The organism is uncultured Porphyromonas sp. (assembly GCF_902489635.1).
GTDB lineage: Bacteria > Bacteroidota > Bacteroidia > Bacteroidales > Porphyromonadaceae > Porphyromonas.
In genome coordinates this window covers 1-57,671 of the sequence record NZ_CABUAN010000006.1, presented here as the reverse complement: position 1 = coordinate 57,671, position 57,671 = coordinate 1, and the positions used below count along the sequence as shown (strand labels likewise).

The window sequence follows — 57,671 nt, the reverse complement described above, 5'->3', positions numbered from 1 at the left end:
CTCCTTGAATTCATCGTAGCTGTCGCAGATGTAGGTGCGATCCTTGAGTGACTGGAGCGAGCGGTTGTAGAGATTGCTCTGGATCTCCTCGAGTAGCTGCTCAATATGTGCGGAGATGCCCTCTAACGGCATGGTCTCCTTGGTGAGCGTGTCACGACGAGCCACCTCGACGGTGCCATGCTCCAGGTCGCGCATACCGAGAGCGAGACGTACGGGGACACCCTTCATCTCATACTCAGCAAACTTCCACCCGGGCTTCTTATTGTCGTTGTCATCGATCTGAACCGATACGCCATGCTGACGTAGCTCGCTGACGATCTTGTCGGCTGTCTCGTGGATACGTTGCAGCTCCTCCTCGCTCTTGTAGATCGGCACGATGACCACCTGAATAGGTGCAATGCGTGGCGGCAGAACCAGCCCGTTGTCATCGCTGTGCGCCATGATGAGCGCACCGACGAGACGTGTGGATACGCCCCACGAGGTAGCCCAGACGTAGTCACGATTGCCTTCCTTATCGAGGAAGGTAACGTCAAACGCCTTGGCGAAGTTTTGTCCTAGGAAGTGCGAAGTACCAGACTGCAAAGCTTTGCCATCCTGCATCATAGCCTCGATGGTGTAGGTATCGATAGCTCCGGCGAAGCGCTCGGTCTCACTCTTGACCCCGACGATGACTGGCAGTGCCAGCATCTCACGGGCGAAGTCCTCGTAGACACCAATCATCTTGCGCGCCTCAGCGATTGCCTCCTCTTGGGTAGCATGTGCCGTGTGACCCTCTTGCCAGAGGAACTCAGCCGTGCGAAGGAAGAGACGCGTACGCATCTCCCAGCGCACTACGTTAGCCCACTGATTACAGAGTAGTGGCAGGTCGCGGTAGCTCTGGATCCAGTTCTTGTAGGTACTCCAGATGATCGTCTCACTCGTCGGACGAACGATCAGCTCCTCCTCGAGCTTCGCATTGGGGTCTACCTCTACGCCATCGCCCGCCTCGTTGGTACGCAGTCTGTAGTGCGTCACGACGGCACACTCCTTGGCAAAGCCCTCGACATGCTCGGCCTCGCGGCTGAGGTAGCTCTTAGGGATAAAGAGTGGAAAGTAAGCGTTGCTGTGTCCCGTCTCCTTAAATCGACGATCAAGGTCTTGCTGCATCTTCTCCCAGATGCCGTAGCCGTAGGGCTTGATGACCATACAGCCGCGCACGGAGGAGTTCTCAGCCAGTCCGGCCTTTACGACGATATCTTGATACCACTGTGAGTAGTTTTCGTCACGTGGTGTGAGTTCTTTGATCTCTTTTTTAGCCATGATGCTAGTCTATCTAATTTATTTGCTAGCAAAGGTACCGCTTTTCGCTAGAATTCACAATCTGAGACGGTTGACTAGATGCAAGCCACCCGAGTGACGATGTGCTCCGTCGGATCATGTGCGTCCATACACCTTGCTACTCGTCTGAATGCATTTGTATCGTGCTGAGCTTGTTATAGATACGAGTTCCAAAAAATGTTCCCCTCTTGGAACTTTTCAGTTCCAAGGGAGGAACCGTTTAGCCGAACAGCTGAGAGACAAAAGAAGCCCCCCTCGTCTGTGATGAGGGGGGCTTAGTATTTTGTCGAGCTTCGGTGCGAAGCTATCATGACTGCGAGATGAGTTGCTCTAGCTGGTCTACCCAGCGGGGCAGGCTGTCGCCCTCTTGCTGTGGTGCATAGCGTGCTAGCTCGATCTCTGAGAGGAGGGAGAGCCAGGCGTTGATCTCTGCCTCCGCTACGTCTTGCTGCTTGAGTGCACTCGCTAGCTGCTGCCGTGTGAGGCTGGAGGTGGCTAGCGCGTAGTGATCTTGTAGATAGTGCGTTATGGCAGCATAGAGTCGGGTCGTAGCCTCCGACTGCTGCCCCGCCTTGATGAGCTGACGTATCGCCTGGATCTGCTGCTCCGCCATGGGCGTGGAGCGCTTCTTATGATAAGCGACATGGTCGGCACGGAGACGTTGATCGCTACGTATGAGCCAATAAGCGACTCCGCCACCGATAAGCAGGAGCACGTAGAGGAGCCAGTAAGCCCATCCGGCACGACTCCAGGGATGCCACACGATGGTCGGAGCAGGCGCGTCGTAAGGGTAGGGCGTATATCGCTGTGAGCTGCTTGCCTCTCCTGCTTTGCCCACTTGTGGCACATCGTTAGAGCCTTGCGCTACCTCTATACGGATAGGTGCTGTCGTGGCGGTGCGGTAGCTATTTGTAGCGGGGTCGAAGTAGGGGAGGCTGACGGCAGGCACCGTCTGCTGTCCTGTGGCGTGCGGTATGATGGTATATTCGTAGATGCGATGCACCTCGGTATTGCCATTTTGCACCTTTTGGTCGTCACGGATGAGCTGCGGCTCATACACTTCAAATTTGTCGGACAAGCCTAGCTCTGGAGCTAAGAGTAGGGAGACATTGCCCCGTCCAGTGATGTCTAGTCTATAGGTCATGGCGCGACCCGTCTCGTAGGTTGGGTCGGGTGCGGAGAGGGTACCCTTGACCTGGAAGGAGCCGACCAACTGATCGAACCCTTCGGGAGCTCCCTCGGGGAGTGGTCGTACGGTCAACTTCAAGGGCTGCGAGTGCAACTTCTTATGAGCCGTTGCGATAGCTTTATTGGCAAAGAGATCCTCCTCGTTATCCACCTTCCGATTTACAGATACCTGAAAGTCATACTCAAAGGAGGGGATGACTAGCTCGCCACTACGCTGTGGGTAGGCGAGGATCTGCCAGATGAGTGCCTTGTACATGAGCCTGCCACCGACGCGCTCTGTGGTGAGGCTGGTGTGCTGTAGCGGGATCTCTTTGGTGACGAAGTCAGTCACCTCGGGCGGCTTGCGGTCGACGCCTGCGAGGTTGCCATAGCGTGAGTAGAGGTAGAGCGATACGAGGACGGGCTGCTGTGTGTAGACCGATTGCGAGGAGACGACGGCACGCATATACATGTCTCGGTCTGCTACCTGTAGTGATTCTCCAGAGGCGATAGCCTGCTGCGATAGCCCTTGCGCCTTGGCGACTTGTATGCGTCTGGATAGGGCCGTGAGGCTCTTCTGCCCGACTCGTAGCTGAGCCGCACTGATGGCGTAAGTGCCCGCCTTAGTCGCTTGCAGCGTATAGGTGATGGTGGTGTACTCTTTTGAGACGCCTCCGCTCATCTTGTGCAGTACGTTGAGTTGAGGTCCGTAGAGCACTTTCAGCCCAGAGGCAATCTGAGGAGCGGTGAAAGCACCTAGCTCGTGCGCTCCCGCAGCACGATAAACTAACTGGAAGGTCTCTCCCTCGGCAACCTGCTGGGGTACGATCACCGTGAGCTGTGCTAAGCCTGCGAAGGCGACGGCACAGAGACAGATGAGTGTCAGGAGGGTGCGTTGTATCGAAGTGCGTAGGCGTAGCATTACCAGTTCTTCTTGTTCTGATTCCTTTGCTGTGGCTGGCGCTGGTTGATGCGCTGGCGTGTGTGTTGCTCTTGCTGGCGAAGCGCATCGAGGATCCGGTCAGCCTGAGACTTGTCGAGGTCCGGCTCCTTACCTTGTGGCTGCTCTTGCGGCTGCTGGTCGGGAGGTGTCTGCGACGGATCGGACTGTGAGCCGCCACCACCTCCGCCACCACCTTGCTGTGGGGGCTGCTTGTTGAGCTTGATCGCCAGGGCTAAGTTGTAGCGCGTCTCATCGTCGGTAGGGTTTCTGCGGAGCGACTCTTTGTAAGCTTCGATCGCTTTGTCATACTGCTGCATGTCCATACAGCGGTTGCCCAGGTTGTGCCACGCTAAGGCTTGCAAGCGTGGATCAGCCTTGCTGTCGCTCGCTATACGCTGCCACATCTGCACAGCAGCGACCGTGTCGCCTGACATGTAGAGGGCGTCCCCTAGACCGAGTCGGGCGGGAGCGTAGGTCGAGTCACGAGCCACGGACGAGAGATAAGCGGCGCGTGCTGACGAGTAGTTGCTCCGATTGTAGCTCTTGTTGCCCCGCCGTGCGTCTAGACGTACGGTCTGCCCGATGAGCGTCAGGCTAGAGAGCAAGAGTAAGACAATATATAGAAGCTTACGCATCATGATGACCAAAGATTTGAATACGACTAAACAGGCGACTCTTGCGGCGCATGATCCCATTGGCGAGCAGGAGCAAGAGGAGTGCAGCTAGCGTGGGGAGCGCATAGAGCTCCTCGATCTGCTCACCCTCGCCACTCAGGTTGGCTTGGGGCAATGTGCGGAGCTGGTTAACCAGCTGGTTGCTAATGGCACGGGGACTGCTGCCGACGAAGCTCTGTCCGCCCGTAGCGTTGGCTATCTCTGCCGTGATCTCAGGGTTAGGCTTCGAGAGTACCGGCACGCCGAGCGAGTCGGTGAGGAGCGTTTCTCCAATAGGAATGTTGGCACCCTCGGGGAGTCCGATGGTTACGACGTAAGCCTTGATTCCCTGCTTCTTGAGTCGCTCGATGCCCTCTTCTAGTCCGCCCTCGTGATCCTCGCCATCGGTCAGGATGATGACCGCTTTGCCGGCTCGTGAGGGCGCTGCGAGTGCCTGTGCGGAGCGCTCGAGTGCTTGTCCTAGATTGGTGCCTTGGTTGGAGACCATGCCAGGCTGTATGTCTGCGAGGAAGGTGCGAGCCGTCGGCAAGTCGGGCGTCAGAGGTAGACGTATGTAAGCGCCTCCAGCGAAGACGACCATAGCTACTCGTGATCCTGCCAACTCCTGCATCGTATGGGTCACAATCTGCTTGGCAAAGCCGATACGGTCGGGCTTGACGTCACGTGCCGCCATCGAGTTGGAGACGTCTATGCAGAAGGCTAGGTCGACACCGATCGTCTGCTGTGACGAGACGGGCGCATGGGTGTAGAGTTGCGGACGAGCCAGTGCCACGATGAGCAGAGCGATGGCGATGAGCTTGAGCGAAGCGCGCCACCAGTCCCGCTTGGCAGAGCGGTCGGGCATGATCTGCCGTAGCATCTGAGGCGTGGCAAAGCGCAGCTGCTGCTTACGTCGTCGTCTCTGACCGACGATCATAACGAGTAGCAGGAGCGGTACGAGTAGCAGGAGCCACAGCAGGAGGGGATAGGCAAACTGTATCATGGGTTAGCTCGCAGCAAGGTGGTTCGTAATAAGAAGGCGGCACCAAGTAGCACGATGGCGAGCAAGGCAAAGAGCATGTAGCGCTCTTCGTAGGCACTCACCGAGCGAGAGGTGAGACGAGACTTCTCGAGTGAGTCGATCTCCTTGTAGATCTCGTGCAGCTTCGTCTCGTCGGTCGCACGATAGTACTTGCCGCCCGTCTGCTGGGCGATGTGTCGTAGCGTGCCTTCGTCAATCTGCACATCGGCCTCCACATATTCGGTGCCGAAGGCTGTCTGCACGGGGAACTTTGCGACCCCATTGGTTCCCGCTGCCACCGTGTAGATGCGTATGCCGTACTGCTGTGCCAGCTCAGCGGCCATCGAGGGGGTTATGTCGCCCGCATTGTTTGACCCATCGGTCAGGAGGATGATCACTTTGCTCTTGTTGTCGCTCCCGCGGAGCGTATTGATCGCCGTTGCTAGCCCTAGTCCTATGGCGGTGCCGTCCTCCAGTTGTCCTATCTCGGTGGTCTCGAGCATCTGCTGGATCACGTTGTGGTCCACCGTCAGCGGACAGAGCGTAAAGCTCTCCCCCGCAAAGACCACGAGACCTATGTTGTCATTCGGACGTGCAGCGATCATCTCGCTCGCCACATCACGCGCTGCCTCAAAGCGGTTCGGCTTTAAGTCCAGTGCCTGCATACTGCCACTGAGGTCTATAGCGAGGACGAGGTCGATGCCTTGTATCGATCGCTCCTCCCAGTGATTGGAGTCTTGCGGGCGAGCCAGAGCTAAGATCATCGCCGCCAGTGCCAGTAGCTCTAAGGCAAAAGGCAAAGCCCGCAGATAGCTCCGCCATCCGCTCCTCTTAGGCAAAAGACGGTATGCCGAGAGCGAAAGCTTTGCTTGGTGACGCTTGTTGTAGCGCATGTAGAGCAGCACCAGCAGCGGTAAGAGTAGGAGCGCCCAGAACCACTCAGGATGAACCCATATCATAGCGACTTACCCTCCTTTCTGCTAGCTAGTTGATGCACCACCTCGTAGATGGTCGTTGCGTCTTCGGCTTGCCACGCAGGCTCCGCCCAGGTGTCGGCAAAGCGTACCCACTCTGAGTGGATCACCCACTGCGCTAGTGCACTCTGAGGCACTCCGTAGGGAGCCTTTTGGAGTAGCTGGGCTAGTTCGCGAGCGGTCAATTCGTCTATCTCCAAGCCTAAGCCTTCGGTCAGATAGCTTCGCAAGGCGGTGATCAAGCCATCGTAGTAAGCTATCTGCTCCTCTTGCTGGTCAAAGGGTAGCGCACGCAGTGTGGCGAGCCTTTGGTCGAAAGTCTCTAAAGCGGTCAGCGGTACCACGACCACCTCGGGCTCGGGTCGTGTGCGCTTGTAGTGTCGGTACCACAAGATGAGGAGTACCACTACGACGATGCCCAGCACCACCCACGTAATGGGGTTCATGAGGACGAGGAGGATATACTCCCACCAGTGTAGCGAGACCGAAACAGGAGCTTTGATTGGGTTGTACTTGAGCGGTTGCGTCGTGTCCACCTCGGGCATCGTCACCTTGAGGTAGAGTGGCTTGGAGAAGTAGCTCTCCCCGCCCACCGTCACGCCAAAAGCGGGTAGCTCGGCCATTCCCTCGGCAAACGAAGTGATGGTCATCAGCGCATTCAGCTGCACCTCTGTACCCTGGAGCGGTATCGTGTCGGTCACCTCAAAGGCAATCATCTCCGCCTGCCCCATCTGCCGCTCTTGGGGTATCACGAGGAGCGTGTTGTCGAGGTCATTCGTGCGGATAGTCATCTTGATCTGTGCATACTCTCCGATCTGAATCGTCGAGGGCGTCAGCTCAGTCGTGATGGCGACATCTTGTGCCGCCGCGAAGCTCCATAGACCTCCGCCGCCACAGATCAGTAGTATATATAATAGTAGACGATATCGCATAGATTAGCCTTAAGCATCTAGATTGGCAACCGCTGACTATGTGCCTCTAGACCGTACAACGCCACAAAAGTACCGATAATTCACGAATAGGAGGTAAATACAGGGCTGACGCATTAGATACGATGAGGTCAACCACCTCTCTATTCCTCTCTTGAGACTATTGCAAAAGTCAATAGTCTCCTCTTTGACAGCTATCTTACACCCATCGTCCTCCAAAAACGTTTAGGACACTATTGAAAAATGGACTATTGTGTCTTGTTTAAGCGTACTCAACTCGACTCAATATTCAATCTTGTGTGATTTAACTACTTTGTATTCCTTGCTAATGATCAACATATAGTCATACTCACGCAGGTTCGTCGCCACAATAAAAGAGTAATTAATATGCTTTGTAAATCTCTGAAGCTTGTAGATCTCTGCTAGAAGTACTCCATCCATAAGGTAAGAGAAGAAAAGGCAGTACTTACTACTGCTTGACAACTTTCTGAAGTTACTATCAAGGATATCTGAATGAAAATCACCTCGGGAGAAGTTTTGCCTTTTTATCAGCATTTCCTTTTGTTCCTGGTTTTCAGCCACAGGGATATAGAAGAAGGAGTCTAGATCGTAAATAACGCTTGAAACGGCAATGCTTTCTCTATCCACATTTAGATCTCTTGAAATATAGTCAAGGACCAATAGTGTCCTAAACGTTTTTGGCGGGCGAAGGGTGTGAGATAGCTGTCAAGCGAGTCAATCGCCTCTTGACATTTGCGGTAAAAACGGGGGTATCCCCCTATGCTATTCGTTGCGCTTGACAAACGATACAATGGGTCATAAGTATAACTATGACTCATTTGTCCGCCAGCCTTGCCACTCTGTGGAAGTGGCGCATTGTTCTTTACGCTTAGTACGTTGCTCACGGCATCATAGCTGTAGGCATTGTCCATAATGGTGCCTGCCTTGGCATTGACCACAAGGTTCTCTAGTCGGCGATGCTGTGGGTCATAGGAGTAGAAAGTCTCCGCTCCGTTGCAGTACTTCAGATAGGTACGTTGCTCGAACTTATCGTAGCCAATCTTGGTGATGTAGTCATATCCGTATGACTTCTCACCACGGACTTTTTCAAGAAGACCTCCGAGGTTGTGTTGTAGGAATATGTAACTCGCCAAAGATTGCCGTTTCCCATACTGTTGTTCTTCTGTTAGTTGTTCATCGCAACATCAAGTGCTCATTAAATAGGTGTGGTGGCTTGCGTGTCATCAATTTGAATACCAGAAGAATCGAAAATATTATAAATCCGTTTCAGTTCACTGATTAACATAGATGAAAGAGAGTCCCATATAAATAAACTTGTTGAATCATCGCGATTACAAAAGTGTACCTTCTCATCAGTGGTCATATATAATAGAGAACCATCCCAATCATAACTGCCGATAAACAACATTTCTCCTGTTGAATTTCTAGGCTTATCATACTTATTAAAACTAATTAAACTATATGGTTGCCATGAGAAATCAACAGTTCTCACATAGTTAGAACGATATCCAAATAGACATAAGGTATCCCCAAGTATATTGAGTCCATTTGAGAAGTTGGTCAAGAAATCAACATATGAAGTTGGAATCTTTTTGCTAATACCATCTTCCATTTTTATTATTTCGTTTTTGTCTATTGGTGAATAGAGTCGATTCAGCCACGCACTTTCCGCAATATGCGGTGCTCTGCCAATTAGCAAAGCACCAGTTGATTTACTCTCTTCTATTCCTAAGAATGAAAATTTTAGGATTAATTCTTTTATTTCTGAATAGTCTTTCATATTTGAGTAACGTTTGATTCGGTATCCTGTTCAGTTTAATCACTGAACAGGACACCGAATTGTTAATCTTTATTCGGATTTCGGTTTAGTAACTCTCCATGTGTTTCGTTGCGGAAGTTCCCGCCGTGAGCATCAAGATGCTCAGGACGTTTGACAAATTCAATATTATTGGGATTGCCGGCAAATTCAGGATGATCTTTCACATTATTAATGTGATGACCTTCATATCCCTTAACCTTACCGGTTTTCAATAATTCAGCCTTTTCCGCTTTTGTCCAATAGTGTCCTAAACGTTTTGCAGGATAAAGAGAAAAGGGTAGGTTTGTAATTGGAAAGAAAGCACAGCTAGTAAGAGCTGTCACAAACCACTCTTTTCAATGGCAAATATAACACTATTCGCACAAGTAATCCGACATATACCTCGAGAAATCATCCATCGATTGGTCAAAAAGCATGGCACAGACAAGCATGCAGAGGGCTTTAACTCGTGGAGCCATTTGGTGACTATGATCTTCAGCCAATTCTCGGGTAGCGTGTCGCTACGTCAAATCTCAGAGGGGCTACAATCAGCCACAGGCAATCTCAACCACCTAGGTCTATCACGAGCTCCCTCCAAATCCAACATCAGTTACCAAAACGCCAATAGGAGTTCCCTAGGAACCTCTCAAAACGCTGTCGAGATTCAGATCTGGACGGCTCTGATTATGATTCTCCTACTTCAATATCTCAAGCGAATAGCAAAACACCCTTGGTGTCTCTCTAATTTAACAGCCTCCTTGAGACTCAACACGTTCACCAAAATCGACCTCTTTCAGTGGATAAATGAGCCGTTTTTACCGCCTCCAGACGAGACCGAAATAGCATAGGGGGGATCCCCCCGTTTTTACAGCAAATGTCAAGGGGCGATTGACCCGCTTGACAGCTATCTTACACCCATCGTCCTCCAAAAACGTTTAGGACACCATAGATCTTTACCCATTATCCAGATACTCAAGAATATCTGTTTCTATCACTATTGAAAACAGATTTTTGACGATGTCATTCTCAGGGTAACTTTCAATATACTTTTCAGCTACAAGACAGCTCCTTTGCACAAATTGTTGCTGAGTTTCGCCTATTTCCAAGTTGCAATACCAACTATCACAACTATCCGTTAAAAGTCCATTATTAAAGCAGTACACATCACCTCCCAGAATAGGGATGTGATTCTTTCTTAATCTAGAAATTATGTTAAGTGCCTGCTGTTTAGGGAATGCATAAGCATCTATCCCCAAACTCATCAATGAATAACCGTTCTCCACATTAGTTCTTTTTGAATAGTCTGTGATTTATATTACCATTGAGTTCTTCTGTTCTTTGCTATACAAAACAACCAAAGACATGAACACAAATAAAGAATAAAGTACCATACGGTATATCTCACTGTCACATCGTGTTGTTCAAATATCTTATCGCATTCTTTGTCGTAAAATAGTTTTATCTTTTTGGAAGAGAAAGATTTACATTGACTCGCAGTAATTCCTACGTAATATTGTTTTGCATTGAACTCTATTAGAAGGTTTGAGCCACCCCGATAACCACCACTACAATTAACTTCCAGTACTGAGAAATTAGTTATCGCCTCATTGCTCCCCATATCTGTTGTAAAGTTTCTAATTCCTGTTTGGCTTTTGCATCCGCATTTTTTCAATGGAATCTTTTTTAGAAGTATTGGAGTTCTTACCTGTAATCCAAAGATACCTAATAAGAAAAACAAGTGCAATTACAGCTGAAATATTAGGAATCATCTTTTCGATCAAGAATGTTGTAAAACTCACGGATGTCGACATAGAGAGCAAGTCAAAAATCGACATGAGCAGTATCATAAATACAGAATATGTTAGAATCAAGGTTATAACAACTTTAGCTAGTATAGAAAAATTCTTATATGTCATGCTATTTGTCTTTTAACACGGTCATATCTTGACTTATTCTAAAAGGACCTATCAAGATATGACCATGTCGTAGCCAATCTTGTTCACATAGTCGTAGCTGTAGGACTTGTAACCACGCACATGATCCACCAGTCCACCGAGGTTGTAAGAATGCAAATCATTTACCATGGCTTTATCTTTAGATATCCAAAAGACCTAGGGTACTTTTCTATAAAATAGCTGATATCGCATTTTCCTTGACTATCTATTCCTATTAAGAGATACCCTTTGACACTTGTTTTTTTTGATTGACTTAGAAGTGTAAGGGCTTTGAAAACAAACACGTCACCTTTTTCCCGTAATATTTCTAGTAAAATTTGTCCATGTTCTGAACCTGTTGAACAAGTGGAAAAATAATCTATGCTTAAGAAATGAGATAAGTCCTCTACGTTATTTGAATCCAAAGACTGATTCAATAATCTTACATACGAATTATAATGCCCTGTTCTTACAAGCTCTTGTTTTAATTCTTGAGGTATTGCTATTCTTGGCTCTAATGTACAAGAATAGCAATGCCATAGAAATAGAAAGCAGAGGAGATATTTATTTTTCATCTATCTCGAACTTTTAGAACGCCAAACTTAATCTGCTTACCAGGGAAATACTTATGTAATCCACGATTGTCGGGGACTTTCTCCGTTTTTGTATGACTTATCATATTATGAATTATATGCCATTCCTGTTCCCTTTCCTCAGGGGATAGCGTGTTGTTTCTACAAACCGTAACACAGCCCCAGCTTACATTTCCAGGATGAAGATAGAGCCAGCTTCTTTCTTTGCCCGCAATCAGGTCATCACACAGAATCTCGGGTGGACCAGTTTTTGAGCGAGATGAAAATCATCGGACAGTGATAGTTCAATTTATTCTTAGGGGAATGTCGAATTTTCTAACAGAATCAATAAAAGACAAAGAATCCATTGGTCCTATTAACCCATTAGTAATAATAGGATAGGCAATGCCATTTATGTATAAAACAACAGAGTCCTGCTTATTGTGATGTATTGGCATTTCTTTGTCGATAATCCAATAATTGGTTAGACTTGAACTATTTTTCTTCTCCTGTAAATTGCGTGTTATGGAATATCCTTCGGTGTATGCCACAATCCATTTTGTATTGTATTTATATTTCGTCACTCCAAATGGAAGTACAAAATACTCCGTATTACCATCTCTATATAATAAACTTTTGTCTGATGTGATTATAAAACCACTCCCAAGTTCTTCAGATATACCCCAGTTCAGTGGATATATTATTATAAAATAGGATGCAATTCCAGCTCCTATTATTAGCAACATCTTCAATAATTGTTTCTTCATCGCACAGTCCAGTGTCAAGTGCAACACGGTTACAAATGTAGGGAAAAAAACGGCGTAAAGGTCAAAATGGTTGGTGAAGTACCAGGACTGATGCATTATATATAATGAACTCACCTATTCCTCTCTGGTCGCTATGTGTAGCTTCTGAAAGATCGATTATGATGCGTCATTCCTAGCTGGGGAAATACAACGTTGGTGTGTTACAATAATTTAGAACCAACTACATATCAAAACGGCGTCATGTCGGGGAAAACTGATTTCCACGTGGATATTTCGAAATATCCAGGTGGAGAATTTTTATTTCCCAGGTAGGGAATAAAAAATTCTTCGGAGGAATCAAATGAAACTTCGGAGGAATTTTTTGACGCCCACGTGGAAAATAAAAAATATCCACGTGGAGATTTGAGATTTCCCACGTGGATATTCGAGAAAGGAGGGAATCGGACGAATTTCCCTGTAAAGATATGTAATTAGAGATTAGGGGTTAGAAGTTAGAGATTAGAAATTAGGGATCGGAGCGATACGACCGCTTGCGGTCGGACGAATCATAGCCCCCAGTCGGAGGGGCTACGCCCCGAACGACTGGGGGTAGGAGTGCCATGTGAAGTAAGCGACCTCCCCATTGTGGGAGGTCGGACTGGAGCTGTAACTATAAGCTGCGTCTAGTCCGACCCACAAGGGGTCGATAAGCTGCTATCGTCTTGTCCCCGTGGGTCGTTCGGGGCTTTGCCCCTCCGACCCACGGCTATGATTCGTCGGACCTCTTGCGAGGTCCTATCCATCAGGGTGGATCGGAGGGTGGATTAGAGATTAGAGGTTAGAAGTTAGAGATTAGAGATCCGATCACTCTGATAGCTCCGATGGTTCCGATAGCTAACAGCCAATAGCTAACAGCCAACAGCCAATCCATAGGTGACACATTATATTATAATGCGTCAGCCGGGGAGGTAAATAAGCACCGAAAGCTTCACTGAGATGAGAGATCTTTGTTCGGGCAGTGTGCTAGATGTTTGTTTAGATCTAGTGATTGTATCTTGCTGATAGCTAACGCCTATCGTGTGCTACGTGCGAGATGTGTCCCCTTGCAGATGATAGATGTCTGTATCATGAACAAGAGTGAAGGGAGTCTTCGGCCACTCTCGTTTAGTTAGATGCGCTTGCGGAAGAGCTGCGAGAGAACGGGGATGATGTCTTCGCCAGTCTCGGCGATGGCGTGGTCGATGCCCGACTCACGCATCAGACGCTCCCATTCGGCGGCAAAGGTCGTATAGTTGGTCGCGTACTGCTCACGAAGTCGCTCCGACGAGGTGTCTACGTAGCGACTTGCTCCCGTCTCTAGGTCACGCACGAGCGTCAAGCCCATAGCAGAGAGGTCGTAGTCACGTCTGTCCACAACGCGTATGGCCAGCAGGTCGTGTCTCCGAGCCGTGCGCTGGATCAGGGCGCGCTCCGCATCGGTCGGTGCCTCCGTGATGAAGTCACTCACGATAAAGGCTGAGCAGCGCTTCTTGACCACTCGTGAGAGCATCTCTAGACTAGAGGAGATCTGCGTAGAGTGACGCTCAGGGCGGTAAGTCAGGATCTCACGAATGAGCTGCAGTACATGCTTACGCCCCTGCCCGGCGGGGATGTAGCGCTCCACACGGTCGGTGTAGAGCATCAGTCCGACACGGTCGTTGTTGTGAATGCAGGCAAAAGCGATCGTTGCAGCGATCGTCGCCACCAGATCCCGCTTCGTCTCACTTGTAGAGCCGAAGTCTAGACTGTGAGAGACATCTACGAGGAGCATGATAGTTAGTTCGCGCTCCTCCTCAAAGACCTTGACATGCGGCTGCGCGTAGCGTGCCGTCACGTTCCAGTCAATGTCACGCACATCATCTCCTATGTAGTACTCCCGCACCTCGCTAAAAGCCATTCCTCGCCCCTTAAAGGCCGAACGGTACTGCCCAGCCAAGATGTTTTGACTGAGACCCCGAGCTTTGATTTCGATGCGTCTGACCTTGCGTAGGAGATCCTGCATTTAGAAATTAGAGGTTAGAAGTTAGAGATTAGACCTTAGAGGTTAGAGATTAGAAGCTAGATGTCCGATCATTCCGATGGCTCCGATACTTTTAGCTAATAGCCAACAGCCAACAGCCAATTAAGGTACCGGCACCACGTTGATGATTTCATCGATCGCCTTGTCAGCACTCATACCGACAGCGTCGGCTTCGTAGCTCATTCCGAGACGATGACGCAACACGTCGTGGCACACGGCACGCACATCCTCAGGGATCACATAGGCTCTCTGAGCGATGAAGGCGTAGGCCCGTGCAGCTGCTGCTAGCGAGATCGATGCACGTGGCGAAGCCCCATAAGCGATCATCCCTTGTAGAGCGGGGACGCCCTCCGTCTGTCGTGTCGCCATCACTAGATCCACAATGTAGCGGAGTATCTTCTCATCGAGATAAACTTGCTGCACCGCTTCGCGAGCTGCTAAGATCTGCTGGGCAGTTGTAACAGGCTTTACCGTGGGTAGCTGACTAGCCAGATTCATCTCAATGATCTTCATCTCCTCTTCGTGCGAGGGGTAGTCCAGCACCACCTTGAGGAGGAAGCGGTCTACCTGCGCCTCAGGTAGTCGGTAGGTACCCTCCTGCTCGATCGGGTTTTGCGTCGCCATCACGAGGAAAGGCGAGGGTAGCGGATAAGTCTCCTCACCGAGCGTCACCTGTCGCTCTTGCATCGCCTCGAGGAGTGCACTCTGCACCTTGGCTGGAGCGCGGTTGATCTCATCAGCGAGGACAAAGTGAGCGAAGATAGGACCCTTCTTGACCGAAAAGGACTCACTGCGCTGACTGTAGATCAGCGTACCGATGAGGTCGGCCGGGAGTAGGTCGGGGGTAAACTGTATGCGGCTGTAGTCTGCATCGATGAGCTTAGCGAGCGTCGTGATAGCGAGCGTCTTAGCAAGCCCTGGCACACCCTCGAGGAGGATATGCCCGTCGGCTAGCAAACCGATCAAGAGCGACTCCACAAGATGCTCCTGCCCGATGATCGTGGTGTGCATCCCCTCCTGCAGCTGGCGTATGAAGCCGCTCTGCTGGGTAATATATGCTTGACGATTCTCTAGATCTGATACCTGCGTCATAGTTTCTACTGATTAATGCTACAAAAGTAACGATAATCTTCGAATGAACGCTCTCCCCGCCTCACAACCCTCGATAAAGAAGACTATCCGCGAAGAAAATAGGACCTCCTGCTAGTGAAGTTCTAAAGAGGTTACGAGGACTATCCGTCTTACGACAAGTAGTGCATCTCGGCAAAACCGAAAAGAGAGACACCACACACCATAGCATGTCTATGGGGTGTGGTGCCACTGTCGTATGTGAGGAGGCGGGGGGCTGTGACGCCGTCGTCTCCGTATGTGTGAGGATGCGCTTACTTGAGCGCAGCGATAGCCTTGTCGTAGTTAGGCTCCTGAGTGATCTCGGGAACTAGCTCCTCGTAGATGACCTTGCCGTCAGCATCGATGACGATGACGCAGCGAGCCTGTAGCCCTGCGAGAGGTCCGTCCTGCATCATTAGCCCGTAGCCCTTGCAGAAAGCAGGCTCTGAAGAGGGAACCGTGCAGCAGCGGAAGGTAGAGAGCGTCTCGACATTGTCCAGACCCTCAGCACCGCAGAAGCGAGCCTGTGCGAAGGGCAGATCCTGAGAGATGCAGAGGACGACGGTGTTGTCGAGCTTAGCAGCCTCAGCGTTGAAGCGACGTACAGATGCTGCGCAGACGCCAGTGTCGATGCTGGGGAAGATGTTGAGGACGACACGCTTGCCACGGTAGTCTGAGAGCTTGGCCGTGGAGAGATCCTTGCGGACTAGCTCGAAGTTGGGAGCCATCGTCCCTACCTTAGGTTGCTCACCTGCGAGGGTGACAGTGATCTTATCTTGAAATTTTACTGTAGACATAATGTTTGTTTGGTTTATAGTTACTGTGTATTAAGTGTTTTACTGGTTATCGGTTTTGACGCCTATCTTGCCGAGGAGCCCCTCGATGTGGTCCATGGGGAGGTCGCCGAGGCTCTTGTAGGGTAGATCGTTGAGTGGTACGAAGAGTACCATCGGGATGCTCTGGACGCCAAAGCGTGCGGCCAGCTGCGGGTTCTCGTCCACATTGACCTTGTAGACAACGAGCTGGTCAGCGTAGCGGTCGGCCACCTTCTGTAGCTTGGGAGCCAGCTGACGACAAGGACGGCACCAATCGGCGTAAAAGTCGATGATGGCGGGCTTGTCACCTTTGTATACGAAGGTGTCGGGATGCGCCTCAAAGTCGTAGATGTGCTCGCGCATATAGTTAGCATTGATGTGCAGTATCTCTGCTTTGGCGGTCTCTTGCTGCTCCTTGCTCTGAGCTGTGCAAGCCACACTGAGTGTGAGTAGCGCAGTCATGAGCAGGAGAGACTTCTGTATGAATTGTATTGGTTTCATCTGTTATACTCGTTAAAATCGACCTCTAAGATAGACAAAAGTCCCGACATCACCAAAAGCACACGCTACGATAAAGGTCTGCAACAGCATCGAATCGGGCCAAAACGACGAAATAAAAGCGCAAAATCGGGCCACGCTGTCCCGATCTTGCGCAAAAAGATGGGCTTCTGGGCTGGATGAAACAGCAAGCCAGCTCCCCGACGCGCATGGGTCGAGGAGCTGGCTCTTGTGTGTAAAGGCTCTGTCTCTACAGGACTAGAGCGTTACCGTCGGGGTCTTGGTGAAGACGCCCATTGAACCTGGGAACGGACTAGATACTAGGCTGTACTCAAAGTAGACACCTCGCTGAGCGTTGTAGTATTGATAGAGGTCGGCCTTCATAAAGGGCTGGTCGATCTTTTCCTTACCCTTGTAAGTAAAGCCGTTCTTCGTCATAAAGTCCTTGATGAGGGGATCGTCGCCTGCAATCTTGGCTCTCTCCCAGTCTTGAGAGAAGACGTAAGTGATCTGCTCTATGGTCGATCCACTTGTAGACTCGTAGCTGTAGCTTACAGCACGAGGCTTGTTGCGATCTGTGGGATCGAGCTTGGAGGTAACTGGCATGTCTACCTTGATAGCATCGTATTTATATCCAGCATCTGGATTGGCTGGTTTGAACGTAACGTCACAGTCGGGGTGTAACTCTTTCTCACGAGCGAAGATGGGGCTGTCCTTGCTAATCTTCTGACCGAAGACGTCTAGCAGTGGCAGGTAGAGAGCCTGGAAGGTGGGATCAACAGGCTTCGGATCCTTGTGATAGAGGTCGGGAGCGTCTTGGAATATGATCTGCGCCTCATCTGGTGCCTGAGGATGGCTAAAAAGCATAAGGCGTACTGCGAGATCCTTGTTGACGAATTTCTCTGCGGAGGCGCCAGAAGAACCTTCATAGGTGAAGCCGTTGAGCTCGAAGTAAGAGCGTAGCTCTGGTTGCTTGTACATAGCCTTTGTAAATCGCTTGGTGAGTACATTCGGACCAGAAGAGCCTTCGTCACCAGGATTGATGACATAGCGAACATGGGCGAAGTTCACCTTGCTGGGGTCGATCGCTTCATAGGTGACACTGGTAGCCGTCTTCTTAGTCTGCTTGCGTAGCCCGAGCTGCTTTTCGTAAGCCTCGATCTCCTCAAAGGTGTAGGCACTCATCTTGGTCTCCTTCTTGAGATAGGGGAAGTCCTTGATCTGTAGGATGCCTGCATGCTTGGAGGGGTCGCCTGACGACTTGTAGGTAATCATCCAAAACTGATCATTTGCCTTAGAGAAGGTGAGCCAGTAAGTGCCGTTGGAGTACATGATGTTCTTATCGTCGGGAATCATCTGATAGCCAGCATCGCTGAGGAGGATCTCCATGTTGTCATTGATGTCGTTTCCCTCGGCGACTAGATCCGTCGCAATCAGTATGGAAGAGGTCTCGAGAGTTGCCTTAGTAGGATCGATGACGTACATGCGCGAAGGCTGCTGTCCCTTGGGGTCATTGGTCTTGTAGCGGAGGATCTTCTTGCCTTTATTATCTACAGAGCCCTCGAAGGTAGCACCCTTGCTCTGCTCGAAGGCTTGGACTGCCTTCTCGCCCCCGAGCCAATCGACACAGGGGAAGGGGATGGCGGTGAGCTTGCCATTAGCATCTAGCTTGAGTATGGATTCGAAGGTCTGAGGGTCGGGCTGTGGGGTCACGCCCGTTGTGTCGACACCTGTTGTGTCGGTGCCAATCGTATCTGGACCTGGGTTTGGCTCTTGATTAGATCGGCAACTACTCGTGGCAAGGGTCACGCAGAGGATTGCCGTGAGTGCTGCTATGAGGTGCTGTAATTGTTTCATGACAAAATAGTTGGTTGAGGTGAATGTTGCTAATGGATAGCTTGCTGTGTAGTGTATGCATAAAAAAGGCGAGGAGGCTCTCCGATGCGTTGTGTCGCATTGGCTCTCCCCCTGCGCCTTGTATAGCTACTCCTGGCCACTGTCTAGGAGTGATGTCGTATGTGCTACGGAGTCTTTATCCGATGACGAGAATGTCTGTACCCTCTAGGATAGAGTCTCCAGCCTTGACTTTGATCTCGGTGATGGTGCCGTCGCACTCAGCGTTGATGCCGTTCTCCATCTTCATAGCTTCGAGTACAGCGACTTGCTGACCGCGCTTGACTTGCTGACCGACCTGTACGTCTACTGATATGATGACGCCAGGTAGGGGAGCCTTGACTGCCTTGCCCTTGCCTGTGGAGGCGGGAGCCGCAGCGGGTGCGGGAGCTGCCGTGGCAGCGGGTGCTGCTGCAGGAGCAGACTTGGCGACTTTCGGGGTCTCCTTCTTCTTCTCCTGTATGATCTCGACGCTGTATGGGGTGCCGTTGACCTCTAGCTGAGCTTGGTCACCCTCGATCTTGTCAATCTTGACGGCGTACTCTTTGCCATCGATCTTATACTTATATTCTTTCATAAGGGGTTTGATATGGGTGCTTAGCAAGCTAACGTGCTAGCCTGCTAAGGTACTGCCGTTTAGGATTAGATGTAATACTGCTTCTGTGGTGTGACACGCATGTTCTGTAGCTTGAACGACCAGGAGTCAAACTCCTTGCGTCGTATCGTGAGCTGATAGGACTCCTCGTCGTGAGGGGAGCCTAGAGCCTGCGCTAAGGCGAGTGCTATAGCAACCTCTTCGGGAGATGGTGCTGTAGCGGCCTTTTTGGCTCTCTTGGCGGGTGCCTTCTTACCCTTTTCTATCTTCTTGGTAGCCATCGGTAGGAGGGGTTAGAGAGGTACGTTGTCATGCTTCTTAGCGGGGAGCGTCTGACGCTTTGTGCGTAGCTGTTGTAGCGCACGGACGATGCGGAAGCGGGTGTTCCTTGGCTCGATGACATCGTCGATGTAACCATAGGAAGCAGCATTGTATGGATTGGCAAAAGCATCACGATACTCTTGCTCCTTCTCCAGAGCTGTCTTGGCGGGGTCATCGCTCGCCTTGACCTCCTTAGCAAAGACTACCTCGACGGCTCCTGACGGACCCATGACGGCAATCTCAGCAGAGGGCCAAGCGTAGTTGATGTCTGCGCGTAGGTGCTTAGAGCCCATCACGATGTAGGCACCACCGTATGCCTTACGCAGGACGACCGTGATCTTAGGTACGGTAGCCTCGCCGTAAGCGTAGAGGAGCTTAGCACCGTGTGTGATGACAGCGTTGTACTCCTGACCAGTGCCTGGGAGGAAGCCTGGCACGTCGACGAGTGTGACGATGGGGATATTGAATGCGTCGCAGAAGCGTACGAAGCGTGCTGCCTTGCGAGAGGAGTTGCAGTCGAGGCTACCAGCCATCACCTTGGGCTGATTGGCTACGATACCGACGCTCTGCCCGTTGAAGCGAGCGAAGCCGACGATGATGTTGCGTGCGTAGTCACGATGCACCTCAAGGAACTCGCCGTGGTCTACGATCGCTCCGATCACCTCGTACATATCGTAAGCACGGTTTGGTGAGTCGGGGATGATCTCGTTGAGTAGATCCTCGCAGCGGTCTGCGGGATCGTCGCAAGCGACGAAGGGTGGCTCCTCCATGTTGTTTTGTGGTAGGAAGGAGAGCAGCTGACGGATGAGCTGAAGGCCAGCCTCATCGTTGTCTACGGCGAAGTGTGCCACGCCACTCTTAGATGCGTGTACGTCGGCCCCACCTAGCTCCTCCTGTGTGACGTCCTCGCCGGTGACCGTCTTGACCACCTTAGGACCTGTGAGGAACATGTAGCTGGAGTTGCGCACCATAATGTTGAAGTCGGTCAGTGCGGGCGAGTAGACAGCACCACCAGCGCAGGGGCCGAAGATACCAGAGATCTGAGGTATGACACCTGAAGCGAGGATGTTGCGCTCGAAGATCTCACCGTAGCCACAGAGTGCGTTGACAGCCTCCTGGATACGAGCACCACCTGAGTCGTTGAGACCGATACAGGGTGCGCCCATAGTCATAGCTAGGTCCATCACCTTACAAATTTTAGCAGCGAGCATCTCACCGAGAGCGCCACCGATGACTGTGAAGTCCTGCGCGAAGACGTAGACGAGACGTCCGTCGATGGTACCACTACCTACGACGACACCGTCACCGAGGAACTTCTTCTTCTCCATGCCAAAGTTCGTGCAGCGGTGCTGGACGAACATGTCGATCTCCTCAAAGGAACCCTCATCGAGGAGCATAGCTATACGCTCACGAGCTGTGTACTTGCCCTTGGCGTGTTGCTTCTCAATGCGCTCCTCGCCTCCTCCGAGACGAGCCTCCTCACGCTTGGCAAGGAGTTGCTTTATCTTCTCTTGTTGTACACTCATTATTCTATGTAGCGTTTGTTTGATTGGACGATATTACTTAGCGACATCCTTGCAGTCGCAGATCTCTAGGAGTATGCCGTGTGCACTCTTGGGGTGTACGAAGGCGATGTTGAGCCCCTCGGCACCTTTGCGAGGCTTTTCGTCGATGAGACGTATGCCTTTGCCCTTGAGCTCCTCGAGAGCTGGTGCTACATCGTCTGATGATAGTGCTAGGTGGTGGATACCCTCGCCACGCTTCTCGATAAACTTGGCTATAGGGCTCTCATCGCTCGTAGGCTCTAGGAGCTCTAGCTTGACTTCGCCTATCTTGAGGAATGCGGTACGCACCTTCTGGTCGGCGACCTCCTCAATGTTGTAGCAGGTTAGTCCGAGGACTCCCTCGAAGAAGGGTAGTGCCTCCTCTATGCTCTTGACTGCTATCCCAAGATGCTCGATGTGTGACAGATTCATACGCTATATTGTTTTATTGATTTGTGTATCTACTCAAAGGATAAAGGGACTGCGCCCTCCAAACGGTGATAATCTCTCTAAAGATCATCACCCGACTGCAAATATAAGAATAATCGCTCACGTGGCGAAAGGGTCGGACACCCAAATGTCGATTTGCTCTCTAGAAAGAGCTAGATCAGGCGAAGGTGAGCGCATGGACCGGCGGACGACTGGTCAGTTGTCCGTCACGGTAAGCGATCTGTCCATTGACCCAAGTAGCTACGATGCGATGCGAGAAGGTGTAGCCCTCTAGGGGTGACCAGCCGCACTTGCTGTAGAGGCTCTCCTTAGTTACTGTGGTCTCCTGATGAGGATCTACGAGGACTAAGTCAGCGTAGTAGCCTGGGCGTATGTAGCCTCGCTCACGAACTCCAAAGAGCTGTGCGGGAGCGTGTGCCATCTTCTCAACCACTAGTTCAGGCGACCAAAGCCCCTCGTGAGCCAGCTCCAGCATCATCAGGAGGCTGTGCTGTACGAGCGGACCTCCAGAGGCTGCCGTGAGCGCATCGCCCTCCTTGTCGGCTAGCGTGTGAGGCGCGTGGTCGGTGGCGATCACATCGATGCGACCCTCGACGAGTGCTTGGCGCAGAGCTTCACGATCGCGAGCCGTCTTGACGGCGGGATTCCACTTGATGCGGTTGCCTAGGCGGCTGTAGTCTTCGTCGGTAAACCATAAGTGGTGGACGCATACCTCGGCGGTGATGCGCTTCTCTGGCGAAAGAGGGGCTGCCGAGAAGAGACTCATCTCCTCCGCTGTCGATAGGTGGAGTACGTGTAGTCTAGCACCGAGACGCTTGGCACGCTCTATGGCACTGTGTGAAGAGGCATAGCACGCCTCGCGGGAGCGTATCAGTGGATGTGTCTCGATGGGTGGGTGCCCGTCGTATCGCTGACGGTAGATCTCCTTATTGCGTGTGATGATTTCCTCGCTCTCGCAGTGCGTGGCGATGAGCTTGGGCGCATGGGCGAAGAAGTAGTCGAGTGCCTCCTCGCTGTCCACCAGCATATTGCCCGTGGAGGCTCCTAGGAAGAGCTTGTACCCAGGTATCAAGGCCGGGTCTATGGCACACGCCTCGGGAGCGTTGTCATTAGTCCCGCCGAAGTAGAAAGCGTAGTTTGCCCAGCTTGTTTCCTGAGCGCGCTGACGCTTGTCGAGGAGCGCCTCGAGGGTGACCGTCGGGGGCTTCACATTCGGCATGTCCATATAGGAGGTGACCCCGCCTGCCACGGCCGCACGGCTCTCGTGCGCTATGTCTCCCTTGTTGGTTAGCCCAGGCTCTCTAAAGTGTACCTGATCGTCGATGCAGCCAGGGAGTAGCCAGAGTCCGTGCGCCTCCACGATCTCCGCTCCTTGGAGTAGTTCGTCGGGGAGGTCAGACACTTTGTCGACACCTATATATATAGACTCAATTCGCTCGTCGGAGAGGCATACGGAGCCGACGACCTGCCGACCTTCATTGATAATGGTCGCTCCGAGTATGATCTGTCGCATATTACTTAGCTGGATTACGACGCTTGGGGAAGCCCTTGAAGAGCTGCCAGTAGCGTAGCTTGAGGACTCCCGTGAAGGCTTCGCCAAAGATCGAGCCATTCATCTTCGAGCTCCCGAGCTTACGATTGACAAAGGTGATGGGTACCTCCTTGATCTTGAAGCCCAGACAGTGCGCCGTGTACTTCATCTCGATCTGGAAGGCGTAGCCCTTGAAGTGCACCTCGTCTAGTCTCATCGTCTCTAGCACCTCACGCCTGTAGCAGACGAAGCCAGCCGTCGTGTCTCGTACTGGTAGCCAGGTGATGATGCGCACGTAGACCGATGCGAGATAGCTCATAAGGATGCGTCCGAGAGGCCAATCCTTGACCCCGCCACCCCGCACGTATCGAGAGCCCACCGCTACATCGTAGCCCTCCTCCGAGACGGCGCGTAGGAGGTGCGGCAGTGCCGAGAGCGGATGGCTAAAGTCGCAGTCCATCTCGAAGATGTAGTCGTACCCGTGCTCCAGTGCCCACTCGAAGCCTGTGAGATAAGCTGTGCCTAGTCCCATCTTGCCGGGTCGCACGATGAGGTGCAGGCGGTCTGTGTAGCCCGGCTCCTGCTGTAGCGTACGCACGATCTCAGCGGTTCCGTCAGGCGAATTGTCATCCAGGATCAGCAGGTCGAAGGCTTCGGGCAGTGCCAAGACGGCTCGAATCATCTCGGCGACATTCTCGCGCTCGTTGTAGGTGGGTATGATGACAAGGCTAGCGTGCATAGCGTGAAGGGTATCTGTGAGTGGTCATGCGCAGGGTAGGGAGCGCGACTAGATGCCCCCCTGCCACAGCACTACAAAGGTAGTAAAAAACTCTCTTCAGGTATCATGTATCAGCTCTCTGCGCTGTCTGGGATAACAGAGCTCGCTCTCTCAGCTCTACTTAGATGCGGTAAGCGAAGCCCGCAAAGGCGTAGATGTTGTAGAGCGGGAAGGGCATCATCGTAAAGCTCCTGTTGAGGGCTGGCTCGAAGCTCATGTTGAGTTGTGCAGTCACGCCGAGGCGCTGATGGAAGAAGTAGTCGAAGCCTACTCTGACGCCCATGTCTAGCTTGTTAAAGTGATCTGACAGGTCGTAGTCGACGAGGTGGTCCGGAGAGATGGGATCACCATTGAGCGTGCCGTCTCCATCCAGAGTCACCTTAAAGCTCTGCTGCATCAGGTAGGAGAGGTAGAAGCCTACCTGCACACGAAACTTATCGTTGTTCGTATGGTAGGCGACCAGCATCGGGAGCGTGAGGTAGTAGTTGATGAACTCGGTGCTGTTATTGCCCGTAAAGAGTCCCCACGCAGCTTCCTGTCCGTCCCCAATGTTGATACGCATATCGGTGGCGTGTGTGCAGACGTACATTCCCTTGCGCTCCATCTCTAGACCTGTGTCTAGGTGCCACCCTTTGGTGTCGGGGAGGTGGTAGGAGAGCCATCCCTTGAGGGCGATGTTCATGTGGGGATTCCAGGTGTAGATCTTGTCGATCGCCTTCGGCTTGGGTAGGGGGGTGGTAGCTCCTACATTGAGACCAGCCTTGATACCAAACTCTAGGTCATCCTTGCCGCCATCAGGAGCTTGTGCTCTCAAGAGCGGTGTCGTAAGGAGTGCCAGCAGGAGGGTAACTATCCCTGTGTGTAGTTGCCGTGTAGTCATATCTGTAGCGGATTACTTCTTGGTGGGTATGCCTAGTGTCACTGTAAAGTCGTCAATGCGCAGGCGACTGCCGATAGCTCCGATGAACTGGTCGCCACGAGCACTAGACGAGAAGATAAGTGCCATGCGGTACTTGCCCTTCTGAAGGTCTATCTGCTTGTAAGCCGCCTCATTGACGATCTCCAGCTTGCCCTCAAAAGGTGTCCATGCACCCTCCTGAGTAGGCTGGGGGTGTAGCTGCACCTTTGCTAGGATACGTGGATCGGTGTAGAGCGTCTTACCATTGAGGTAGCTATCGTCTTGCGTGATGTCGTAAAAGACGCAGGCGATCGTAGCCTCGTCCTGTCCTTTGATTACACTGTTTCTCTTCGTCCCATCGACAAGCTCTTTGCCTGGGAGCCACTGATAGTAACCTTTGATAGAGATAGGTATGGCAAAGACGGGCTGACCAAACTTCGTAGATTCTAGAGGCTTGGAGGTCATAATATCCTCATCCAGTGATCCGCAGTAGAGAGCTCCGGCGATGATGCCCTTACCAAACATGGGACGTGCCTTGATGGTTGTCAACTCTAGAGCCTGTCCTGTCCGTCCTTTAGAGAGGGGCAGTACGGGGTAATTGCTTAAGAGAGCCTTGACAGCACCCACATTGCTTGCAGAAATCCAGTAGGGGTCGCCCGCGAGTAGCTTCGAGAGGCTCTTCTCTACGGGTAGCTGGTAAGAGCCCTCTGGCTTGACCCACTCGTCAAAGGTGAAGGTAACATCCTGCAGCTCGATCTTATCGTCAGGATTAGGATCGGGATTAGGATTAGGATCGGGGTTAGGATTAGGATTCGGATTCGGGTTAGGCTCTGGCTCAGGTTTGGGCTTTGGCTTGTAGGTGCCGTTTTCGATAGCGATACGCTTAGCCTTGATAGGGTCTTCGCCACTACAACCTGTCGCAATGAGGAGGGCGAGCGTGAGCAGGATGCCGAGAGTCCAAGAGATTCGTTTCATGCCGTACTATATTTTACACTAGGATAGGGCAAAGGTAACTATTTCTAGCTATATAGCGAGGGTTACGTCCGACCGATAATCCGACCAATTCAGAGAGGATGTCTTACGATTACCCCCTTCAGCACGATAGCCACGTGGAAATTTTCAAATCCCCACGTGGGAAAGAAAAAATTCTTCCGAAGTTTCATTTGATTCCTCCGAAGTTTCATTTGGTTCTTCCGAAGTTTCATTTCATTCCTCCGAAGAATTTTTCATTTTCCACCTGGATATTGGAAAACTCCCACGTGGGGGCTTGCTTTTCTCGAAAAAGAATGTTAGCTTTGTGGCAACTATAACCCTTAAATGTTTCAAACGATATGACAAGAAAACTACTATCTTCATTACTCCTACTCCTTGCTCTGAGCTACGCACTGACTGCTCAGCAGACAGGATGTAAGATCGCGCAAGAGCCGAAGGCACTACCGGCTGAGGCATGTAACTACTCCATCTACGGTATGAGTCCTAATGGACGATACATTTATGGTGGCAATCCGAGTGGCGAGGCTTTTTGCTACGACACGCAGCAAGATAAGACCTTGACCTTTCCCGCATCAAGCCGTATCTACGCTATTACAGACGATGGCCTGCTCTACATGGCCAAAAGCGAAGAGGGCGTCGTCGTGTGCAATATGGAGCAAAAGACCCTTCATGCGTTGGAGTCTCCTGAAGAGGCTTGGCCACAAGTGGTTCCTGCCTACCTGAGCTCTGACGGACAGCATCTCGTCGGATTTCTCATGGATCCGACCTATTCTCAGGAGAGCATGACCATGCCGATGTATGGCACACGTGCTGAGGACGGCTCTTGGACTCTCCATTTGCTACCCACGCTCAAGACAGACTATTTCGGAGATAAGCCAAACTATACGCAGGCTTTCTTCTGCTCGCCTGACGGCAAGAAGATCCTAGGTCGACAAAACACCTATTCGGGTGACGACAGACCTCTCTTCTGGGAGATGGGTAGCGATGGAACCTACACCTGCTCTACGCCTTGTGACTCTTTCCTCTACAATCTAGATGTGCCCCTGCCTGGTCCGATGCCTAAGTGGAGTGACTATGTAACGGCCGATTATGACACTGAGACCGAACTATGGGAACAACAGAGGGATGCGTACAATAAAGCCTATGACGAATGGACGAAAAAGCGCGATGCTGTCCTCTCGGGTCACTATACAGATTTAACTTGGCAGGAGATGGCCACTGCTAGTGGGTACTGGATGATATCCATCCAAGAGATACAAGGCGAAGGCGACGATATGACTACGGTCTCCTATCCTGGTGCGCTCAATGTTAACACGGGTACTGTCGAGTATCTCAGCATCCCGGAGGCTTATGGTATGGGAGGCTTAGGACGGACTCAGGATGGTGGTTGGCTCTGCACTCCTGATGGCTCCGAGATAACGCGAGGACTCGCTTCGCACGTCATCTATCCAGATGGCAAGAAGTACCCTCTACTAGACTATATTAAGGAACAGACGGGCAGAGACCTATCGGAGTTCTTCACCTACAGCTATAAGCCTTCAGATGATGCAGAGCCTGTGGAGAAGACGGACATAGGTGTAGTACACTTCTCTGGAGACGGTAAGACGATGACCTCCTGCGCTGTCAATATGGATAGAACTACCTATCGTCGTAACGCATACCTCCGCTTCGACAAGAGCCCGCTGGCTATTCCTCTAGGGGTTGATCCTGTAGAGTTGCAGCCTAATGGACTCTCCATCCTCTGGCAGGGCGATGCACTCCTCTTCTCAGAGCCTGCTACGGGTACGCTCTACCTGTATGACACGGCCGGTAGACTGCTAGACAGCTACACGCTGGCAGCTGTCTCAAGGCTCTCCCTGACAGACCTAGCACAGGGCCTCTACATCGGCCAGGTTGTCACGGAGCGTGGCGTTAGCACCATACGATTCGTCCGCTAGAAGACGTATCTGATAAAACGGATCAGTCCCGCAAGGAGTCTACAGCGATGTAGTGCTCCCTGCGGGACTGCTCTATTTGTATTTGTGCGAAGCTATTGCCCTGCAGCGATCCAAGCGACGCCGATCGTCTCGATGCCCGCTAGCGTTGCCTGCCCCGCCGCTTGCCTTAGCTCGATGGTGTAGAGTCCTGGGTGAGGAGGGGTCAGTGAGGTGTTGACCTTATAGAGTTGCTGACGTAGCGCATAGCCCTCACCAGTCCATACGCCTGGCTCCTCGGCGAGGGGTAGTGTCACGGAGGTCGTAGCACGCCACCCTAGAGTGGAGCGAAGCTCGATGGTGAGCGGTAGAGCGGTGTATGCGTAGCGGCTGTTGTACCGCACGTAGAGGTAGAGCGTGTGGGGCGTCCGCGACTGCTCGACGAAGCTGTCGAAGGTGACTCGATGCTCTGCAGTCCAGACAGCTTGTGGTAGCTCCGCAGTCTGCATCTGCTCCTGATAAGCTGCATAGTGGCAAGAGCCAAGCGTCAGGACGGCTAGCAAAACTAGCCCCCCTAGGATGCACCCTTTGCAGGCTCTGCTCATAGCTACAACAGATCTAGTCGTGGTGGATTACTCCTCCTGAGGCTTCGTGCGTGGACGGCGACGACGACCACCCGCCTGAGGCTTACGTCTCGGCTTGCGACTGGGCTGCGTGGAGCCTTCCTCGCGTGAGTCGGCTCTCTCTGGCCCCTCTTCGACTGCGTTGGTCGGCTCCTCGCCATTGCCAGTCGTAGGGATGTTGCTTTGCGCTCTGGGCGCATCGGCGTTGCTACGATCCCTCCTCCGATTTGTCTTGCGACGCTTACGCTTCTTCGGCTGGTCAAAGCGGTTGATCGCATTGTCAAAGAGTATGTCCTTAGGCTTCTTCGGAGCCTCCTGTTGATCAGAGAGCGTCTCAGGTGTCTCGCCACGCTGGTTCATCTCTATGATCTCCTTAGCCCGCTCTACGGATATGGTCTCAGGCTCTTCGAGACTCTTAGGTGCCAAGCTATAAGTGATCTCGCCCGCTAGGAGGTCGCACTTATTAAAGTAGTAGGTGCCGCTCTCCGTCTCTAGGGGTGTGCGACTTGAGGGGAAGGCTTTCTTTGCTTCCATATAGACATCCACCTCGTAGTTGGTACAGCACTTGAGCTTGCCGCACTGACCGGTGAGCTTGAGCGAGTTTTGGGCTAAGTTCTGAAAGCGTGCCGCAGCCGTACTGACGGAGTTAAAGCGTGAGAGCCAGGTAGCGCAGCAGAGGGCTCGTCCACAAGGACCGATACCTCCGATACGTCCCGCCTCCTGTCTAGCCCCTATCTGGCGCATCTCCACACGTATGTGGAAGGCGTCCGCCAGGAGCCGTATCAGCTTGCGAAAGTCTACTCGCTGATCCGCTATGTAGTAGAATATGGCGCGCGTCCCGTCTGCCTGATACTCCACATCACCGATCTTCATGTCTAGTCCTAGCGAAGTGGCTATCTCGCGCGACTCGATCATCGTCGGGTGCTCGCGTAGCTTAGCCGCGCGATAGTGATCCATATCGGCAGGACGAGCTTTGCGGTAGATCGCCTTTGCATTGTCCACATACTGCTCGTCATGGTTGGCCCGTATCTTAGTAGAGACGAGCGTCCCCGTGAGAGCTACCATGCCGACATCGTAGCCTCCGCTGTCAGCCTCGACGACCACATAGTCACCTCGCTTGAGGTCTAGGTGATCCACGTTGCGGTAGTAGTTCTTGCGCGTATTCTTGAACTGTACCTCGACGATCTCCTGCTGCTGTACGCCATCAGGCAGATCAGCTAGCCAGTCAAAGGTCGATAGCTTGCAACAGCGTGACCCTACGCCTTTGCATCGCGGACAGTCTATCTTATCTAGTAGGTCTGGTTTGTATTCCATCAAATAATTTCAAAAAGGGAGAGGAGGAGAGGGGGGGAAGATTACTTCTTCTTTCGTCCAGCCACCCGCTCGATCGAATCAAAGCCCTGTCCATATACGCCATGCACCGTAGACTCAGAGATAAAGGCGTTGGGGTCTACCGAGTTGATCACTTGGTAGAGACCTCCACGTAGATTCTTGCGGATGGTCACTAGCACTACGTGCATCTGTTGGTGACTATAGCCACCCTCGCCGTGGAGTATGGTGCATCCATGCCCTAGGCGACGTGTGATAGCCTCGCTGAGCTGCTCGTACTTGGTACTGACGATGAGTAGCTGCACAGACTGCTTGTTGGCCTCCATGATGTAGTCCAGCATCTGCCCTACGATCGTGATCTCGATGAAGGAGAAGGCGAGCTTGCCTAGAGCCGTACCCCAGCTGTACTGAGGCCCGAAGAAGTGGCTCACGACTGCACCCGTCGTGACGATGATCGCATCCATAAAGATCATGGCACGTCCCAGAGAGAGCGTGCTGTACTTATTGATGATAGCCACGATAATGTCGGTACCACCGGTGCTACCATTGGCAGAGAAGACAATACCCAGTCCAGCACCACAGAGCCCAGCACCAACGATCAGAGCGACAAATGGCTCGTCGGGAGCCAAGAGCGGTCCGAAGTTAGGGAGTGTACTGGTCAGCCAGGTGGGCAGGTTGTGATACACCTCTAGTCCTTGTCCCACCATGGGGGTAAAGAGTGCTTGTCCCACTGGGATCGTGACGGTAAGCATTAGGACGGCTATGATCGTCTTCATCGAGAAGCGCCACCCCAAGATCCATATCGAGAGGAGTAGCAAGCCGACATTGATGATGTTGTAAGGTATGCTGGCTGGGATATTCGTCGCCAGCTGAATGATCGTAGTCAGTCCCGCCAGTCCTCCCGAGGTGATGTCTTGTGAGAGGATGAAGGCTGTCCAGCCAAACGTGTAGATGACTACACCGGCGAAGATGAGGAGGACATCCTTTAGAAAGCGCGCAGACTTGCGTGGATCGGGATAGCGTAAAGGTCTTTCAGTAGTCATGAGTGACATGTTTATTACTTGGCGAAGGGGGGACACGTCCCTCGGACGCCAAACTCAGAAGTAACACAAAGGTAGCAAAAAAGAAGACTGACACAAAAAAGAAGTCGATCCTTGAGGGAAATATTGGTAGCTTTGCCTTTGAAAAGATTATCAACGAAGACGTCTTATGCTGGATCAACCACTCACCGCCCTGACCCCTCAAGAGGTCTACGATGCCTCCACGCTCGACTGTTACGCTTTCCGCCGTGGCGGTGACGTGCGTCGTGGCTTGTCGTTGGCTCTGGGCAACATGGTCGCGGGCTTTGGCTTTGACCTGCAGGGGGTGCACTTTCACAATAGCGAGTGCGCCTACATCGCTGGCATGTTTTCGCTAGATACCCCCGAGCATACCGCCATCGTGCGTCAGCTCGTCGCATGTGATGATGGCTGGGAGGCGAAGAAAAAGATCCGCAAGGCGCATGAGCAGGAGCGACGAGAGGACTGGCTCTCATTCAATGTCCCATGGATGCATTACCTGGTCTGGCAGAAGTGCTTGACAAGCGAAGCTTTTCGCAAGTTGCTCCTCGCCTTCCCGCCAGAGGCGATGCTCCTCGAGGACAGCACCTACGCAACCAGTGCCACCGCCACCAAGTGGGGCATGCGCAATGCTGAGCTGAGAAAGCGCCTTACAGCGATGAAGCGCGAGCTGACAGCGCAGGGGATGAACAAAGCTTCCATCAAGCGGAAGCAGGACAAGATGAGACTGGGGCCATGGTCTACCATCGGCGAGTGGCGTGGGCAGAACCTCCTCGGCAAGATACTTATGAACTGTCGCGACGCGATGCGCCATCATACCGAGCCACTGATCGACTATGCTCCGCTGCGAGCCGCTCAGATACATCTCCTAGGGCGGGAGCTCACCTTCCCAACCCTCTGACCCGACGAAGCCCCCTCCTCGCTGAGCTGTGACGGGAGGGCAAAGAAAAAAGGTGACAGCCGAACTACTTCGACGATCACCTTGAGTCGGGATGAGAAGACTCGAACTTCCGACCTCCACGTCCCGAACGTGGCGCGCTACCAACTGTGCTACATCCCGAGAGAGACTACCGCCCCGCGGCGACTAGTCCCTACTTGTGACTGCAAAGGTACTAAATAATGCGACACCACATACTGCTCAGCCGGATGCTGAATCTGGCAGGTCTCGTTATGAAGTCGATTAAAATGCTGACCTGCAGCTCTACAAAAGACTAGTCCTCTTGCAGAGGCACAGATTGTGTACCCCTAGTTGTCGCTACTCGTGAGATGTACGAAGTCGAAGAGGTGTGACGCACTTATACTAAGCGGTGACACACAATAGTCACGGAGGAAATTACATTTCCCCCGTGACCATTGCTGATTGTTATGACCCTTAGTCGGGTGGTGCTTACCAGTTATCGGTCTAGTAAACAAGTGACGGGACGCTCAAGTGCCGTCATACAGCCCTGCACAGCTCGACGTGATGCTCTCTGAGGTCCGTGGTAAGACTCTTGTGAGGTCTCCTTCGGAACGAACTGAATATAGCAGCAGTTGAACATAAGGTCGATATACCCCATACAGATATCGCCCTGAGCATTCTTAGCAAGAACTGTCTCCTTGATGATTTGGTAATCCTTATCAAAACCAATGCTAGCAAGATAACTCTTGAAGTCGTCAGAATAGAGATCGGTATATCCTTCTATTGCATTGGACTGCGCATTGATGAAAAGCTGGTCGCTGAAGAATGAAGTGCGTACATAGAGCACCCACTCCAAGTTGGTCTTGTTGACACATTCGGGCTTGGTGTTGAATCGCTGGTTGACACTACCTTCTTTACTTTCCTCTAGCGCACGGAGACCTAGAGTGTTTTCAAACTCCTCAATCTTCTTACTATCTTTAGTGAGTAGTGCTTCGATAGAGGGCATATCCTTAGCATCTCGGAGGATCTTATGCGCCGTAGGGATCGGGTAGTGACGCTGAATCTCTATAGACATATTGGCATCAAAGTCGTCCTTGTGCGAGTAGTCTTGCTTAGCTATGAGAGAGATCTCCTTGTTTTGGTCATTGCGTGAGCGAAATCCAGGGACGGTATTGCCATCACTGTCGATTCTTACGTTGACCTTCTCAAACTTGGTGAAGCCTAGCTTACGAAGCATCTCTTGAGTCTTTGTAGCGTTCTCAACAGACTCCTTGCTGTAGCATAGGATAATATCAGCAGTCTCTTCGATCACGATACCATAAGCGACCGCAGGAATGACAGACAAATCTTTATTGACGAAGCCTGGGACAGTTACTTTGCTAGAGTATTTGATATCTTGAGGCTGACGGCCTAACTTCCCTTCGTAGGCGAGTATCTCATCATCGATGATTTTCTCAGAGTCGTCCTTCTTTGGATCAAACTTCAGGAGTGGCAATTCCTGTTCGGCTGAAATGGAGGCTCCCTTGACGGTCACCTTAGCAGTAGCCGATAGGTTCCCTATCGTGGCAGTAATCACGGCTTCGCCCTCAGCGACAGCCGTGACTAGTCCGTTGTTGTCGACGGTTGCCACCGCAGCTTTGTCGGAGCTATAGGTTACGGAGAAGTTGTGACCCGTAGGCTCTACAACCGCCGTCAGTTGCTGGGTCTCACCCACACTGAGAGAGACCATCGCAGGACTGATGGTGATGCTCGTTGGGTTGACTGGTTGAGGCTGGGGAGCTGGATCAGGCTTGTTACAACTAGAGACTATCGTCAGTAGAGCAACACAAGAGAGTAAGACTGCAATTCGTTTCATAGAAATATTACTTTGGTTAGTATGTATTCTTTGAAGTCTAAGATCAGTAGAGTGTATGCCGACCCTTTCGTGAAAGCAAATGTACAGACAAATCAAGAAAAATGCAATACTTAGATGCGTAAACTTATCTCTGCTGAAAAGGATGTCTCTCTTTAACTTTTTGTATATTTGTGGTGCATCCTCGCAAGATCTGTGAGGAGCCCCGTAAGAAATCAGCTACTAATCACATAACATAAGTCACATGAAACAGAAAACATTGCTTATTGCGCTCATCGTTAGCCTCCTGAGCGTCTGTAGTCTAGAGGCGCAGAGGACGGCGGGACGTCGTGAGGTCACTGGTACGCTCAGCCTCTCAGCTGTTGGCAGTGAAGGAGGAATTGCCATCTTCAACGTACTAGTGAACCCCGCTATAGGTTGGTTCGTCAAGGACAACTTCTCCGTAGGAGCTACGATCCACTACGAGGGTACAGGTGAACTAGGGGGCCTCGGACTAGGGCCGCAGATTGCTTACTACTTCCCCTCCCAAAATAACTTGAACTTCTTTTTGGATGCCTTCGGAGGCCTCCAGATGATTCACTTCTCAGGCCACAACTTCGTCGGCGGTGCCGTCGGTGTCGGTGCTGGTCTCTCTTGCGACATCACCCCACGTGTGGCATGGCGGTCTGGCGTTGACTACAAGATGGGCATCTACTCAGGGTCCAGCTTGATTCATCGCATAGGCCTGGACATGGGCTTTTCGGTCAACTTCTAGCGCGCTAGAGAGATCGCTCTCTGACTCGAGTCAGCAGACGGTATAACTAGGAGGCTCAATCGCACTATCCAGCGGTCGAGCCTCCTTTTTTATCCAGATCCGCCACACGATCGCAACCACACTACCACTCTTGAGACTGTTGCATAAAGGCGAATCGCTGTGTTGCTTTCGGGATTCGGCTTCGGTCACATACGGAGGTATGTGAGTTTCAGACCTCACCCTCAGCGCCTTGCGCTTCATCCTTTATGCAAAGTCAGGACAATCTTGCAAGCAAGATTGTGAGACTGTTGACTTTTGCAACAGTCTCCTCCTGCGCCCGCATGGTGAGACTTGTTCGATAAGTGCTTGTAGCATAGTACCATCCAATTACGTATATTTGCCTGTGAATAGTCCGAGTTATTCCCTCATTCACTGATTCTTATCAACGGGTAAGCTACCAATAACACCAACTTAAAACAGATATAAGTCATGAAAACAGCTACAAAAACATTACTCTGTGCCTTGCTCCTGACATGGCCACTCTTGGCTACTGCTCAGACTCCTGGCGATAACACACAGACCATCACCCCAACGATCGTGCTCACCACAGAGACTTCTGTCGGAGACACCATTTGGCTCTCCTTCGAGACAGATGATTGGGAGGACCCGATTATCGAGGGGCTCACCCCCACGGGTAAATCAACCTTCGCAGGCAATCAGTACACGGTGACCTCGCCGACCATCAAGCTTATGGGGGAGATAACCGATCTGGTGTGCCAAGAGATCAAGCTCACCGCAATAGATCTATCTGGCATCTCATGTCTACAAACGCTCAACTGCTCAGGCAATCAGCTCACAGAGCTGAATATAGGAGACAATATAAACCTATCGGCACTCTACTGCCAGCAAAACAAGCTACAGCAGCTGGATCTATCTAAATGCAAGAGCCTATACGAGGTTTATTGCTTTGACAACCAGCTCCAGAGCTTCAAGCTCGGAGAGAGTCACCCCTCTTTTACAATGCTCAAGGCTGCCAATAATCAGCTGACGACCATCGATCTGAGTGGATGCCCCAACGTAAAGGTTGTAGACCTGGGGACTAATAATATAGAGCACCTAGACCTAGCCAAAAACGTAGCTATCACCTGGCTACTCGTAGCCAACAACAAGCTTACGGATATAGACCTCTCTGCACAGACCAAGCTCGTACGACTAGACTGCTACAACAACCAGCTCTCCGCGCTAGACCTTTCTAAGCTCGAGCAGCTCACCGTGCTAGCCGCTGAGAGTAACCAGCTACAAGAGATCGATGTGTCACACTGTCCTAAGTTACAGGTGATGTCTGTAGAGCATAACTCGATAAAGACGATGGATCTGTCGCACAATCCCGAGTTGAAAAGTATCTGGTGCATAGAGAACCGCATCTACCCCAACGATATGCAGGCTCTCGTGACATCTTTGCTACAAAAAGAGGGAGCCAAGCTGGTTGCAGTCAATACACATAGCGACAAAGAGCAAAACGTAATCCTCAAAGCTCAAGTCGCAGAGGCAATCGCCAAGGGATGGACTGTCTACGACTTCAATCCTGAGACTAAGGACCTCATCCCATACGAGGGGAGCGATACGACATTCCTCCACGTGACACTATCTGTCGGAGAGGGCGGCACAGCAAAAGTTCTAGACGTGACTGACCCTGGGCGGATCCCCTTTGCTACCGAGATAAAAGTCGAGGCGACACCTAGCGAAGGCTATGAGCTAGAGAGTATCAAGGTCGGAGATCAAGACATAACGCAAGACAAAGTCTACCTAGTCACCAAGGATGTAGAGATCACCATCACATTCCGCAGTGTTAATAGTATAGCTGATCCGACTAAGAGACAGGAGCTCACGATCACGCCTAATCCTGCTAGAGACCTAGCCAGAGTATATGGTCTCAAGCCTTACAGCGACATCTCTATCTATACGCAAGAGGGTAAGCGTATGGCAACCATTCAGACTGATGGCCTAGGACAAGGCGAGATAGATCTGTCTACTTATCCATCTGGTAAGTACCTTGTGATCGCTGAGGAGCATAGCGAATGGATCATCGTACGATGATATAGTCGACTAGAGCCTCCTAGCACGCTCCACTTATGCTCGGATCGTAGCTCTACGAAGGCTCTGGTCCCCTCGCCCCCCGTAGATTCACCTAGGACTCTACACTATCGAGCTAAGGCTAGCAACGGGGCAGGCAATCCTAGCGGGCGTCGAGACGATCGGTGTCGCTTGGGTCGCTGCAGAGCAGTAGCTTCGCCCAAATACAGATATAGCAGTCCCGCAGGGAGCACTACATCGCTGTAGACTCCTTGCAGGTCTACTTCGTTTTATCTGCAAATCTTACGACTAGCCCGATGTAGCGACAGGGCTGATGCATTATTATAATGCCCTCGTCTACGCCTCGCTTGTTGTCATGTGTAGCTCCTGACGGAGCGATTATGAGGCGTCGACATGGGCTGGGGAAACTCAACGCTGGGTTACTACAATAATTTAGAACTGGCTACATCTCGAAACGGGGCTGTGTCGGGGAAAATGGATTTCCACGTGGATATTTTGAAATACCCACGTGGAAAAGGAAAATTCTTCACGTGGGCGCGAAATAAAACTTCGGAAGAATGAAATGAAACTTCGGAAGAATGAAATGAAACTTCGGAGGAATTTTTTGACGTCCACGTGGAAAATAAAAAATGTCCACGTGGATATTCGAGAAAGGAGGAAATCGGACAAATTTCCCCGTAAAGATATGTAAATAGAGGTTAGAGGTTAGAGATTAGAAGTTAGAGATTAGAAGTTAGAGGTTAGAAGTTAGAGATTAGATATTAGAAGGCTGAAGGCAGGGGTGACACATTATTGTATATAGGGAACTTATCTAAGCCTTGCTTGTCGCTCATGTGTAGCTCCTGAGCGATTATAATGCGTCAGCCCTGCGAGCCTAAGTCAAATCATTGGTGGATAGAGTTATTATTTGTATCTTAGCTCCCACAATAGGAAGCGACTAATACATTATTCTAATATACTTATGCAGAGCATAGACTCTCTCTCTATAATAGTCCCAGCTTATAATGAAGCTGGGACTATCGGCTTGTCTCTAGAGAGATGTATCGAAGCCATACGAGCGTCCCAGCAAAACTGTCAGCTGATTGTCGTTGATGACGGATCAGTTGATGATACCACAGCGATCGCGAATGAAGTCCTGAAGTCCAAGTTTGCCGATGGCAACTACCAGGTACTCCGCTATGAGGTCAATCGAGGGAAGGGGTATGCCATACGACAGGGCTTGCCCCTGTGTGCGGGGGAATATGTCATCATCCACGATGCGGATCTGGAGTATGACCCCAATGACATCTTCAAGATGCTGAGCTATGCTAGGGAGTCAGACTTGCCCGTCCTGTACGGGAGTCGCTACTTATACTCTGTGTTGCATCGCAAGGGGCGCTTCCCGACCTCTTTCTACCTTGGGGGACAACTCGTCACGAAGGTTACCAACCTGCTATACGGGCAGCGTCTTACGGACGAACCGACTTGCTATAAGCTTTTCAAAAGGGAGCTGCTAGTGTCGTTCGATCTGGAGTGTGAGGGCTTTGAGTTCTGTCCCGAAGTGACCGCAAAGGCAGCTTTGCGAGGAATAAAGATTGAGGAGATCCCTATATCTTACTTCCCGAGGTCGGTGGATGAGGGGAAGAAGATCTCTTGGCGCGATGGCATTACGGCCATCTCTACGCTACTTAAATATCGATTTAAGAAGAAGTCTCATGAAAGTAAGTAAGGTCCTTTGTAACCTTCTCGGAGGGTGTATTGCGGTGCTACTGATCTCCTACACTTTTGAGCAGAAGGGGTATCAGTTCGTCTGGTCTATGCTACGACGCAACTGGAAGGTGGCAAGCGAGTACAAAGAGTCCTCGCTGAGCGATCGCTACCAGATGAAGCTTGGCAACGGTTACGCTGTGTACAAGTATGTGCGTGACAAGACCCCTGAGGATGCGATCATCTATATTCCTGCGGCTAAGTACTTTCAGCAAGAGGAAATAGCCGGAGAGCCGTGGAATAAGCTCTGGGCGATGCGCTTCCTCTATCCACGGCAAGTAGTGACCCGTGAAGAGTATCAGATCAATCATCGGGTGCCAACGCATGTCTTGATCGTGGGTGATGGGGGACGTGAGATGTTCCCGACTGGTGCGCTTCCGCCATCCATCGAAGTTGCGATTGTGCCTCTAACAAACGACTCTATCCAATAACCTCCTTGTGCTATGCTATCCATTATACTATTCGTCATATTGCTGTGCATGTCTGGAGTGACTCTCTTGAGTGTGGTAGGGAGAGGTTCGCTCAGTCGTGTCGAACTAGTCGGGCTCTCATTTCCCGTCGGCATGTTGCTTGCCGTCGGGCTCATGATGCTACAAGATCTACTGCGTCAGAGGCTCTCGCTCGTATGGGTCGTCGTGGGTCTGCTCCTTGTGCTGGTGGCGGGCTTACTGCTCCTATATAAGAGCAAAAGGCTCACCGCCAGCTTGCCTTCGTGGGCTACGCTGAAGGGGTGGTTGGGCAGGATCAACATTGTGTGGCTTATCTTCTTCGTCCTTGTGGTGGTTATCGAGGTGATGAATTTTAGGAAATGTATGTTCTTCCCCACCTTTGATAGAGATAGCCTTGCTGGCTTTGACTCTTTGGGCTACCTCATTGCGCAAGAGCACACGATGTATGGCCTCTCGGTCTTTAGTCCTGATGAGAATCCGCTGATCCACAATGCTGGTAGCTACATCACCTACGCTCCGCTGGTACAGCTCTCTTACAGCATAGTCTATGTGCTGGGGGCTGAGACATCAAAGCTGATCCCTGGGCTATTCTTTCTCTTTTTCTTGATCTCGTTTTACGGTGTGCTACGAGATGTGGTGGGGAGTACGGGTGCTATCATCGCAACCTTTTTCGTCCTTATCACGCCAGAGATGATAGCCTTCTCGTCCCTCTCGGCAACAAATGTGATCCATGCAATCTATGCTTCGCTCGGTGTGATCTACGCCCTGAAAAGTTGCTCTCGCGAAAAGCCGACCACTGACTACGGACTCCTCTGGGTGAGTGGCTTGCTACTCTTGGGTAGTATCTTGACTCGGTATGACGGGATTGTATTTCCGATGGCGATGGGGCTTTACTTGTTATACCCAGTTTTTGTCAAGCGACTGAAGTGGTGGCACCTCATAGGGTGGGGGATGATCATACTCCTCCCCATGTGCTGCTGGTTCCTGCATCAAAAGTGGACAGGCATGACCTCAGAGAGTATTGTCATCACCTCACTCCTACGGGATGGCGACAAAGCCAATCTGATCGCCAAGGGCTTGTGGGGGCATCTGACCAATACGCAGCTCTACGGCTGGAGCTTCTTGTTGTTGCTGATATCGCTGCTCGCCAGTCTACCGATCATGATAAAGCGTAAGCACTGGGGGCGTCTAGGGCAAGTGGCTATGGCCTTCGTATTGCCTTTGCTACTGTACGGTCTGCTACTCTATCATATCAACTACTCTTGGGATTCGATAGACAACGTGATTGCTTACTCTGCGAAGAGATACCTCTTTTGCTTTGTGCCGATTGCGCTGTTTTGCACCTTCACGCTAGATGCCTTCTACCTAGCGTTTCGCAAGGTAGAGTCGTGGTTCTCTTAAGTGCCCCTCTTCACAGTCAACTATAAGTTATCAAGCTATGAGACATAATTCGATTGGTACAGTGGTCCTGCTGACGCTGGGCGTGATGCTTACGGCGCTGCTGCCCTGTCGGGGGCAGAGTGATGCGGAGCTACCCTCCGATGCTGTGGTAGAGCCGTCACAGACTATCCCTATCATGTATATCACTACGGCCGATGGCAAGCCTATCATCACGAAGAAAGAGTATAAGCGAGCTACGTTTTACATCTCCGACCCCGCAGGGAAGGTGAATCTAGGAACTGCCGCAGAGCCTTTAGGAATGAACATTCGTGGCAGAGGCCACTCCTCGTGGAAGGGGGACAAGAAGCCCTATAAGCTCAAGCTGGACGATAAGCTCTCTCTCATGGGTATGCCGAAGAATAAGCACTGGGCACTCCTGAATTTTTGGCCTCCGACGATGGCGGGCATGAAGCTTGGCGAGCTGATGGGGATGGCGTGGACGCCCTCCACAAAGCCGATCGAGGTGGTGCTCAATGGTGACTATATTGGTCTCTACTTGCTGACGGAGACGATACGGATCGGGAAGAATCGTGTCAACATCTATGAGCAGCCGGACAATAACGAGGATGCAGCGACCATCCCTGGGGGCTGGCTGGTAGAGGTGGACAACTATAAGGAGCAGAACCAAATTAGCTTTAGAGAGAATGACCGCTGGATCATCAACATCACTTACCACTCACCGAAGGTGCTCTCGACGGCACAGCGGGATTGGCTGACTGATGAGTTTAAGGGACTCAACGATGATATCTATGCTCCGAACAAAGCGACTAGCCGCTGGAAGGATCGTGTCGATGTAGATGCGATGGCTCGCTTTTTCATCATTCAGGAGGTGATGGACAATCCCGATGGCTTCCACGGGAGCTTTTACCTACACAAAGATCAGGGCGAGGGGAGCAAGTGGGTGGCAGGCCCTATCTGGGACCTCACCTGTATGAATCGGGAGAAGACGGACTACACCTTTAGGATGAAGGTGCACTACGCCTTTGCGCCTCACTGGATCGGGGAGCTACTCAAGGACGAAGACTTTAGCTCAGCCGTCTGCAGGGTGTGGAAAGAGGTGCACCCCGTGCTTTCTGATGAGTGGATGCGCTACTTGGAGAGTTGCTTTGCCCCTTATGAGGAGGCTTATGCGCGGGACAAGCAGCGCTGGTCTAAGGGCGATTTCAAGCCTCTGCACAGCGCAGCGGAGGAGCTCACGACTGCTCTTCGGCGGAATGTAGACTGGTTTGATAATCACCTGCCGGCTACGCCTAATGCCATTGCGCCCGTAGTGCCGACCGCTGGTCGCCACATCGTCTACACCATGTCGGGCGAGGTCGTGCGCATTGCTGATGACTACAGTGAGGCGATGCGTGATCTACCGCAAGGCGTCTATATCGTGGACAATAGCAAGGTGATTGTCCCGTAAGAGCGCGTTGCGTATCGTCCGCAGTGTCAAAGCGAGACGTATAGTAAAATGTAGGGACGCTCGGGAGTGTCTAGCGGGAGCGCGTCCGTTGTCGAACTATCCGTTACGTACAACGTCAAGATTTGATGGCAAAGGAATACGTCTCTCTGTACTACAACGGACGCACGAGCCGTGCGTCCCTACAAATCGTTACTCGTCAAGCGATACTTCTTAGTAGCGAGGATGTAGAATTGCCTTTGCTGGGTCTCTTTACACTTGGTCAAAATGACGATATGCTTCGACCAACTAATTTCTCCAACTAGTGGTTGGAGAATTTCATTTGACAGTTGAATCCACGCATAATATTCTAGATTTCGGAAATCGGGCTACTCGTCTCGTCCTCTTATATCTGGGTGCTGGCGAAGGAACATAACAAAAGGAAGGCTCGCCTCATGAGGTCGTGTGGACCTTTGAGGCGAGCCTTCCTTTTCGTTGCTTATATCTGTTAGGAGGCTATAGGGAGCACTCCTGAGATAATCTTTACGGTAGAGCTACTATACGAGCTGCTCTGTGAGGCAGTTGTTACTTAGCGGAAGCGGTCTCGGAGGCTTTTTCCTCGTCGAGCTTCTTGGCGCGGTAGCTGGCATCAGATCCTGTCTGACGGCTCTGAGCCTCGATCTCGTCATGCTCCTTTTGCGACATGACGAGGAGTTTGTCATACTCGGGTAGACCTGTACCTGCAGGGATCAGGTGACCGCAGATGACATTCTCCTTGATGCCCTCGAGCTTGTCTGCCTTGCCCGATATGGCAGCATCGTTGAGTACCTTAGAGGTCTCCTGGAAGGAAGCCGCCGAGATGAAGCCTCGCGTCTGTAGCGCAGCCTTGGTGATACCCTGTAGGATCTGATTGGTCGTAGCAGGCATCGCATCACGTGCTGTAGCGGGCTTGAGGTCACGACGCTTGAGGGAGCTATTCTCATCACGTAGCTTACGGCTCGAGATGATCTGTCCAGGCTTCATGGTGGTGGAGTCACCAGCATCGGTGATCACCTTCATACCCCAGAGCTTGTCGTTCTCCTCGGTAGCCTCGTTCTTATCCACAATCTGCTGTGGCATCAGGAGTGTATCTCCTGGATCGATGACCTGTACCTTGCGCATCATCTGGCGGACGATCACCTCAAAGTGCTTATCATTGATCTTCACACCTTGTAGACGATAGACGTCCTGAACCTCGTTGACGATGTACTCCTGTACGGCCGTGGGACCCTGGATGGCGAGGATGTCGGCTGGCGTGACAGCACCCTCAGAGAGGGGCATGCCGGCACGTACATAGTCGCCAGGCTGTACGAGGATCTGCTTCGTAAGTGGTACGAAGTACTTACGGATCTCGCCTAGACGAGAGGTGATGGAGATCTCCTGATTGCCACGCTTGACACCAGCGAAGTCGATGGTTCCGTCGATCTCTGCTACGACAGCAGGACTCGATGGATTGCGCGCCTCAAAGAGCTCCTGAACACGAGGCAGACCACCCGTAATATCACCAGCACCAGAGATAGCGCGAGGTGTCTTGGTGATGATGTCGCCCTGTGTGATCATATCGCCATCCTCCTTGACTAGGTGAGCACCGACGGGGAGGTTGTACGAGCGAAGTACGTTGCCCTTGTCGTCCAATATCTGAGCCGTCGGGATGAGATTGTTCTTGACACCCTGCTTGCGGATGATGACGATCTCTTTGTGCGAAGCACTCTCGTCGGTCTCGTACTCGAAGGTAACCTTCTCGACAAGATTCTCGAAGACAAGACGCCCGGAGAACTCGGAGATAAGAGCTGTATTGTGTGGGTCAAAGTTGAGCAGTGTATCGTCCTTGCTGACGGTGGCTCCGTTTGCAAAGAAGATGGTGCTGGCATAGGGTACCAGCTCGTGCTGCAGTATGACACCCGTCTTGGGGTCTAGGATGCGTAGCTCGGCGGTACGGTTGACCACGATGTGTGCGGGTCGCATATTGCCGTCTCGTCCAGCACGCTCCACGTCTACGTAGCGGATGTCTGAGTACTCGATGGTTCCAGAGAATCGTGCACGTACGGTAGCATCGGTCTCTTGGTTGCTTGCTGTACCACCAGCGTGGAAGGTCCGTAGCGTAAGCTGCGTACCAGGCTCACCGATAGCTTGCGCTGCGATGACACCGACTACCTCGCCTCGCTGTACGAGCTTGTTGGTGGCAAGGTTGCGACCGTAGCACTTGGCGCAGACGCCGTTTTTCGTTTCGCAGGTGAGTACTGATCGTACCTCGACGGTCTCGATACCGGCAGCGGTGATGGCAGCTACAGCTGCTTCGTTGATTTCGTCACCAGCATGTACGATATACTCGCCAGTCTCGGGGTGCTTGATGTCATGGACGGATGTACGACCGAGGATGCGCTCACCGAGGGTGGCGACGACGGTACTGTTTTTCATCACGTCAGACATCTCGATGCCTCGCAGTGTGCCGCAGTCCTCCTCAGAGATGACAACATCGTGCGATACATCCACGAGACGACGGGTCAAGTAACCAGCATCTGCAGTCTTGAGCGCGGTATCAGCTAGACCCTTACGAGCACCGTGAGAGGAGATAAAGTACTCTAGCACGGAGAGACCCTCCTTGAAGTTGGAGAGAATAGGGTTCTCAATGACCTGACCACCGCCTGAACCACTCTTCTGAGGCTTAGCCATCAGACCACGGATACCGGCGAGCTGACGAATCTGCTCCTTCGAACCACGAGCTCCTGAGTCCATCATCATGAAGATGTTGTTGAAGCCCTCGTCATCTAGAGCTAGCTGTCTCATCAGTGAAGCGGTGATCTTGTTAGAGACGTTACTCCACGTATCGATGATCTGGTTGTATCGCTCGGTATTGGTGATGAAGCCCTCGTTGTACTGTGCGAAGATCTCCTCGACACGCTCATTGCCCTCAGCGACAAGCTTCTCCTTGTCCTTAGGAATGACGACGTCTTGCAGACGGAAGGAGAGACCACCCTTGAATGCCATGTGGTATCCGAGGTTCTTGATCTTGTCTAGGAACTGGGCAGTCTTGGCAAAGCCACACACCTTGATCACATTGGAGATGATAGAGCGTAGCGCACCCTTGCCTAGGGTCTCGTTGATGTAACCGACCTCGGTGGGGACGTTTTCATTGACCATGATACGTCCCATGGAGGTCTCGATGATCTTGCTGACGAGTTGACCATCTTCGAGGACGTTGTCAATGCGTACGTTGATCGGTGCGTGAATGTCTAGCTTGCCCTCGTTGTATGCGATCCGAGCCTCCTCGACACCGTAGAAGGTGTGCCCACTGCCCTTGGCTCCCTTGCGGATCTTGGTGATATAGTAGAGTCCCAAGACCATATCCTGTGAGGGGACGGTGATAGGTGCACCATTGGCGGGGTTGAGGATATTGTGTGAGGCGAGCATGAGTAGCTGAGCCTCTAGGATAGCTTCGTTGCCTAGGGGAAGGTGCACAGCCATCTGGTCACCATCGAAGTCAGCGTTGAAAGCGGTACAAGCCAAGGGGTGTAGCTGGATAGCTTTGCCCTCGATCATCTTGGGCTGGAAGGCTTGTATACCTAGACGGTGTAGCGTCGGAGCTCGGTTGAGTAGTACAGGGTGCCCCTTCATGACGTTCTCAAGGATCTCCCAGATGACGTTGTCACGACGATCTACGATGCGCTTAGCGCTCTTGACGGTCTTGACGACTCCACGCTCGATGAGCTTGCGGATGATAAAGGGCTTGTAGAGCTCAGCTGCCATATCCTTAGGCAGACCGCACTCATGCATCTGTAGCTCAGGGCCGACGACGATGACGGAACGTGCCGAGTAGTCTACACGCTTACCGAGTAGGTTCTGACGGAAGCGACCGGGCTTACCCTTGAGGCTGTCTGAGAGAGACTTGAGGGGACGGTTGTTTTCGCCCTTGAATGCACTTGACTTACGTGAGTTGTCGAGGAGTGAGTCGACAGCCTCTTGTAGCATGCGCTTCTCATTGCGAATGATCACCTCGGGGACGCTCTGCTCTAGGAGTCTCTTGAGGCGATTGTTACGCAGTATGACACGACGATAGAGCTCGTTGAGATCACTTGTTGCAAAGCGACCACCATCGAGCGGTACGAGTGGGCGTAGATCGGGCGGAATGACTGGTACCACCTTGAGGATCATCCACTCGGGGCGGTTGATATCCTTAGAAGCGCGGAAGGACTCGACGACGTTGAGTCGCTTGAGTGCGTCTAGACGGCGCTGCTGTGAGGTCTCTGTCTGAGCCTTGTCGCGTAGCTCGTAGGAGAGGCTATCTAGATCTAGGTTGGAGAGCATCTCATAGAGTGCCTCTGCACCGATCTTTGCAACAAACTTGTCTGGATCGCTCTCTGGCAGGTCGTAGTTGTCTGGATGACTCTGATCGATCTCGTCTAGCTTGGCCTGATACTCCTCCTCGGTGAGGATCGTATTGACCTCTAGGTCAGAGACACCGCTCTGCAGTACGATATACTTCTCGTAGTAGATGATCGCCTCTAGGTCTTTCGACTTGAGATTGAGCAGCGATGCCAGCTTGTTAGGTAGACTGCGGAAGTACCAAATGTGCGCTACGGGTACAGCGAGCTTGATGTGCCCAGTACGCTCACGACGCACTTTCTTCTCCGTAACCTCTACACCACAACGGTCGCAGATGGTACCACGGAAGCGTATGCGCTTGAACTTACCACAGTTGCACTCGTAATCTTTGACTGGGCCGAAGATTCTCTCGCAAAAGAGTCCGTCACGTACTGGCTTGTATGTTTTATAGTCAAGAGTATTCGGATTCGTAACCTCTCCATGTGATGCCGCTAGGATCTCCTCAGGTGATGCCAGGGAGAGCCTAATGGATGAAAAGGTGGTCTTGCTCTTAGGGGCTGTCTTGTATGCCATAACTTAAGTCTGACTATATATAGTGTGTAAGGATAGGGGAGGGGATTACTCAATATGTACGCTGAGGGCTAGACCCTTGAGCTCATTGAGTAGCACGTTGAGAGACTCGGGGAGACCGGGCGTGGGCATGTTGTCGCCACGTACGATCGCCTCGTAAGCCTTAGAGCGACCCACGACGTCATCACTCTTGATGGTGAGGATCTCCTGAAGGACGTGTGCCGCACCGAAGGCCTCCAGTGCCCACACCTCCATCTCTCCGAAGCGCTGACCTCCGAAGTTGGACTTACCACCGAGAGGTTGCTGTGTGATCAGTGAGTACGGACCGATCGAGCGGGCGTGCATCTTGTCATCGACCATGTGACCTAACTTGAGGAAGTAGGTGACACCTACGGTTGCCTCCTGGTCAAAAGGCTCGCCTGTACCGCCATCGTAGAGCTTCATCTGACCGCCACGTGGTAGACCAGCCTTGTCGGTCCACTCGTTTAGATCATCAAGTGTAGCTCCATCGAAGATGGGGGTCGCAAACTTGACTCCGAGCTTTCGCCCAGCCCATGCTAGGACGGCCTCAAAGATCTGTCCTAGGTTCATACGTGAAGGCACACCCAGCGGGTTAAGACAGATGTCTACTGGAGTACCATCTGGCAGGTAAGGCATATCCTCACGACGTACGATCTTGGAGACGATACCCTTGTTACCATGTCGTCCAGCCATCTTGTCGCCGACCTGTATCTTACGCTTCTTAGCGATCAGGATCTTAGCGGTCTGGATGATGCCTGAGGGCAACTCATCGCCGAGGGTCTCATCGAGCTTGCGTCTATTGACCTCTGCGATTGTGATCTTGTCCTTCTTGATATAGTTAGCGATCGTCTGCTTGACAAGTTCGTTAGTATGCTCGTCCTTGGTCCAGTCAGACATGCGCAAGTCATAGTAGTCTAGATCGAGGAGCAACGACTTGGTGATGCGTGTACCAGCCTTGACCTTGACGACACCGATGTAGTCGACGAAGTCTGTCGCTGTGGTCTTGTGCTTCTTGAGTATGGTCTGCAGCTTGGAGACTAGCTCGTCCTTGAGTGCCGTTTGTAGCTTGGAGAGCTCCTCCTCGTAGCGCTGGTTGATCTTGCGTGTAGCTGCTATACCACCCTTACGATTGGCGCGTGAGTAAAGCTTCGTGTCGATGACGACACCCTTGAGCGAGGGAGAGGCCTTGAGCGAAGCGTCCTTGACATCACCAGCCTTGTCGCCAAAGATGGCTAAGAGTAGCTTCTCCTCAGGGGTAGGATCGGACTCGCCCTTTGGCGTAATCTTACCTACTAGGATGTCGCCCGGTACGATGCGAGCACCGACACGAACGATACCATTAGAGTCGAGGTCTTTGGTAGCTTCCTCACTGACGTTGGGGATGTCTGCCGTAAACTCCTCCATGCCACGCTTCGTCTCACGTACGTCGAGCGAGTACTCATCGACATGTATAGAGGTAAAGAGATCCTCTGCGACGACGCGCTCGTTGAGTACGATCGCATCCTCGTAGTTGTATCCCTTCCAAGGCATGTAAGCGGCCAAAATATTGCGCCCGAGAGCTAACTCGCCATCTTGTGTGGAGAAACCCTCAGAGAGTATCTGTCCCTTGGTGACTCGGTCACCCTTACGGCAGATGGGGCTCAGGTCTATCGTGGTAGATTGATTGGTCTTGCGATACTTGGGTAGCTTGTAGGTAACCTCTGAGGGCTCAAAGCTAACAAGCTCCTCCTCTTCTGTGCGGTCGTAGTCGACCACGATCTTGGTGGCATCGACATAGACGACCACGCCATCGCCCGCAGCCTCTATCTGAGTGCGAGAGTCTGAGACTAGTCTGCGCTCAATGCCTGTGCCTACGATAGGAGCCTCGGGTGTCAGTAGTGGTACGGCCTGACGCATCATGTTCGATCCCATGAGGGCACGGTTAGCATCGTCGTGCTCGAGGAATGGAATGAGCGAAGCTGCAATCGAAGCGATCTGCGTCGGAGAGACGTCCATCAGGTCTACCTCCTCAGGCTCCACAACGGGGAAGTCTGCGCCATAGCGCGCCTTGACACGAGAGCGGACGAAGTGTCCGTTGTCATCTAGTGGCGCGTTACCCTGAGCTACGGTCTTGTCCTCCTCTTCTTCAGCGGTAAAATAGGCAAGCTCGGTGTCTTTAAAGCTCACCTTACCCTTTTTGACATTGCGATAAGGAGTCGTGATGAAGCCTAGCTCGTTGATCTTAGCATAGACACAAAGCGAGGAGATGAGTCCAATGTTTGGACCCTCAGGCGTCTCGATAGGACAGAGACGACCATAATGAGTGTAGTGTACGTCTCGCACCTCAAAGCCTGCACGATCTCGTGTCAGACCGCCAGGGCCTAGTGCCGATAGACGACGCTTGTGCGTGATCTCAGAGAGTGGATTCTGCTGATCCATAAACTGTGAGAGCGCGTTGGTCCCGAAGAAGCTGTTGACAACCGATGCAATCGTCTTGGAGTTGACTAGATCGACGGGTGTGAAGACCTCGCTGTCACGTACGTTCATACGCTCCTTGACCGTACGAGCCATACGACTCAGTCCTATACTAAACTGATTGTATAGCTGCTCGCCGACGGTTCTGACACGACGGTTGGAGAGGTGGTCGATGTCATCGACAGGGGCCTTACCATTGACTAGCTTGATCAGATGACGTATGATCGCAACGATATCCTCAGCTGTGAGGATCTTGACGTTGGGATCTATGTCTAGTCCTAGTTTGCTATTGATCTTGTAGCGCCCTACATCGCCTAGGTCATAGCGCTTCTCCGAGAAGAAGATGTTGTTGAAGATCTCCTTAGCACTCTGATCATCGGGTGGAGTAGAGTTGCGTAGGAGGTTGTAGATGAAGTTGTAGGCAGCCTGCTCAGAGTTGGCTGAGTCACGCTTGAGTGTGTTGAAGATGATCGAGTAGTCCATGACCTCCTGGTCAGACTCCTGATCGGATGCAACTAAGTCACGACGTAGTAGGATGGTCTCGATACCATTCTCTAGGATGACCTGAGCGTTGTCTTCGTCTAGGGTAGCATTTTGCTCCACGAGCGTGTTGTACCGGGCGAAGGTCTCAGTCTCTCCTGTCTCCTCCTCACTCTCCTCATCGTAATACTTCAGTATGACGGAGGCAGCCAGCTGTCGTCCATAGTTAGCCTGTAGCGACTCTAGTGTGACAGGGATCTCCTCAGCGATGCCAAAGAGGTCGAGGATGTCTTTGTCTGTCTCATATCCGATGGCGCGTAGGAGGGTCGTGATGGGGAGCTTCTTCTTACGATCGATGTAAGCGTAGAGCTCGTTGTTCGTATCAGTAGCGAACTCGATCCACGAACCCTTGAATGGGATGATACGAGCCGAGTAGAGTCTCGTCCCGTTGTTGTGTAGACTAGATCCAAAGAAGACGCCTGGTGAGCGGTGTAGCTGAGATACGACTACTCTCTCTGCACCATTGATGACAAAGGTCCCCGCAGGTGTCATATAGGGAATAGAACCCAGGAAAACGTCCTGTACGGTGGACTCAAAGTCTTCATGTTCGGGGTCTTCACAGGTGAGCTTGAGTTTAGCTCTTAGGGGGACGCTATAGGTCAGACCACGACGCAAGCACTCCTCTATCGAATACTTGGGAGGATCGACGAAGTAGTCTTCAAATAGAAGCTTGAAGTTGTTGCGAGTGTCTTCGATGGGGAAGTTCTCAGAGAAGACTTTAAATAATCCCTCTTTCTTTCTACTCTCGGCAGGAGTATTGAGCTGAAAGAAGTCCTGAAAAGATTTGAGCTGCACCTCCAAGAAGTCAGGGTACTCCATTGGATGAGCAATAGATGCGAAGCTCTTTCTAGTATTGGTTGGTTTGGATGCCATCGTATGCTTCAGAGAGAAATGGTAAATGTAGGGGAGAGGAGCTGCTCTCACAGGGAGAGACGGGTGAGCAGGTGTTCACTAACGCGTAGCGAGCCACTACTCGAGAGATCGAGCTATAGATGTCTAGCTCTAGAGACTTGTATCTAAGCCTATCTGACAGTCTAAGACACCGCCTCAACGTATAGAGAGCGTCACTGAGTATTGTGACAGCTTTCGTCTGTGGGTGGTGCCTCCAGAGGACAAAAGATGCGAAAAGGCTAAGAACTCCCCCCATACGTATCGAGGGGGGAATCCTTAACCAATATGACCTGTGTCAGACAGGTGTCAAGCGGGTTTACTTTAGTTCAACCTCAGCACCAGCCTCCTCAAGTGCAGCCTTGAGAGCCTCAGCTGTAGCCTTGTCTACACCCTCCTTGATGTTCGTAGGTGCAGCATCGACTAGCTCCTTAGCCTCCTTGAGGCCAAGACCAGCGTGCTCCTTAACAGCCTTAACGACTGCAAGCTTAGCAGCACCAAAGCTCTTGAGTACAACGTCGAAAGAGGTCTTCTCCTCAGCCTCTGCTGCAGCACCAGCTGCAGGGCCAGCGACAGCAACAGCTGCAGCTGCTGGCTCGATACCATACTCCTCCTTGAGGAGCTCCTTGAGCTCGCTTACTTCTTTTACTGTGAGATTAACAAGAGTCTCTGCAATAGCCTTTATATCTGCCATGTCTGTATTGATGTTATGTTTGTTTCTGATTGAAGTGATTTCTTAGATGTTTATTGCCTCTCGGCTAGGGTATCTAAGACCCCATGGATAGTGCCAGCTGCTGAATCGAGCTGCCCGAGTACGCCCTGGATTGGACCCTCCAGCATAGCTACAACGTCAGCAATGAGCTCCTCGCGACTCTTAATGTTGACAAGAGCCTCGAGTTGGTCAGCTCCGATGTAAAAGCCCTCCTGAACGTACGCAGCCTTTAGGTCGGGACGTCCGAGTTCCTTATTGTCAGAGCGGAAAGCCTTGATCGCTTTAGCAGGAGCATTAGCAACCTCTGAGAACATGACTGCCGTGTTGCCCTTGAGAGACTCGTAGAGCTCTGCGTAATCGACAGAGTCGATCTCGCTGAGGGCACGACGCATCAGCGTGTTCTTGACTACGACCAGCTTGACTCCACTCTTATTGCAGAGACGGCGTAGTTCGCTCGTCTTCTCAGCATTGAGTGCCTCGATGTTGGTCAAGTAGAAGTTGGGGTAGCTCTCTATATAAGAGTGTAACTGCTCGATGACAGTTGACTTCGTTTCCTTTTTCATAGAATTGTGTTTCTTAGATGGTGAGACGTTATTCTACTACGGATACGACTGACTTGGGATCTACTTTGATCCCTGCACTCATTGTTGTAGAGAGGTAGATGCTCTTGATATAGGTTCCCTTAGCAGAGGTCGGCTTCAGGCGTACCACCGTGTCGATGAACTCCTTGGCGTTTTCTCTAATTTGCTTAGGGTCAAAAGAGATCTTACCCACAGAGGTATGTATGATACCTGCCTTGTCAACCTTGAAGTCGATCTTACCAGCCTTTACCTCCTTGATAGCAGCGCCGATATCGTTTGTTACGGTACCGCTCTTGGGGTTAGGCATCAGACCACGCGGTCCTAGTACACGACCCAAAGCTCCGATCTTGCCCATGACGCTAGGCATGGTGATGATCACATCGATGTCAGTCCATCCAGACTTGATCTTGTTGATGTACTCATCGAGACCGACATAGTCAGCCCCAGCCTCTTGCGCTTCTGCCTCCTTATCTGGAGTACAGAGTGCTAGGACACGTACCTCCTTACCGACACCATGAGGCAGTGAGACAGTGCCACGCACCATCTGATTAGCCTTGCGAGGGTCGACACCCAGGCGAATGTCTATGTCTACTGAAGCGTCAAACTTCGTGAAGGTAATCTCCTTCAGAAGCTTGGAAGCCTCATCTAGTGAATAGGACTTGCCTGCTTCGACCTTACTCGCTGCTATCTTCTGATTTTTTGTTAGTTTACTCATTTCAGTTGATTGCGATTAGAGATTCTCAGGTTTCGTACCCGTCACACTAATCCCCATACTACGAGCTGTACCAGCGACCATCTTCATGGCCGACTCGACAGCGAAGCAGTTGAGGTCAGACATCTTATCTTCTGCTATAGTCCTAACTTGATCCCAAGTGACTTTAGCAACTTTGATTCGGTTGGGTTCTGCTGAGCCGCCCTTAGCCTTACTAGCCTCTAGTAGCTGTATGGCTACGGGAGGAGTCTTGACGATGAAGTCAAAGGACTTGTCAGCATAGTAGGTTATCACGACTGGCAATACCTTACCAGCGCGATCCTGAGTCCTGGCATTAAATTGCTTACAAAACTCCATGATGTTGATACCCTTAGCACCAAGTGCTGGGCCTACAGGAGGCGAGGGGTTAGCGGCCCCTCCTTTGATTTGCAGCTTAAGCTGCCCTGCAACTTCTTTTGCCATTTTGTTATTCGATTATATTATAAACAGATACACACGGAGGTCATCACTGCATCTAGGGTAGTATCCTCGTGGAGCGAGTAGAGGTCTTTTAGTTGGAAGCTAGACCACTGCTCGACGCTATCCGAGAGAGTTAGCACTACACCTATGTGAGCAACTATGAGTCGGTATGCTCGATCCGTAACAATCTTCTATTCCTTCTCGACCTGTGTGTAATCAAGCTCCAGTGGAGTCTTCCTTCCGAAGATCTTCACCATCACCTTGAGCTTTCTCTTATCACTCTTGACCTCATCGATTGTTGCTGAGAAGTCTGAGAATGGACCATCAATGATCCGTACAGACTCACCAACGCTGTACTCAACGTCAAAGCGTCCAGCTCCCTCAGCGTCGCGATCGGCTTGTCCCAAGAGATCCTGTACTTCTTGAGTACGCAGGGGCTCTGGAGATAGCTGACCATCAGTCATACGAGAGTTCAAGAAACCTATTACATTAGGTATCGTGCATAGTGTGTGCTCTGTATCGCCAACGAGTGCAGCCTCCACCAGCACATAGCCAGGCATATAGGGGCGCTCTTTGACCACCTTCTTGCCATTGCGCTGAGAGACCACCTGCTCGGTGGGAACTAGTACACGACGTACGTACGAGCCTAAAGTTCCATTGGACTTAGCCGCTTCTATATACTCACAGACTTTCTTTTCCTGTCCGCTGAGGACACGAAGAACGTAAAATCTCATGGGTTGTGAATCTTGACTCATGTCTTTAGTTTAGATTAGATTCGATGATAGAATACGGTTGATCCGTTTGTGACTACTCGATAAAGCCTTTACTAAGATGTGGATAAACAGTATTATCAGGGGAACTTTACAAGTCCTGTCTGGAGTCTGCTGTGCTGATGTGGCACATTGCCCCTAGACTCTTGCTTATCTCTCTAGGCTTAATATGTCAATGCTCTCTACTGGATGCACAGTCTAGACGAGCCCGTACACAAACTGCATGAGCTGCTGGAAGACAAAGTCTACGCCTGCGACAAAGATGGCGATAATCACCGAAGCGATCATGACGACCACTGTGCTATTGATCAGTTCGCTACGACTGGGCCAGCTAACTTTGTGTACCAACTCATTGTAGCAGTTCTTGATGTAGGAACCTGTACGCTTGAAAAAGTTCATAAGAGCATCTTATAGTTTGCACGGGTTGAGAGGCTCGAACTCCCGACACCAGGTTTTGGAGACCTGTGCTCTACCAACTGAGCTAAACCCGTATGTTAGCATCGTCTCGTACACGTCTGACTACTTAGTCTCGGACGTGTTGTGCGCAGTATGTGAGTCCTAATTAGTTTAGTCAAGAGACTCGACCTGCTAGAGATGATGATTGTGGAGGTGAAAACTCCTCGTAACTCCCCCTCCCACTATGGCCTTTGCTCCGAGGGGAGTGAGTCCATATTTAGTGGGGGAGGGAGTTGGGAGAAGTTAAGTTCGCTGTCTAGCCTTAAGCAGGCTCTAGATGAGCCAGAGACTAAGTCAGCTGAGGATTATTAGTCCTCTAGTGAGGTGATCTGACCAGCACCGACCGTACGGCCACCCTCACGGATAGCGAAGCGTAGACCTACGCTACAAGCTACTGGAGAGATGAGCTTGACGTCGATGGTGACGTTATCACCAGGCATAACCATATCGATACCCTCTGGTAGTGTGATCTCACCCGTTACGTCTAGCGTACGGATGTAGAACTGAGGACGATACTTGTTGTGGAATGGTGTGTGACGACCACCCTCTTCCTTCTTTAGGATATAGACCTCAGCCTTGAAGTGATCGTGAGGCTTAACCTGTCCTGGGTGTGCTAGGACCATACCGCGCTTGATCTCGTCCTTGTCGATACCACGGAGTAGAAGACCTACGTTATCACCAGCCTCACCCTCATCAAGGATCTTGCGGAACATCTCCACACCAGTTACAACGCTCTTCTTACCCTCAGCACCTAGACCGATGATCTGAACCTCGTCGTTTACCTTAACGACACCAGTCTCGATACGACCAGTAGCGACAGTACCACGACCTGTGATAGAGAACACGTCCTCTACAGGCATTAGGAAGGGCTTGTCGATGTCACGCTCAGGTAGTGGGATCCAAGTATCTACAGCCTGCATGAGCTCCATAACCTTCTCTACCCACTGAGGCTCACCATTGAGAGCACCAAGAGCAGAACCACGGATGACAGGAGTGTTGTCTCCGTCGAAGTTGTAGAAGCTCAGTAGCTCACGCATATCCATCTCTACGAGCTCAAGCATCTCCTCGTCATCAACAAGGTCGCACTTGTTCATAAAGACAACTAGACGAGGTACGTTGACCTGACGTGCTAGTAGGATGTGCTCACGAGTCTGAGGCATAGGACCATCAGTAGCAGCAACTACGATGATAGCACCATCCATCTGAGCAGCACCAGTTACCATGTTCTTTACGTAGTCGGCGTGTCCCGGACAGTCAACGTGTGCGTAGTGACGGTTAGCTGTTTCATACTCAACGTGTGAAGTATTGATAGTAATACCTCTTTCTTTTTCTTCAGGAGCGTTGTCGATAGAATCGAAAGAACGCAATTCTGAAAGACCTTTTTTAGCCAACACAGTAGTGATAGCAGCAGTCAAAGTGGTTTTACCGTGGTCAACGTGACCGATAGTACCAATGTTAACGTGCGGTTTCGAACGTTCAAATTTCTCTTTAGCCATAGCTTTACTTGTTATTTATTTGATTAATAATCAGCATTTACATCTTATGAGCTGTTACCGGGATTTGAACCCGGGACCTCTTCCTTACCAAGGAAGTGCTCTACCACTGAGCTACATAGGCATATTGTGCGTGGGCAGTGATGGATTCGAACCACCGTAGGCTTGCGCCAGCTGAGTTACAGTCAGCCCCATTTGGCCACTCTGGTAACTGCCCGATTGCTGTTTCGGCCTGTGTTGCCAAGGCACTTCTCACGCTTGAGAGAGATGAATGGCATCACAAACTGAGTGCAAATGTACGAACTATTTTGGAGATACCCAAACTTTCGGGCAACTTTCTTTTCAAAAAGTGCGTACCAAGAGTGTGATAGTGCATAGTAGATAGTGGATAGGGAGTCCCTTCCTCTAAGCTCTGATCAACTCTAGTCGCTAGCGAAGACCCGCTACTCACTATCTACTACTCACCAAAACTATTTATTTGCTTTAGCGCGATCTATCTGACGCTTGAGCGCATCGATAGCCTCATCGATAGCCTCCTCAAAGGAAGCTGCTCCCTTCTCAGCGTAGTGGTCATAGCCTGGTACTGCTAGACGGATGGCAGCTATCTTACCTTGGGTAGCGTTAGACTTGTCTAGTCGCAGCGTGACCTCAGCTTTGCTAATGGTATCGTCAAAGCGAGCGAGACGATCGATCTTCTTTTTTGCAAACTCTTGGAGTGCCTCACTGGCATCAAACTGTAGAGACTGGATGTGTACGTTGATCATAGGTGATACTTGACTTTGTGCTCTAGGATGAGCGTGATACAATTGTTTGAGCTGCTCGAAGGAGGTGTGCGTGTATCGTGTGGTGGTCTCTAGATTGCTATGCCCCAGTAGCTCTTTGATGGAGGTGATCGGAGCTCCAGCATTGAGCATCTCAGTAGCAAAGGAGTGTCTTAGCGTGTGAGCTCCTCTGCGGGGCAAGCCTGGCACTACATCGAGTGCTTTGTGTACCACTTGATAGACGTCAGCTCCTGAGAGCGGTCTGCACTTCAAAGTAACAAAAAAATAACGAGACTGACCCACTTTTCGATCCTTTAATGTGAGATAAGCTTTCATTTGCTCCTTGAGAGCCTCCCCAAAGGGGACGATACGCTCCTTGCGCCCCTTACCCACTACGCGTAGCGACATGGAGGCGAGGTCGACTTGCTGCGTCTCTAGGCTAGCCACCTCAGCACGGCGCAGACCGGTCTGGTAGATAGTCTCTATGATGAGCCGATTGCGTACCGCAAGAAAGTCCTCGGGATCGGTCGAGATTGTCTCTAGTGCCTCCTCTATCTGAGCTTGTGTGAGGAAAGAGGGGAGTGTGTGCTCTCGCTTGGGCCCTCGCAGATAGCGAGTCGGATTATTGTCGATGAGACCACGTAGCTGAAGATACTTGTAGAAGGACTTGACGGCACTCAGATTCTTGTTGACCGTCGTACTGGTCAGCTCGTTGTCCATCTGCTGCATGATCCAGTTGCGTACCAGGTCCCGATCGGCATCACCAGGTTGCCACTCGTCGCTGGCCTGCTCTAGGGCGCACTCCATATAGGAGGTGATGGCAGGGCGGTAGGTGGTGAGCGTGAGCGGCGAGGCGTTTCGCTCCAGTCGCAGGTACTCCATAAAGGCCTCCAGCGTCTGCTGTAGCTTTTCGGTCAGCATGATGTGATCCATAGGATTGCGGCTAGTCACTCATTATATATATGGAGTGCGAAATGTTCAGACCAAGTATCTTCACAAGACGCTACAGCAGAGGGAGTGGACGCCTCTTGCCCTGGCGCATGAAGTAGATCTCGAGATTGGGGTCTTGCCCACGAAGGCCTGTGACGCGCTCGTTGAAAGCGTCATACAGGATCTCTATATTGCCTACCCCTCTGATAAGGCTAGAGAAAGCGTCGTAGCGGATGTCGTAGCCTCCGATCCGTCTGACGCGGTCGGAAAGCATCTCGTAGTCTATCTCGCAGGTGCCGACCCGCTCCAGTCGATCCGAGAGCATCTGATACTTAAATGTGTAGGGACCGAATTGGGCTACTCGGTCGGAGAGAGGCTCGTACCTCACCTGCCACCCATAGGGGAGCTGGTAGACCCCGTCGCGGTAGGAGTAGGCGGGCTGACCTTTTGAGTCATAGATGATGACATCCTCCAGCATCCCATCACGTAGCACGAAGAGCATCTGCCTGCGCACTATGATGCCGATATGCCGACCTGAGATGCCCGCTCCGACGGCTGTCGAGGGCTCCTGATAGTCATAGGGGTTAGGTCGTCTATTGATATATTCCCACGTGCCATTGGGGTAGAGCATTACCTCATCGCCATCGCTCGTGATGGCGCGCACCTGCGCCATAGCATAGGTTGCTCCTAGGAGTAGCAGGAGTGGCAAGAGTAGGGACTTTAGGGTAAAGTGCTGCATAGTTGTAGAGCCTAGATGTATACCCAAAGGTACGAAAAAAGAGATTAGACTTTAGAGATTAGAAGTTAGAGGACAGGGCTGATACATTATTGAGACTGTTGCAAAAGTCAACAGTCTCACAATCTTGCTTGCAAGATTGTCCTG

47 protein-coding genes, 4 tRNA genes and 2 pseudogenes (1 of these 53 running past the window's edge) are annotated in these 57,671 nt (G+C 51.5%); 9 read left to right on the top strand and 44 right to left on the bottom strand.

Translation table 11 applies throughout. The features are described from left to right. From proS to RDM37_RS02320, 9 genes and pseudogenes are all read right to left on the bottom strand, one after another. Positions 1-1,299: the 5' portion of a proline--tRNA ligase gene (gene proS / locus RDM37_RS02360; protein ID WP_297112999.1), read on the bottom strand. It extends 186 nt beyond the left edge of the window; the window shows 1,299 of its 1,485 coding nt (coding positions 1-1,299); the start codon lies at positions 1,297-1,299; its stop codon lies beyond the left edge, outside the window. 325 nt (positions 1,300-1,624) lie between these two features. After that, positions 1,625-3,406, bottom strand: coding sequence for a BatD family protein (locus tag RDM37_RS02355; protein ID WP_308554663.1), 1,782 nt, complete (start codon positions 3,404-3,406; stop codon positions 1,625-1,627). Continuing rightward, complete coding sequence (locus tag RDM37_RS02350; RefSeq protein ID WP_308554662.1) at positions 3,406-4,065, bottom strand: tetratricopeptide repeat protein; 660 nt, start codon at positions 4,063-4,065, stop codon at positions 3,406-3,408. The genes RDM37_RS02355 and RDM37_RS02350 overlap by 1 nt, the downstream gene beginning before the upstream one ends. Then, positions 4,055-5,083 carry a VWA domain-containing protein gene (locus RDM37_RS02345; RefSeq protein ID WP_308554660.1) on the bottom strand — a complete coding sequence of 343 codons (1,029 nt, stop codon included), beginning with the start codon at positions 5,081-5,083 and terminating at the stop codon, positions 4,055-4,057. Before RDM37_RS02345 ends, RDM37_RS02350 begins: the two co-directional genes overlap by 11 nt. Next, the gene (locus RDM37_RS02340; protein WP_308554657.1) at positions 5,080-6,060 is read right to left on the bottom strand and encodes a VWA domain-containing protein; all 981 of its coding nucleotides are present in this window, start codon (positions 6,058-6,060) and stop codon (positions 5,080-5,082) included. Before RDM37_RS02340 ends, RDM37_RS02345 begins: the two co-directional genes overlap by 4 nt. Continuing rightward, positions 6,057-7,007, bottom strand: coding sequence for a hypothetical protein (locus RDM37_RS02335; protein ID WP_308554655.1), 951 nt, complete (start codon positions 7,005-7,007; stop codon positions 6,057-6,059). The genes RDM37_RS02340 and RDM37_RS02335 overlap by 4 nt, the downstream gene beginning before the upstream one ends. A gap of 770 nt (positions 7,008-7,777) precedes the next feature. Next, a pseudogene (locus RDM37_RS08390) lies at positions 7,778-8,065 on the bottom strand (RHS repeat-associated core domain-containing protein); the annotation flags it as partial. A gap of 155 nt (positions 8,066-8,220) precedes the next feature. Continuing rightward, complete coding sequence (locus RDM37_RS02325) at positions 8,221-8,805, bottom strand: SMI1/KNR4 family protein (protein WP_300969160.1); 585 nt, start codon at positions 8,803-8,805, stop codon at positions 8,221-8,223. A 62-nt stretch (positions 8,806-8,867) separates the two neighbouring features. Continuing rightward, positions 8,868-9,167 (bottom strand): hypothetical protein, encoded by a 300-nt coding sequence (locus tag RDM37_RS02320; protein ID WP_300969159.1) that lies wholly within the window; start codon positions 9,165-9,167, stop codon positions 8,868-8,870. Positions 9,168-9,182: 15 nt separating this feature from the next. On the opposite strand from RDM37_RS02320, the gene RDM37_RS02315 reads away from it, so the two are divergent. Next, positions 9,183-9,671 (top strand): DUF4372 domain-containing protein, encoded by a 489-nt coding sequence (locus RDM37_RS02315; protein WP_308554653.1) that lies wholly within the window; start codon positions 9,183-9,185, stop codon positions 9,669-9,671. A 105-nt stretch (positions 9,672-9,776) separates the two neighbouring features. On the opposite strand, the gene imm40 is transcribed toward RDM37_RS02315, so the two are convergent. From imm40 to RDM37_RS02245, 15 genes are all read right to left on the bottom strand, one after another. Further along, positions 9,777-10,085 carry an Imm40 family immunity protein gene (gene imm40, locus RDM37_RS08385; RefSeq protein ID WP_374043016.1) on the bottom strand — a complete coding sequence of 103 codons (309 nt, stop codon included), beginning with the start codon at positions 10,083-10,085 and terminating at the stop codon, positions 9,777-9,779. 1,549 nt (positions 10,086-11,634) lie between these two features. Continuing rightward, the gene (locus tag RDM37_RS02310) at positions 11,635-12,096 is read right to left on the bottom strand and encodes a hypothetical protein (protein ID WP_308554652.1); all 462 of its coding nucleotides are present in this window, start codon (positions 12,094-12,096) and stop codon (positions 11,635-11,637) included. Positions 12,097-13,243: 1,147 nt separating this feature from the next. After that, the gene (locus tag RDM37_RS02305) at positions 13,244-14,116 is read right to left on the bottom strand and encodes a DUF58 domain-containing protein (protein WP_308554651.1); all 873 of its coding nucleotides are present in this window, start codon (positions 14,114-14,116) and stop codon (positions 13,244-13,246) included. A gap of 120 nt (positions 14,117-14,236) precedes the next feature. Beyond that, the gene (locus tag RDM37_RS02300; protein WP_298888322.1) at positions 14,237-15,226 is read right to left on the bottom strand and encodes a MoxR family ATPase; all 990 of its coding nucleotides are present in this window, start codon (positions 15,224-15,226) and stop codon (positions 14,237-14,239) included. A gap of 290 nt (positions 15,227-15,516) precedes the next feature. Continuing rightward, a complete protein-coding gene (gene tpx, locus RDM37_RS02295; protein ID WP_308554650.1) occupies positions 15,517-16,041 on the bottom strand; it encodes a thiol peroxidase in 525 nt (174 codons plus the stop codon). A 39-nt stretch (positions 16,042-16,080) separates the two neighbouring features. Continuing rightward, on the bottom strand, positions 16,081-16,560 hold the full coding sequence (locus RDM37_RS02290; protein ID WP_308554649.1) for a thioredoxin domain-containing protein: 480 nt from the start codon (positions 16,558-16,560) through the stop codon (positions 16,081-16,083). Between the two features lie 255 nt (positions 16,561-16,815). After that, positions 16,816-18,414: a hypothetical protein gene (locus RDM37_RS02285; protein ID WP_308554648.1), complete on the bottom strand. Its 1,599-nt coding sequence runs from the start codon at positions 18,412-18,414 to the stop codon at positions 16,816-16,818. Positions 18,415-18,589: 175 nt separating this feature from the next. Continuing rightward, entirely contained in the window at positions 18,590-19,027 is a 438-nt protein-coding gene (locus RDM37_RS02280) for a biotin/lipoyl-containing protein (protein WP_308554647.1), read from the bottom strand. Between the two features lie 65 nt (positions 19,028-19,092). After that, entirely contained in the window at positions 19,093-19,326 is a 234-nt protein-coding gene (locus tag RDM37_RS02275) for a hypothetical protein (RefSeq protein WP_308554646.1), read from the bottom strand. Between the two features lie 12 nt (positions 19,327-19,338). Continuing rightward, positions 19,339-20,892, bottom strand: a complete 1,554-nt coding sequence (locus RDM37_RS02270) for a carboxyl transferase domain-containing protein (RefSeq protein WP_308554645.1) — start codon at positions 20,890-20,892, stop codon at positions 19,339-19,341. Between the two features lie 33 nt (positions 20,893-20,925). Continuing rightward, complete coding sequence (mce, locus tag RDM37_RS02265; RefSeq protein WP_007366055.1) at positions 20,926-21,342, bottom strand: methylmalonyl-CoA epimerase; 417 nt, start codon at positions 21,340-21,342, stop codon at positions 20,926-20,928. 175 nt (positions 21,343-21,517) lie between these two features. Beyond that, positions 21,518-22,873, bottom strand: a complete 1,356-nt coding sequence (locus RDM37_RS02260; protein WP_308554644.1) for a dihydroorotase — start codon at positions 22,871-22,873, stop codon at positions 21,518-21,520. A 1-nt stretch (position 22,874) separates the two neighbouring features. Next, positions 22,875-23,630, bottom strand: a complete 756-nt coding sequence (locus RDM37_RS02255; RefSeq protein ID WP_308554643.1) for a polyprenol monophosphomannose synthase — start codon at positions 23,628-23,630, stop codon at positions 22,875-22,877. 160 nt (positions 23,631-23,790) lie between these two features. Next, positions 23,791-24,549, bottom strand: a complete 759-nt coding sequence (locus tag RDM37_RS02250) for a porin family protein (RefSeq protein WP_299367188.1) — start codon at positions 24,547-24,549, stop codon at positions 23,791-23,793. Positions 24,550-24,561: 12 nt separating this feature from the next. After that, positions 24,562-25,542, bottom strand: coding sequence for a PCMD domain-containing protein (locus RDM37_RS02245; RefSeq protein ID WP_308554642.1), 981 nt, complete (start codon positions 25,540-25,542; stop codon positions 24,562-24,564). A 356-nt stretch (positions 25,543-25,898) separates the two neighbouring features. Between RDM37_RS02245 and RDM37_RS02240 the strand changes: the two genes are divergently transcribed. After that, positions 25,899-27,497, top strand: coding sequence for a T9SS type A sorting domain-containing protein (locus tag RDM37_RS02240; RefSeq protein ID WP_308554641.1), 1,599 nt, complete (start codon positions 25,899-25,901; stop codon positions 27,495-27,497). Between the two features lie 92 nt (positions 27,498-27,589). On the opposite strand, the gene RDM37_RS02235 is transcribed toward RDM37_RS02240, so the two are convergent. Genes RDM37_RS02235 through RDM37_RS02225 form a run of 3 tightly spaced genes read right to left on the bottom strand, consistent with a single transcriptional unit; the run spans position 27,590 to position 30,468 of the window. Next, positions 27,590-28,078, bottom strand: a complete 489-nt coding sequence (locus RDM37_RS02235) for a gliding motility lipoprotein GldH (RefSeq protein ID WP_308554640.1) — start codon at positions 28,076-28,078, stop codon at positions 27,590-27,592. A 27-nt stretch (positions 28,079-28,105) separates the two neighbouring features. Then, complete coding sequence (locus tag RDM37_RS02230; protein WP_308554689.1) at positions 28,106-29,410, bottom strand: regulatory iron-sulfur-containing complex subunit RicT; 1,305 nt, start codon at positions 29,408-29,410, stop codon at positions 28,106-28,108. 41 nt (positions 29,411-29,451) lie between these two features. Then, positions 29,452-30,468, bottom strand: coding sequence for a YitT family protein (locus RDM37_RS02225; protein ID WP_308554639.1), 1,017 nt, complete (start codon positions 30,466-30,468; stop codon positions 29,452-29,454). A 166-nt stretch (positions 30,469-30,634) separates the two neighbouring features. On the opposite strand from RDM37_RS02225, the gene RDM37_RS02220 reads away from it, so the two are divergent. After that, the gene (locus tag RDM37_RS02220; RefSeq protein WP_308554638.1) at positions 30,635-31,384 is read left to right on the top strand and encodes an NADAR family protein; all 750 of its coding nucleotides are present in this window, start codon (positions 30,635-30,637) and stop codon (positions 31,382-31,384) included. A gap of 86 nt (positions 31,385-31,470) precedes the next feature. Here RDM37_RS02220 and RDM37_RS02215 read toward each other — a convergent pair. After that, positions 31,471-31,543 (bottom strand) — tRNA-Pro (locus tag RDM37_RS02215). Positions 31,544-31,877: 334 nt separating this feature from the next. Then, positions 31,878-33,236, bottom strand: a complete 1,359-nt coding sequence (locus tag RDM37_RS02210; protein WP_308554637.1) for an Ig-like domain-containing protein — start codon at positions 33,234-33,236, stop codon at positions 31,878-31,880. A 241-nt stretch (positions 33,237-33,477) separates the two neighbouring features. On the opposite strand from RDM37_RS02210, the gene RDM37_RS02205 reads away from it, so the two are divergent. The 6 genes from RDM37_RS02205 to RDM37_RS02180 all read left to right on the top strand — a co-directional run bounded on the left by RDM37_RS02205 (position 33,478) and on the right by RDM37_RS02180 (position 41,103). After that, a complete protein-coding gene (locus RDM37_RS02205) occupies positions 33,478-33,987 on the top strand; it encodes a hypothetical protein (protein WP_308554636.1) in 510 nt (169 codons plus the stop codon). 468 nt (positions 33,988-34,455) lie between these two features. After that, on the top strand, positions 34,456-36,063 hold the full coding sequence (locus RDM37_RS02200) for a hypothetical protein (protein ID WP_308554635.1): 1,608 nt from the start codon (positions 34,456-34,458) through the stop codon (positions 36,061-36,063). Positions 36,064-37,021: 958 nt separating this feature from the next. Continuing rightward, positions 37,022-37,768, top strand: coding sequence for a glycosyltransferase family 2 protein (locus RDM37_RS02195; RefSeq protein WP_308554634.1), 747 nt, complete (start codon positions 37,022-37,024; stop codon positions 37,766-37,768). Continuing rightward, positions 37,755-38,237 (top strand): hypothetical protein, encoded by a 483-nt coding sequence (locus tag RDM37_RS02190; RefSeq protein WP_308554633.1) that lies wholly within the window; start codon positions 37,755-37,757, stop codon positions 38,235-38,237. Before RDM37_RS02195 ends, RDM37_RS02190 begins: the two co-directional genes overlap by 14 nt. Before the next feature lie 72 nt (positions 38,238-38,309). After that, positions 38,310-39,656 carry a glycosyltransferase family 39 protein gene (locus RDM37_RS02185; protein ID WP_308554632.1) on the top strand — a complete coding sequence of 449 codons (1,347 nt, stop codon included), beginning with the start codon at positions 38,310-38,312 and terminating at the stop codon, positions 39,654-39,656. Positions 39,657-39,693: 37 nt separating this feature from the next. Continuing rightward, complete coding sequence (locus RDM37_RS02180) at positions 39,694-41,103, top strand: CotH kinase family protein (protein ID WP_308554631.1); 1,410 nt, start codon at positions 39,694-39,696, stop codon at positions 41,101-41,103. Positions 41,104-41,285: 182 nt separating this feature from the next. Here the strand turns inward: RDM37_RS02180 and RDM37_RS02175 are convergent. The 15 genes and pseudogenes from RDM37_RS02175 to RDM37_RS02105 all read right to left on the bottom strand — a co-directional run. Beyond that, positions 41,286-41,447, bottom strand: a pseudogene (locus RDM37_RS02175) (DUF1016 N-terminal domain-containing protein); the annotation flags it as partial. A gap of 217 nt (positions 41,448-41,664) precedes the next feature. Further along, positions 41,665-46,014 carry a DNA-directed RNA polymerase subunit beta' gene (gene rpoC, locus RDM37_RS02170; RefSeq protein WP_308554630.1) on the bottom strand — a complete coding sequence of 1,450 codons (4,350 nt, stop codon included), beginning with the start codon at positions 46,012-46,014 and terminating at the stop codon, positions 41,665-41,667. Between the two features lie 45 nt (positions 46,015-46,059). Then, a complete protein-coding gene (gene rpoB, locus RDM37_RS02165) occupies positions 46,060-49,899 on the bottom strand; it encodes a DNA-directed RNA polymerase subunit beta (RefSeq protein WP_308554629.1) in 3,840 nt (1,279 codons plus the stop codon). Positions 49,900-50,233: 334 nt separating this feature from the next. Then, entirely contained in the window at positions 50,234-50,608 is a 375-nt protein-coding gene (rplL, locus tag RDM37_RS02160) for a 50S ribosomal protein L7/L12 (RefSeq protein ID WP_308554628.1), read from the bottom strand. Between the two features lie 50 nt (positions 50,609-50,658). Continuing rightward, on the bottom strand, positions 50,659-51,189 hold the full coding sequence (gene rplJ, locus RDM37_RS02155; RefSeq protein WP_308554627.1) for a 50S ribosomal protein L10: 531 nt from the start codon (positions 51,187-51,189) through the stop codon (positions 50,659-50,661). Between the two features lie 28 nt (positions 51,190-51,217). After that, the gene (gene rplA / locus RDM37_RS02150; protein WP_308554626.1) at positions 51,218-51,922 is read right to left on the bottom strand and encodes a 50S ribosomal protein L1; all 705 of its coding nucleotides are present in this window, start codon (positions 51,920-51,922) and stop codon (positions 51,218-51,220) included. Between the two features lie 15 nt (positions 51,923-51,937). Continuing rightward, complete coding sequence (rplK, locus tag RDM37_RS02145; protein ID WP_297726268.1) at positions 51,938-52,381, bottom strand: 50S ribosomal protein L11; 444 nt, start codon at positions 52,379-52,381, stop codon at positions 51,938-51,940. Between the two features lie 188 nt (positions 52,382-52,569). Next, positions 52,570-53,112, bottom strand: a complete 543-nt coding sequence (gene nusG, locus RDM37_RS02140; RefSeq protein WP_374041881.1) for a transcription termination/antitermination protein NusG — start codon at positions 53,110-53,112, stop codon at positions 52,570-52,572. 234 nt (positions 53,113-53,346) lie between these two features. Continuing rightward, positions 53,347-53,547 (bottom strand): preprotein translocase subunit SecE, encoded by a 201-nt coding sequence (secE, locus tag RDM37_RS02135; RefSeq protein WP_293964012.1) that lies wholly within the window; start codon positions 53,545-53,547, stop codon positions 53,347-53,349. 19 nt (positions 53,548-53,566) lie between these two features. Then, positions 53,567-53,639 (bottom strand) — tRNA-Trp (locus RDM37_RS02130). A 273-nt stretch (positions 53,640-53,912) separates the two neighbouring features. After that, entirely contained in the window at positions 53,913-55,100 is a 1,188-nt protein-coding gene (gene tuf, locus RDM37_RS02125; protein ID WP_308554625.1) for an elongation factor Tu, read from the bottom strand. Between the two features lie 52 nt (positions 55,101-55,152). Then, a tRNA-Thr gene (locus RDM37_RS02120) sits at positions 55,153-55,215 on the bottom strand. A 16-nt stretch (positions 55,216-55,231) separates the two neighbouring features. Further along, positions 55,232-55,314 (bottom strand) — tRNA-Tyr (locus RDM37_RS02115). A 253-nt stretch (positions 55,315-55,567) separates the two neighbouring features. Continuing rightward, on the bottom strand, positions 55,568-56,791 hold the full coding sequence (gene hpf / locus RDM37_RS02110; RefSeq protein WP_308554624.1) for a ribosome hibernation-promoting factor, HPF/YfiA family: 1,224 nt from the start codon (positions 56,789-56,791) through the stop codon (positions 55,568-55,570). Between the two features lie 70 nt (positions 56,792-56,861). Further along, positions 56,862-57,527: a hypothetical protein gene (locus RDM37_RS02105; RefSeq protein ID WP_308554623.1), complete on the bottom strand. Its 666-nt coding sequence runs from the start codon at positions 57,525-57,527 to the stop codon at positions 56,862-56,864. Positions 57,528-57,671: the final 144 nt, after the last annotated feature.

Coding starts and splice junctions, on each gene's coding strand:
- RDM37_RS02355 (WP_308554663.1), bottom strand. CDS start 3,406: ATGCTACGCCTACGCACTTCGATACAACGCACCCTCCTGACACTCATC.
- RDM37_RS02350 (WP_308554662.1), bottom strand. CDS start 4,065: ATGATGCGTAAGCTTCTATATATTGTCTTACTCTTGCTCTCTAGCCTG.
- RDM37_RS02345 (WP_308554660.1), bottom strand. CDS start 5,083: ATGATACAGTTTGCCTATCCCCTCCTGCTGTGGCTCCTGCTACTCGTA.
- RDM37_RS02340 (WP_308554657.1), bottom strand. CDS start 6,060: ATGATATGGGTTCATCCTGAGTGGTTCTGGGCGCTCCTACTCTTACCG.
- RDM37_RS02335 (WP_308554655.1), bottom strand. CDS start 7,007: ATGCGATATCGTCTACTATTATATATACTACTGATCTGTGGCGGCGGA.
- RDM37_RS02325 (WP_300969160.1), bottom strand. CDS start 8,805: ATGAAAGACTATTCAGAAATAAAAGAATTAATCCTAAAATTTTCATTC.
- RDM37_RS02315 (WP_308554653.1), top strand. CDS start 9,183: ATGGCAAATATAACACTATTCGCACAAGTAATCCGACATATACCTCGA.
- imm40 (WP_374043016.1), bottom strand. CDS start 10,085: ATGAGTTTGGGGATAGATGCTTATGCATTCCCTAAACAGCAGGCACTT.
- RDM37_RS02310 (WP_308554652.1), bottom strand. CDS start 12,096: ATGAAGAAACAATTATTGAAGATGTTGCTAATAATAGGAGCTGGAATT.
- RDM37_RS02305 (WP_308554651.1), bottom strand. CDS start 14,116: ATGCAGGATCTCCTACGCAAGGTCAGACGCATCGAAATCAAAGCTCGG.
- RDM37_RS02300 (WP_298888322.1), bottom strand. CDS start 15,226: ATGACGCAGGTATCAGATCTAGAGAATCGTCAAGCATATATTACCCAG.
- tpx (WP_308554650.1), bottom strand. CDS start 16,041: ATGTCTACAGTAAAATTTCAAGATAAGATCACTGTCACCCTCGCAGGT.
- RDM37_RS02290 (WP_308554649.1), bottom strand. CDS start 16,560: ATGAAACCAATACAATTCATACAGAAGTCTCTCCTGCTCATGACTGCG.
- RDM37_RS02285 (WP_308554648.1), bottom strand. CDS start 18,414: ATGAAACAATTACAGCACCTCATAGCAGCACTCACGGCAATCCTCTGC.
- RDM37_RS02280 (WP_308554647.1), bottom strand. CDS start 19,027: ATGAAAGAATATAAGTATAAGATCGATGGCAAAGAGTACGCCGTCAAG.
- RDM37_RS02275 (WP_308554646.1), bottom strand. CDS start 19,326: ATGGCTACCAAGAAGATAGAAAAGGGTAAGAAGGCACCCGCCAAGAGA.
- RDM37_RS02270 (WP_308554645.1), bottom strand. CDS start 20,892: ATGAGTGTACAACAAGAGAAGATAAAGCAACTCCTTGCCAAGCGTGAG.
- mce (WP_007366055.1), bottom strand. CDS start 21,342: ATGAATCTGTCACACATCGAGCATCTTGGGATAGCAGTCAAGAGCATA.
- RDM37_RS02260 (WP_308554644.1), bottom strand. CDS start 22,873: ATGCGACAGATCATACTCGGAGCGACCATTATCAATGAAGGTCGGCAG.
- RDM37_RS02255 (WP_308554643.1), bottom strand. CDS start 23,630: ATGCACGCTAGCCTTGTCATCATACCCACCTACAACGAGCGCGAGAAT.
- RDM37_RS02250 (WP_299367188.1), bottom strand. CDS start 24,549: ATGACTACACGGCAACTACACACAGGGATAGTTACCCTCCTGCTGGCA.
- RDM37_RS02245 (WP_308554642.1), bottom strand. CDS start 25,542: ATGAAACGAATCTCTTGGACTCTCGGCATCCTGCTCACGCTCGCCCTC.
- RDM37_RS02240 (WP_308554641.1), top strand. CDS start 25,899: ATGACAAGAAAACTACTATCTTCATTACTCCTACTCCTTGCTCTGAGC.
- RDM37_RS02235 (WP_308554640.1), bottom strand. CDS start 28,078: ATGAGCAGAGCCTGCAAAGGGTGCATCCTAGGGGGGCTAGTTTTGCTA.
- RDM37_RS02230 (WP_308554689.1), bottom strand. CDS start 29,410: ATGGAATACAAACCAGACCTACTAGATAAGATAGACTGTCCGCGATGC.
- RDM37_RS02225 (WP_308554639.1), bottom strand. CDS start 30,468: ATGACTACTGAAAGACCTTTACGCTATCCCGATCCACGCAAGTCTGCG.
- RDM37_RS02220 (WP_308554638.1), top strand. CDS start 30,635: ATGCTGGATCAACCACTCACCGCCCTGACCCCTCAAGAGGTCTACGAT.
- RDM37_RS02210 (WP_308554637.1), bottom strand. CDS start 33,236: ATGAAACGAATTGCAGTCTTACTCTCTTGTGTTGCTCTACTGACGATA.
- RDM37_RS02205 (WP_308554636.1), top strand. CDS start 33,478: ATGAAACAGAAAACATTGCTTATTGCGCTCATCGTTAGCCTCCTGAGC.
- RDM37_RS02200 (WP_308554635.1), top strand. CDS start 34,456: ATGAAAACAGCTACAAAAACATTACTCTGTGCCTTGCTCCTGACATGG.
- RDM37_RS02195 (WP_308554634.1), top strand. CDS start 37,022: ATGCAGAGCATAGACTCTCTCTCTATAATAGTCCCAGCTTATAATGAA.
- RDM37_RS02190 (WP_308554633.1), top strand. CDS start 37,755: ATGAAAGTAAGTAAGGTCCTTTGTAACCTTCTCGGAGGGTGTATTGCG.
- RDM37_RS02180 (WP_308554631.1), top strand. CDS start 39,694: ATGAGACATAATTCGATTGGTACAGTGGTCCTGCTGACGCTGGGCGTG.
- rpoC (WP_308554630.1), bottom strand. CDS start 46,014: ATGGCATACAAGACAGCCCCTAAGAGCAAGACCACCTTTTCATCCATT.
- rpoB (WP_308554629.1), bottom strand. CDS start 49,899: ATGGCATCCAAACCAACCAATACTAGAAAGAGCTTCGCATCTATTGCT.
- rplL (WP_308554628.1), bottom strand. CDS start 50,608: ATGGCAGATATAAAGGCTATTGCAGAGACTCTTGTTAATCTCACAGTA.
- rplJ (WP_308554627.1), bottom strand. CDS start 51,189: ATGAAAAAGGAAACGAAGTCAACTGTCATCGAGCAGTTACACTCTTAT.
- rplA (WP_308554626.1), bottom strand. CDS start 51,922: ATGAGTAAACTAACAAAAAATCAGAAGATAGCAGCGAGTAAGGTCGAA.
- rplK (WP_297726268.1), bottom strand. CDS start 52,381: ATGGCAAAAGAAGTTGCAGGGCAGCTTAAGCTGCAAATCAAAGGAGGG.
- nusG (WP_374041881.1), bottom strand. CDS start 53,112: ATGAGATTTTACGTTCTTCGTGTCCTCAGCGGACAGGAAAAGAAAGTC.
- secE (WP_293964012.1), bottom strand. CDS start 53,547: ATGAACTTTTTCAAGCGTACAGGTTCCTACATCAAGAACTGCTACAAT.
- tuf (WP_308554625.1), bottom strand. CDS start 55,100: ATGGCTAAAGAGAAATTTGAACGTTCGAAACCGCACGTTAACATTGGT.
- hpf (WP_308554624.1), bottom strand. CDS start 56,791: ATGGATCACATCATGCTGACCGAAAAGCTACAGCAGACGCTGGAGGCC.
- RDM37_RS02105 (WP_308554623.1), bottom strand. CDS start 57,527: ATGCAGCACTTTACCCTAAAGTCCCTACTCTTGCCACTCCTGCTACTC.